Origin of the sequence: Clostridium ganghwense (assembly GCF_026735165.1) — a bacterium.
GTDB classification, from domain to species: Bacteria; Bacillota; Clostridia; order Clostridiales; family Clostridiaceae; genus Clostridium_H; species Clostridium_H ganghwense.
Map to the genome: position 1 here is coordinate 178,018 of NZ_JAPQES010000006.1, position 57,671 is coordinate 235,688.

Annotated in this window: 62 protein-coding genes, 5 tRNA genes and 1 riboswitch (1 of these 68 running past the window's edge); of the genes, 11 read left to right on the forward strand and 56 right to left on the reverse strand. The window is 30.5% G+C overall.

The genetic code is table 11. The features are described 5' to 3' along the window. Window positions 1–53 precede the first annotated feature (53 nt). The 6 genes from OXH55_RS15975 to OXH55_RS16000 all read right to left on the reverse strand — a co-directional run bounded on the left by OXH55_RS15975 (window position 54) and on the right by OXH55_RS16000 (window position 1,464). A tRNA-Glu gene (locus tag OXH55_RS15975) sits at window positions 54–128 on the reverse strand. Between the two features lie 28 nt (window positions 129–156). Continuing rightward, window positions 157–232, reverse strand: a tRNA-Thr gene (locus OXH55_RS15980). 5 nt (window positions 233–237) lie between these two features. Next, window positions 238–314: transfer RNA gene (locus OXH55_RS15985), tRNA-Asp, on the reverse strand. Between the two features lie 13 nt (window positions 315–327). Beyond that, window positions 328–403 (reverse strand) — tRNA-Val (locus tag OXH55_RS15990). Between the two features lie 12 nt (window positions 404–415). Further along, window positions 416–490: transfer RNA gene (locus OXH55_RS15995), tRNA-Glu, on the reverse strand. 161 nt (window positions 491–651) lie between these two features. Then, window positions 652–1,464: a pyruvate, water dikinase regulatory protein gene (locus tag OXH55_RS16000; RefSeq protein WP_268051050.1), complete on the reverse strand. Its 813-nt coding sequence runs from the start codon at window positions 1,462–1,464 to the stop codon at window positions 652–654. 233 nt (window positions 1,465–1,697) lie between these two features. Here OXH55_RS16000 and OXH55_RS16005 point away from each other — a divergent pair, with 233 nt between their 5' ends. Then, window positions 1,698–2,933, forward strand: a complete 1,236-nt coding sequence (locus OXH55_RS16005; protein ID WP_268051051.1) for a BaiN/RdsA family NAD(P)/FAD-dependent oxidoreductase — start codon at window positions 1,698–1,700, stop codon at window positions 2,931–2,933. A 125-nt stretch (window positions 2,934–3,058) separates the two neighbouring features. On the opposite strand, the gene OXH55_RS16010 is transcribed toward OXH55_RS16005, so the two are convergent. The 5 genes from OXH55_RS16010 to OXH55_RS16030 form a co-directional block, all read right to left on the reverse strand. Further along, window positions 3,059–3,364, reverse strand: a complete 306-nt coding sequence (locus tag OXH55_RS16010; protein WP_268051052.1) for a hypothetical protein — start codon at window positions 3,362–3,364, stop codon at window positions 3,059–3,061. A gap of 247 nt (window positions 3,365–3,611) precedes the next feature. Next, complete coding sequence (locus OXH55_RS16015) at window positions 3,612–4,361, reverse strand: acyl-[acyl-carrier-protein] thioesterase (protein ID WP_268051053.1); 750 nt, start codon at window positions 4,359–4,361, stop codon at window positions 3,612–3,614. A 90-nt stretch (window positions 4,362–4,451) separates the two neighbouring features. After that, a complete protein-coding gene (locus OXH55_RS16020) occupies window positions 4,452–4,643 on the reverse strand; it encodes a DUF1858 domain-containing protein (protein WP_268051054.1) in 192 nt (63 codons plus the stop codon). Window positions 4,644–4,831: 188 nt separating this feature from the next. Then, window positions 4,832–6,115, reverse strand: a complete 1,284-nt coding sequence (locus OXH55_RS16025; protein WP_268051055.1) for an adenylosuccinate synthase — start codon at window positions 6,113–6,115, stop codon at window positions 4,832–4,834. 121 nt (window positions 6,116–6,236) lie between these two features. Next, on the reverse strand, window positions 6,237–7,655 hold the full coding sequence (locus OXH55_RS16030; RefSeq protein WP_268051232.1) for an NAD(P)/FAD-dependent oxidoreductase: 1,419 nt from the start codon (window positions 7,653–7,655) through the stop codon (window positions 6,237–6,239). Between the two features lie 244 nt (window positions 7,656–7,899). Between OXH55_RS16030 and pgsA the strand changes: the two genes are divergently transcribed. Then, window positions 7,900–8,412, forward strand: coding sequence for a CDP-diacylglycerol--glycerol-3-phosphate 3-phosphatidyltransferase (pgsA, locus tag OXH55_RS16035; RefSeq protein WP_268051056.1), 513 nt, complete (start codon window positions 7,900–7,902; stop codon window positions 8,410–8,412). Between the two features lie 117 nt (window positions 8,413–8,529). Here pgsA and OXH55_RS16040 read toward each other — a convergent pair whose 3' ends face one another. Next, window positions 8,530–8,982, reverse strand: a complete 453-nt coding sequence (locus tag OXH55_RS16040) for a GNAT family N-acetyltransferase (protein ID WP_268051057.1) — start codon at window positions 8,980–8,982, stop codon at window positions 8,530–8,532. Between the two features lie 22 nt (window positions 8,983–9,004). Next, window positions 9,005–9,811: a pyrroline-5-carboxylate reductase gene (gene proC / locus OXH55_RS16045; RefSeq protein ID WP_268051058.1), complete on the reverse strand. Its 807-nt coding sequence runs from the start codon at window positions 9,809–9,811 to the stop codon at window positions 9,005–9,007. Window positions 9,812–10,059: 248 nt separating this feature from the next. Here proC and proB point away from each other — a divergent pair, with 248 nt between their 5' ends. Both proB and OXH55_RS16055 read left to right on the forward strand, forming a co-directional pair. Further along, entirely contained in the window at window positions 10,060–11,193 is a 1,134-nt protein-coding gene (proB, locus tag OXH55_RS16050; RefSeq protein WP_268051059.1) for a glutamate 5-kinase, read from the forward strand. A gap of 12 nt (window positions 11,194–11,205) precedes the next feature. Beyond that, the gene (locus tag OXH55_RS16055; protein WP_268051061.1) at window positions 11,206–12,459 is read left to right on the forward strand and encodes a glutamate-5-semialdehyde dehydrogenase; all 1,254 of its coding nucleotides are present in this window, start codon (window positions 11,206–11,208) and stop codon (window positions 12,457–12,459) included. Window positions 12,460–12,497: 38 nt separating this feature from the next. On the opposite strand, the gene OXH55_RS16060 is transcribed toward OXH55_RS16055, so the two are convergent. From OXH55_RS16060 to OXH55_RS16090, 7 genes are all read right to left on the reverse strand, one after another. Then, complete coding sequence (locus OXH55_RS16060) at window positions 12,498–12,710, reverse strand: DUF3006 domain-containing protein (RefSeq protein WP_268051063.1); 213 nt, start codon at window positions 12,708–12,710, stop codon at window positions 12,498–12,500. A gap of 22 nt (window positions 12,711–12,732) precedes the next feature. Next, window positions 12,733–13,197, reverse strand: coding sequence for a bactofilin family protein (locus OXH55_RS16065; protein ID WP_268051064.1), 465 nt, complete (start codon window positions 13,195–13,197; stop codon window positions 12,733–12,735). 183 nt (window positions 13,198–13,380) lie between these two features. Further along, window positions 13,381–14,826: a flotillin family protein gene (locus OXH55_RS16070; RefSeq protein WP_268051065.1), complete on the reverse strand. Its 1,446-nt coding sequence runs from the start codon at window positions 14,824–14,826 to the stop codon at window positions 13,381–13,383. After that, on the reverse strand, window positions 14,819–15,466 hold the full coding sequence (locus OXH55_RS16075) for an NfeD family protein (RefSeq protein ID WP_268051066.1): 648 nt from the start codon (window positions 15,464–15,466) through the stop codon (window positions 14,819–14,821). Before OXH55_RS16075 ends, OXH55_RS16070 begins: the two co-directional genes overlap by 8 nt. Before the next feature lie 203 nt (window positions 15,467–15,669). After that, a complete protein-coding gene (locus tag OXH55_RS16080; protein ID WP_268051068.1) occupies window positions 15,670–16,656 on the reverse strand; it encodes a biotin--[acetyl-CoA-carboxylase] ligase in 987 nt (328 codons plus the stop codon). Window positions 16,657–16,907: 251 nt separating this feature from the next. Next, window positions 16,908–17,672 (reverse strand): 3'-5' exonuclease, encoded by a 765-nt coding sequence (locus OXH55_RS16085; RefSeq protein ID WP_268051069.1) that lies wholly within the window; start codon window positions 17,670–17,672, stop codon window positions 16,908–16,910. A gap of 251 nt (window positions 17,673–17,923) precedes the next feature. Beyond that, window positions 17,924–18,172, reverse strand: a complete 249-nt coding sequence (locus OXH55_RS16090) for a hypothetical protein (RefSeq protein ID WP_268051070.1) — start codon at window positions 18,170–18,172, stop codon at window positions 17,924–17,926. A gap of 244 nt (window positions 18,173–18,416) precedes the next feature. Here OXH55_RS16090 and OXH55_RS16095 point away from each other — a divergent pair, with 244 nt between their 5' ends. After that, entirely contained in the window at window positions 18,417–18,812 is a 396-nt protein-coding gene (locus tag OXH55_RS16095) for a CoA-binding protein (RefSeq protein WP_268051071.1), read from the forward strand. Window positions 18,813–18,917: 105 nt separating this feature from the next. Here OXH55_RS16095 and OXH55_RS16100 read toward each other — a convergent pair whose 3' ends face one another. Next, window positions 18,918–20,279, reverse strand: coding sequence for a TIGR00366 family protein (locus OXH55_RS16100; RefSeq protein ID WP_268051072.1), 1,362 nt, complete (start codon window positions 20,277–20,279; stop codon window positions 18,918–18,920). A gap of 529 nt (window positions 20,280–20,808) precedes the next feature. Between OXH55_RS16100 and OXH55_RS16105 the strand changes: the two genes are divergently transcribed. Then, window positions 20,809–21,750: a 3-hydroxyacyl-CoA dehydrogenase family protein gene (locus tag OXH55_RS16105; RefSeq protein ID WP_268051073.1), complete on the forward strand. Its 942-nt coding sequence runs from the start codon at window positions 20,809–20,811 to the stop codon at window positions 21,748–21,750. Window positions 21,751–21,818: 68 nt separating this feature from the next. Here OXH55_RS16105 and OXH55_RS16110 read toward each other — a convergent pair whose 3' ends face one another. From OXH55_RS16110 to OXH55_RS16130, 5 genes are all read right to left on the reverse strand, one after another. Then, window positions 21,819–23,126, reverse strand: coding sequence for an acetyl-CoA hydrolase/transferase family protein (locus OXH55_RS16110; RefSeq protein ID WP_268051074.1), 1,308 nt, complete (start codon window positions 23,124–23,126; stop codon window positions 21,819–21,821). 14 nt (window positions 23,127–23,140) lie between these two features. Next, entirely contained in the window at window positions 23,141–24,175 is a 1,035-nt protein-coding gene (locus OXH55_RS16115) for a 3-oxoacyl-ACP synthase (protein WP_268051075.1), read from the reverse strand. A 148-nt stretch (window positions 24,176–24,323) separates the two neighbouring features. Beyond that, a complete protein-coding gene (locus OXH55_RS16120) occupies window positions 24,324–25,715 on the reverse strand; it encodes a sigma-54 interaction domain-containing protein (protein ID WP_268051076.1) in 1,392 nt (463 codons plus the stop codon). 170 nt (window positions 25,716–25,885) lie between these two features. Further along, complete coding sequence (locus tag OXH55_RS16125; protein ID WP_268051077.1) at window positions 25,886–27,406, reverse strand: sodium:solute symporter family transporter; 1,521 nt, start codon at window positions 27,404–27,406, stop codon at window positions 25,886–25,888. Window positions 27,407–27,446: 40 nt separating this feature from the next. Continuing rightward, the gene (locus OXH55_RS16130) at window positions 27,447–27,911 is read right to left on the reverse strand and encodes a hypothetical protein (RefSeq protein ID WP_268051078.1); all 465 of its coding nucleotides are present in this window, start codon (window positions 27,909–27,911) and stop codon (window positions 27,447–27,449) included. Window positions 27,912–28,237: 326 nt separating this feature from the next. Here OXH55_RS16130 and OXH55_RS16135 point away from each other — a divergent pair, with 326 nt between their 5' ends. Next, the gene (locus tag OXH55_RS16135) at window positions 28,238–29,023 is read left to right on the forward strand and encodes an EFR1 family ferrodoxin (protein ID WP_268051079.1); all 786 of its coding nucleotides are present in this window, start codon (window positions 28,238–28,240) and stop codon (window positions 29,021–29,023) included. A gap of 31 nt (window positions 29,024–29,054) precedes the next feature. Here OXH55_RS16135 and thrC read toward each other — a convergent pair whose 3' ends face one another. Both thrC and OXH55_RS16145 read right to left on the reverse strand, forming a co-directional pair. Further along, a complete protein-coding gene (gene thrC / locus OXH55_RS16140) occupies window positions 29,055–30,545 on the reverse strand; it encodes a threonine synthase (protein ID WP_268051080.1) in 1,491 nt (496 codons plus the stop codon). A 23-nt stretch (window positions 30,546–30,568) separates the two neighbouring features. Beyond that, window positions 30,569–31,858, reverse strand: a complete 1,290-nt coding sequence (locus tag OXH55_RS16145; RefSeq protein WP_268051081.1) for a homoserine dehydrogenase — start codon at window positions 31,856–31,858, stop codon at window positions 30,569–30,571. A 238-nt stretch (window positions 31,859–32,096) separates the two neighbouring features. Between OXH55_RS16145 and OXH55_RS16150 the strand changes: the two genes are divergently transcribed. Continuing rightward, on the forward strand, window positions 32,097–32,807 hold the full coding sequence (locus tag OXH55_RS16150; RefSeq protein ID WP_268051082.1) for a stage II sporulation protein P: 711 nt from the start codon (window positions 32,097–32,099) through the stop codon (window positions 32,805–32,807). Window positions 32,808–32,865: 58 nt separating this feature from the next. Here the strand turns inward: OXH55_RS16150 and OXH55_RS16155 are convergent, their stop codons facing one another. Next, window positions 32,866–33,240: a hypothetical protein gene (locus tag OXH55_RS16155; RefSeq protein WP_268051084.1), complete on the reverse strand. Its 375-nt coding sequence runs from the start codon at window positions 33,238–33,240 to the stop codon at window positions 32,866–32,868. A 105-nt stretch (window positions 33,241–33,345) separates the two neighbouring features. Continuing rightward, window positions 33,346–33,651 carry a hypothetical protein gene (locus OXH55_RS16160; RefSeq protein ID WP_268051085.1) on the reverse strand — a complete coding sequence of 102 codons (306 nt, stop codon included), beginning with the start codon at window positions 33,649–33,651 and terminating at the stop codon, window positions 33,346–33,348. 336 nt (window positions 33,652–33,987) lie between these two features. After that, a riboswitch (FMN riboswitch) is annotated at window positions 33,988–34,136 on the forward strand. A gap of 118 nt (window positions 34,137–34,254) precedes the next feature. Here OXH55_RS16160 and ribB point away from each other — a divergent pair. Beyond that, window positions 34,255–34,908 carry a 3,4-dihydroxy-2-butanone-4-phosphate synthase gene (gene ribB / locus OXH55_RS16165; protein ID WP_268051087.1) on the forward strand — a complete coding sequence of 218 codons (654 nt, stop codon included), beginning with the start codon at window positions 34,255–34,257 and terminating at the stop codon, window positions 34,906–34,908. A gap of 186 nt (window positions 34,909–35,094) precedes the next feature. Here the strand turns inward: ribB and OXH55_RS16170 are convergent, their stop codons facing one another. After that, window positions 35,095–35,889 (reverse strand): HAD family hydrolase, encoded by a 795-nt coding sequence (locus OXH55_RS16170; protein ID WP_268051088.1) that lies wholly within the window; start codon window positions 35,887–35,889, stop codon window positions 35,095–35,097. Between the two features lie 181 nt (window positions 35,890–36,070). Here OXH55_RS16170 and OXH55_RS16175 point away from each other — a divergent pair, with 181 nt between their 5' ends. Then, window positions 36,071–36,889, forward strand: a complete 819-nt coding sequence (locus OXH55_RS16175; protein ID WP_268051089.1) for an EFR1 family ferrodoxin — start codon at window positions 36,071–36,073, stop codon at window positions 36,887–36,889. 61 nt (window positions 36,890–36,950) lie between these two features. Here the strand turns inward: OXH55_RS16175 and OXH55_RS16180 are convergent, their stop codons facing one another. Next, a complete protein-coding gene (locus OXH55_RS16180; RefSeq protein WP_268051090.1) occupies window positions 36,951–37,148 on the reverse strand; it encodes a cold shock domain-containing protein in 198 nt (65 codons plus the stop codon). 403 nt (window positions 37,149–37,551) lie between these two features. Between OXH55_RS16180 and OXH55_RS16185 the strand changes: the two genes are divergently transcribed. After that, the gene (locus OXH55_RS16185) at window positions 37,552–38,658 is read left to right on the forward strand and encodes a DEAD/DEAH box helicase (RefSeq protein ID WP_268051091.1); all 1,107 of its coding nucleotides are present in this window, start codon (window positions 37,552–37,554) and stop codon (window positions 38,656–38,658) included. A 239-nt stretch (window positions 38,659–38,897) separates the two neighbouring features. Here OXH55_RS16185 and OXH55_RS16190 read toward each other — a convergent pair whose 3' ends face one another. The 24 genes from OXH55_RS16190 to cobC form a co-directional block, all read right to left on the reverse strand. Continuing rightward, a complete protein-coding gene (locus tag OXH55_RS16190) occupies window positions 38,898–39,428 on the reverse strand; it encodes a hypothetical protein (protein WP_268051092.1) in 531 nt (176 codons plus the stop codon). A gap of 124 nt (window positions 39,429–39,552) precedes the next feature. Beyond that, window positions 39,553–40,356, reverse strand: coding sequence for a lipid II flippase Amj family protein (locus OXH55_RS16195; protein ID WP_268051093.1), 804 nt, complete (start codon window positions 40,354–40,356; stop codon window positions 39,553–39,555). 106 nt (window positions 40,357–40,462) lie between these two features. Further along, window positions 40,463–40,789, reverse strand: a complete 327-nt coding sequence (locus tag OXH55_RS16200) for a hypothetical protein (protein WP_268051094.1) — start codon at window positions 40,787–40,789, stop codon at window positions 40,463–40,465. Window positions 40,790–40,955: 166 nt separating this feature from the next. Beyond that, the gene (locus OXH55_RS16205; protein ID WP_268051096.1) at window positions 40,956–41,786 is read right to left on the reverse strand and encodes a GHMP family kinase ATP-binding protein; all 831 of its coding nucleotides are present in this window, start codon (window positions 41,784–41,786) and stop codon (window positions 40,956–40,958) included. Between the two features lie 27 nt (window positions 41,787–41,813). Further along, window positions 41,814–42,515 carry a CbiQ family ECF transporter T component gene (locus OXH55_RS16210; protein ID WP_268051097.1) on the reverse strand — a complete coding sequence of 234 codons (702 nt, stop codon included), beginning with the start codon at window positions 42,513–42,515 and terminating at the stop codon, window positions 41,814–41,816. Then, window positions 42,478–42,771, reverse strand: coding sequence for an energy-coupling factor ABC transporter substrate-binding protein (locus OXH55_RS16215; protein ID WP_268051098.1), 294 nt, complete (start codon window positions 42,769–42,771; stop codon window positions 42,478–42,480). The genes OXH55_RS16210 and OXH55_RS16215 overlap by 38 nt, the downstream gene beginning before the upstream one ends. Window positions 42,772–42,773: 2 nt before the next feature. After that, a complete protein-coding gene (locus OXH55_RS16220) occupies window positions 42,774–43,496 on the reverse strand; it encodes an energy-coupling factor ABC transporter permease (RefSeq protein WP_268051099.1) in 723 nt (240 codons plus the stop codon). Window positions 43,497–43,510: 14 nt separating this feature from the next. Next, window positions 43,511–44,275 carry a cobalt-precorrin-6A reductase gene (locus tag OXH55_RS16225; protein ID WP_268051100.1) on the reverse strand — a complete coding sequence of 255 codons (765 nt, stop codon included), beginning with the start codon at window positions 44,273–44,275 and terminating at the stop codon, window positions 43,511–43,513. Window positions 44,276–44,283: 8 nt separating this feature from the next. Continuing rightward, complete coding sequence (cobJ, locus tag OXH55_RS16230; protein ID WP_268051102.1) at window positions 44,284–45,012, reverse strand: precorrin-3B C(17)-methyltransferase; 729 nt, start codon at window positions 45,010–45,012, stop codon at window positions 44,284–44,286. 3 nt (window positions 45,013–45,015) lie between these two features. Next, a complete protein-coding gene (gene cbiG, locus OXH55_RS16235; protein ID WP_268051103.1) occupies window positions 45,016–46,005 on the reverse strand; it encodes a cobalt-precorrin 5A hydrolase in 990 nt (329 codons plus the stop codon). An 11-nt stretch (window positions 46,006–46,016) separates the two neighbouring features. Further along, window positions 46,017–46,766: a precorrin-4 C(11)-methyltransferase gene (gene cobM, locus OXH55_RS16240; protein WP_268051104.1), complete on the reverse strand. Its 750-nt coding sequence runs from the start codon at window positions 46,764–46,766 to the stop codon at window positions 46,017–46,019. A 24-nt stretch (window positions 46,767–46,790) separates the two neighbouring features. After that, window positions 46,791–47,456 carry a cobalt-factor II C(20)-methyltransferase gene (locus tag OXH55_RS16245; protein ID WP_268051105.1) on the reverse strand — a complete coding sequence of 222 codons (666 nt, stop codon included), beginning with the start codon at window positions 47,454–47,456 and terminating at the stop codon, window positions 46,791–46,793. Beyond that, complete coding sequence (cbiT, locus tag OXH55_RS16250; RefSeq protein WP_268051106.1) at window positions 47,457–48,017, reverse strand: precorrin-6Y C5,15-methyltransferase (decarboxylating) subunit CbiT; 561 nt, start codon at window positions 48,015–48,017, stop codon at window positions 47,457–47,459. Between the two features lie 2 nt (window positions 48,018–48,019). Continuing rightward, window positions 48,020–48,628 carry a precorrin-6y C5,15-methyltransferase (decarboxylating) subunit CbiE gene (gene cbiE, locus OXH55_RS16255; protein WP_268051107.1) on the reverse strand — a complete coding sequence of 203 codons (609 nt, stop codon included), beginning with the start codon at window positions 48,626–48,628 and terminating at the stop codon, window positions 48,020–48,022. A gap of 70 nt (window positions 48,629–48,698) precedes the next feature. Further along, window positions 48,699–49,787 carry a cobalt-precorrin-5B (C(1))-methyltransferase CbiD gene (gene cbiD, locus OXH55_RS16260; protein WP_268051108.1) on the reverse strand — a complete coding sequence of 363 codons (1,089 nt, stop codon included), beginning with the start codon at window positions 49,785–49,787 and terminating at the stop codon, window positions 48,699–48,701. A 41-nt stretch (window positions 49,788–49,828) separates the two neighbouring features. Further along, window positions 49,829–50,452 (reverse strand): precorrin-8X methylmutase, encoded by a 624-nt coding sequence (locus OXH55_RS16265; protein WP_268051109.1) that lies wholly within the window; start codon window positions 50,450–50,452, stop codon window positions 49,829–49,831. A gap of 22 nt (window positions 50,453–50,474) precedes the next feature. Then, on the reverse strand, window positions 50,475–51,779 hold the full coding sequence (locus tag OXH55_RS16270) for a cobyrinic acid a,c-diamide synthase CobB (RefSeq protein WP_268051110.1): 1,305 nt from the start codon (window positions 51,777–51,779) through the stop codon (window positions 50,475–50,477). Continuing rightward, entirely contained in the window at window positions 51,776–52,150 is a 375-nt protein-coding gene (locus tag OXH55_RS16275) for a hypothetical protein (RefSeq protein ID WP_268051111.1), read from the reverse strand. Before OXH55_RS16275 ends, OXH55_RS16270 begins: the two co-directional genes overlap by 4 nt. Then, window positions 52,147–53,235 (reverse strand): pyridoxal phosphate-dependent aminotransferase, encoded by a 1,089-nt coding sequence (locus tag OXH55_RS16280; RefSeq protein ID WP_268051112.1) that lies wholly within the window; start codon window positions 53,233–53,235, stop codon window positions 52,147–52,149. The genes OXH55_RS16275 and OXH55_RS16280 overlap by 4 nt, the downstream gene beginning before the upstream one ends. A gap of 18 nt (window positions 53,236–53,253) precedes the next feature. Next, window positions 53,254–54,189, reverse strand: coding sequence for an adenosylcobinamide-phosphate synthase CbiB (cbiB, locus tag OXH55_RS16285; protein ID WP_268051113.1), 936 nt, complete (start codon window positions 54,187–54,189; stop codon window positions 53,254–53,256). A 35-nt stretch (window positions 54,190–54,224) separates the two neighbouring features. Beyond that, the gene (locus tag OXH55_RS16290; protein ID WP_268051114.1) at window positions 54,225–55,700 is read right to left on the reverse strand and encodes a cobyric acid synthase; all 1,476 of its coding nucleotides are present in this window, start codon (window positions 55,698–55,700) and stop codon (window positions 54,225–54,227) included. A gap of 17 nt (window positions 55,701–55,717) precedes the next feature. Continuing rightward, window positions 55,718–56,566, reverse strand: coding sequence for a sirohydrochlorin cobaltochelatase (locus OXH55_RS16295; protein WP_268051115.1), 849 nt, complete (start codon window positions 56,564–56,566; stop codon window positions 55,718–55,720). 43 nt (window positions 56,567–56,609) lie between these two features. Then, entirely contained in the window at window positions 56,610–57,359 is a 750-nt protein-coding gene (cobS, locus tag OXH55_RS16300; protein ID WP_268051116.1) for an adenosylcobinamide-GDP ribazoletransferase, read from the reverse strand. Between the two features lie 12 nt (window positions 57,360–57,371). Next, window positions 57,372–57,671, reverse strand: partial view of an alpha-ribazole phosphatase gene (cobC, locus tag OXH55_RS16305; protein ID WP_268051117.1) — the 3' portion only. 291 nt of this gene lie beyond the right edge of the window; 300 of the gene's 591 nt are visible here — the last part of the coding sequence; the start codon falls outside the window, past its right edge — the gene reads right to left on this strand; its stop codon occupies window positions 57,372–57,374.

Sequence of the window (57,671 nt, forward strand, 5' to 3'; positions counted from 1 at the left end):
TGCTTGTAAGGCAGATGCTCTCCCAGCTGAGCTATGCGCCCATAAAACTTAAATGGTGACTCCTAGGGGAATCGAACCCCTGTTACCACCGTGAAAGGGTGGTGTCTTGACCGCTTGACCAAGGAGCCATATAATGAAACATTTTTATTACTTAAATGGTGCTGGCACCAGGACTTGAACCCGGAACCTACTGATTACAAGTCAGTTGCTCTACCAGTTGAGCCATGCCAGCTTATGTGGCGACCTAGAAGGGACTCGAACCCTCGACCCCCGGCGTGACAGGCCGGTACTCTAACCAACTGAGCCACTAGGCCACATTGTGTTTTATGGTGGGCACAACAGGGCTCGAACCTGTGACCCCCTGCTTGTAAGGCAGATGCTCTCCCAGCTGAGCTATGCGCCCATAAAACTTAAATGGTGACTCCTAGGGGAATCGAACCCCTGTTACCACCGTGAAAGGGTGGTGTCTTGACCGCTTGACCAAGGAGCCAAATTTATCTTTCGTTTAACTCTATCGAAAACTTGTTTCGCATTGCGTTACCCGACGAAGAATATAATACCTGAAATTTAATGAAGTGTCAACAGTTTTTCTATATTTTTTTTATATTTTTTTATTTTTCTTATATTATTTATGCTTTTCGTATATTTTTGTTATTTCTTGTCAGAAGTATATCCTATCGATTTCATTATTATTAAAGCTGTGTCTTCAATGGCTCTTTGAGTTACATCTATAGTTTTGCAGCGTAATCTTCTCATAATTTTTTCTGCATAATCAAGCTCATCCAATACTCTTTCAGCATTTGCGTATTCAATTTCTTTATAAGATGATTTCATTTTACTTAATCTATGCTTTCTAATTTCTATAAGCTGCATAGGATCTATTTTAAGTCCAAATATTTTTTTCTTATCAATTTCCAATAATTCTTGTGGCATAGGTATCTCTGGCATTAAAGGAATATTTAGTGCCTTTATTCCCTTATTAGCTAAATACATACATAAAGGTGTTTTTGAAGTTCTTGAAAGACCAACCAATACAACATCTGCATGTTTTATTCCACTAAGGTTTTTACTATCATCATATTGCATTGCAAACTCCATAGCTTCTATCTTTCTATAGTATTCATCATCCATTTTCCAAACCGCACCAGGAGTATAATCAGGCTGTTTCCCTGTCATTCTTGATATAGTACTTACACAAGGTCCTAAAATATTAATTATGTTAATTCCCTTTTCAATACATCTTTGTACTAAAAATTCTCTAACCTCAACCAATACTAAAGTTGAAATAACTGCAGAATTTTCAGGATCTTCTACACTATTAATAAATTCATTTACATCCTCTGCACTTTTTATGTATGGTACCCTTTTCACTTGAATATTAGTTCTAAATTGATTAGCTGATGCCTTAGCCACTAATTCAGCTGTTTCACCTATTGAATCTGATACCGCATATACAGTTACCATAAAACTTCTCCCACCTTTCACATATTACAATTTTTACACTATACTTGCATAATACCCTTATTATCAGTATATTTCAACTTTTTTATTGCTTTTTATTCAAGTTTTTCTAGAAAACAAAATTTTCAACTATATATTGTCCCTTTAAATTATCAGTTATTAATAATATTATTTTGCTTCTTTTGAAAAAATATATGATAAGATATAAATATATTTTTATATAAGGAGAGATAATTTTGAAACACGAACTTATAATAGTAGGTGCAGGGGCTTCCGGGATAGTTGCTGCAATAACTGCTAAAAATTTAGGTATAGATGTTGCGTTAATAGAATCTAATAATAGAATAGGTAAAAAAATACTAACTACGGGTAATGGAAGATGTAATATTGCAAATAAATGTACAAATTTAGATAGATATAACAGTGAAAACCCTGATTTCTTTGGTGAAACATTAAACTCTTTTACTATTAATAATACTATAGAGTTTTTTAAAGAACTTGGATTACCTCTAATAACCTTAGAAGAAGGAAAAATGTACCCTATGTCTTTACAAGCTTCTTCAGTTTTAGATATATTAAGAGCTGCTTTAGATGAAAAACAAATTCCTATTTATTCAGATACTAAAGTTATTGATATAGTTTCTTATAAAAAAGGCTTCAAAATCAGCACTAATATACAAGAAGAATATCAATGTAAAAAACTATTACTTTGTTGTGGTGGAAAATCTGCTCCTAAAACTGGCTCAGATGGTTCAGGATTTACTTTAGCTAAAAAGTTAGGTCACAGCATTATAGATACTCTTCCTGCCCTTGTACAGCTTAAATTAGGCTATAAAAAGTTAAAGGCATTATCCGGAGTGAAATTTGATGGTATAGCTAAAATTTTGATAGATAATAAACTAATAAGACAAGAATCTGGAGAAATACTTTTTACTGACTATGGTATATCTGGCCCTCCTATTCTTCAACTTAGTAGAATTGCTTCTTATGCTGTATCAAAAAACAAAGAAACATTTCTCAAAATAGATATGATGCCTAATTTATCTTCTGAAAAATTAGAAGATTTTTTAGAAAATCATTGGGGTGTATTTGGATATAGAAGCGTACATGATTCTTTTATAGGAATCATAAATAAAAAAATCATACCAGTTCTTCTAAAAGAAAGTGGATTAGATAATATCCATAAACCTTGTTGGGAACTTTCTTGGGATGAAAAAAAGAATATTTATAACTTATTAAAGGAATGGAAATTTGAAATTACTGGTACAAATGGATTCAATAATTCTCAGGTAACTGCTGGTGGCGTAAATACCAAAGAAGTAGATACCTATACTTTAAAATCTAGAATAGTACCTAACCTTTATTTTGCAGGAGAAATACTAGATGTAGATGGTGATTGTGGCGGTTTTAACCTTCAATGGGCATGGGCTTCTGGCGTTGTAGCTGCAAAAAATATGGCAATAAACAATTAAACAAAAAAAACCTAAACTTATAAATAAATTGTGTCTCAATTATAGTTCAATGCATTTATAAGCTTAGGTTACTTACAATTATAATTTATTTTTCAAACTAGCAAAACTAAGTTTTATTTTATCATTTACATATTTGTATATTCTATTTCACTTTTAGAAATCCAACGTTCTAAATTATATCCTATTCCAGTATCAACTACCCAGTATTCTTTGTCAGCTTTCTCTCTTATTTTTTTTACTAATTTAGCATCTATCTCTCCAAGCATATTTCCATCATAAACTCTAACAATTCTTCCTTCTTTTCTTTCTTTTTCTTTAGCTATAACATAAGTTAAATATCCATCTATATTTCCATTAAAATATTTATCTGCATGCTTTTTACAATACATATAAATTGCATCCGGTATGCTTATTGACATTTTCGTATTCATAGCTTACCTCCTAATAATTTATATACTTATTTGTACCTCTAACATAAGTATATCATACATACCATGAATTTGAAGTATTGTTAATTTTACTACATTTAGATGTTATATTCCAAATCTTATGTGGTATTAGAATTTACTTGATATTATAAATTTATTACATATATAATTTTTTTTATTTTTTTTATTATTGGTGTAAAAATCACTAGATTTTGTTTATATAGTAACAAAGTTCATATATCAAAAAAATTCAATTCTTTTTCCAAGTTGTTTCTCCTAAAGTAAGCTCTTCTCCATTATCTTTTATGATTTTATAAATTAATATAACATACTCTTCTTTATCTTCTTTTTGAGTTAATACTTTTATCTTCTCACCATATTTAGTTTCTTTTTTATAAGTTATTTTTATATTTATTAATGTATAATTTAAAACTATATCTAAAGGTACACTTTCAATTATCCAAGCTGCATATTTTTCATTATTTACATGACCATTTGTATCAATATCACTATATCTTACTTTGAACTCTACATTATTATCAATTCTTTCTACTTTGTTTATATTATCAATTTTTAATATTCCAACATTTTCTTCTGTCAATCTATAGACTTTTTCAATCTCCTTACCAATTCTCATAGGCTTTTTATTTTTAATATCTATAAGCATCCAAATAGAATTTGCAGTAGCTATAATTTTATCTTGTTCATCCACTATATAAAATTTTCTATACGCATAGAATTTTCTAATAGAATGCGCTAAAGTTCTAACTCTTATCTTATCTCCAAGTTTAGGATACTCTTTAACACTTATATCCCATTTATATAGTATCCATGCCATATTATTTTCCAACATATAATCTAATCCTATTCCTAATTGTTCACTTTGATATATAGCAACATCATTAAGATAATCTATTAAACTTGTTATAAGTGCCTTTTTTTTATAATTAACTTCATAAAAGTGTATTTCATATTCTTTTTCTGTTAATACTCCAGCCATAAACTCTTCTCCTTATTAAAATTTATAGTATATACTATTAAACACTACAATTTATTATAGTAAATTGTAGTGTTTAGTAAATTTCTGATATTAAATATTTTTATTTAATTCTTCTAATAATTTTTCAATATCCATTCCATGAACCATAGCTGCTTCTTCAAGAGTTTCTCCTTGTGCAGATGGACATCCAACACACATCATTCCAAAACTCATTAAAACTTCTGGACTATTAGGATAATTTCTAACGATTTCACCAATTGTCATATCTTTTGTTATTTTCATTCTAGTCACCTCATTCCTTTTAACAACATTAATATACGAAAATTATACCAAAATAATATTAATTAATAAAGCTTGGTCCTGAATTATATTTAATATTATAAATATAAATTATAATAATCATGAAAAAATCCTAATGAGAAGTAAACTTCCCATTAGGATTTTTGTTTTTAATCTAGTACTTATTTTTTTTACAGTTCATCTACCATAATAGTGTGATCTCTTCTTGGACCTACTCCTATAACTGATATTTTAGTACCAGTAAATTCTTCAATTCTCTTTAAGTATTTCTTAGCATTCTCTGGAAGTTCATCATAGCTTCTAACATCTGCTACACTTTCATCCCATCCATCGAATTCTTCATATACAGGTTCACATTTTGCTAAATCTTCTAAGCTTGCTGGGAAATAATCTATAACTTTATCGTCTAATTTATATCCAGTACAAACCTTTATCTTTTCTATACCAGCAAGTGTATCTATCTTAGTTACAGCAAAACTTGTAAGTCCTGAAATTCTTGCTGTACTCTTTAATATTACAAGATCAAGCCATCCGCATCTTCTTGCTCTTCCTGTTGTTACTCCATATTCATGACCTTTTTGTCTTATTAATTCTCCCATTTCATCTTCAAGCTCAGTTGGGAAAGGTCCTTTACCTACTCTTGTTGTATATGCTTTTGCTATACCTACAGCACTATTTATCATAGTAGGTCCAATTCCAGCTCCTGTACATACTCCACCTGCTACAGTACTAGATGAAGTTACATATGGGTATGTTCCATAATCTATATCAAGTAATGAACCTTGAGCTCCTTCAAATAATACATTTTTATCAGCTTTTATTTCATCATAAATTCTTACAGATATATCTGCAACGTGAGCTCTCATTCTTTCTGCATATCCTAAATATTCATTATATATAGTTTCAAAATCTAAAGCTTCTCCATCATAAAGATTTATGATTTCATTTTTATCTTCTACATTTCTTCTAAGCTTTTCTTCAAAAACTTCTTTATGCATTAAATCACAAACTCTTATTCCGCTTCTTTCTGCTTTATCTGTATAGCAAGGTCCTATTCCTTTTTTAGTAGTTCCTATGTCATTTTTTCCTCTTGCTTGTTCTTTTAATCCATCTAATATTCTATGATAAGGCATTATAAGCTGTGCTCTATCACTGATTACAAGCTTTTCTGGAGTAACCTTTACTCCTAAATCTTCTAAGTAATCAATTTCTTCAAATAGAGCCTTTGGATCTACAACAACTCCATTACCTATTACATTTAATTTATTATCATATAATATACCTGAAGGTATTAAATGTAGTTTATACTGTTTATCTCCAACTTCTACAGTATGTCCAGCATTATTTCCTCCTTGAAATCTAACAACAACATCTGCTTTTTCAGCAAGATAATCTGTCATCTTACCTTTTCCTTCGTCTCCCCATTGAGCTCCTAATACAACAAATGATGACATAAAAATTCCTCTCTTTCTTAAATAAATTACAAACAAATATATTTTAACACTTTAAGCTTTATTTTACTATTTTAAAGTGTAACTTTAATCAAAAATTATATTTATATTTTTTATCTTTTATCTACTTAGTTTTCTCTTCTTTCTTAGAAATATCCCTTGCTACTATAACACCAGTAACAGAAGCTTGCATAAGACCTCTTGTAATACCAGCTCCGTCTCCTATTGTATATAGATTTTCTATTTCAGTTTCAAATTTTCTATTAGTTTCAAACTTACTTGAATAGAATTTAACCTCTACACCATAAAGAAGAGTATTTTTACTGTAAAGTCCTGGCGCTACCTTGTCAAAAGCTTTAATAGCTTCAACAATTGATGTTAAATGTCTTTGCGGAAGTACAAAACTTAAATCTCCTGGAACAGCTGACTTTAAAGTAGGTCTAGTAGTAGACTTTTTAAGTCTTGATTCATCTGTTCTACGTCCATTTAATAAATCACCAAGTCTTTGTACCATTATTGGTCCACCTGTTAACATATTGCCAAGTTTTGCAATATACTTTCCATAATCTATAGGTTGATTAAATGGTTCTGTAAATGTAGTAGATACAAGCATAGCAAAGTTTGTATTCTCAGTTCTAAGCTCTGCTTGAGAATAACTATGTCCATTTACAACTGCAATTTCTCCATCATAATGTTCTTCTGATACAACTCCACCTGGATTCATACAGAAGGTTCTTACTTTATTATCAAATGTATCGGAATAGTAAACAAGTTTTGCTTCATACAAATCTTTTGTTAAATGATCCATTATAGAATTAGGTACTTCTACTCTTACCCCGATATCTACAGCATTGTTTTTTGTTTTCATGTTATGCTTTTTAGCTTCCTTTGAAAGCCATTCAGCACCACCACGTCCTGGAGCTACAATAATATATTTTCCACTTATATCTTTACATCCATCTTTAGTATGTACCTTCATTCCTGTAGCTTTTCCATCTTCAACTATTAATTCTTTAGCTTTACTTAACTCACAAAACTCTGTTTTTGTGTTTTCAATTAGATGATGATACATTCCTCTTAAAACATCATAAGCAAGTTCAGTTCCTAAATGTCTTACGGGACACTCAACTAAACGAATATTATGCTTACTTGCTTCATATTTTATTTCTTCTACCTTTTCATTATTTAAACCATGAATAGTTTCATTAGCACCAAATTTCAAATAAATATCATCACAATAATTTATTAGTTCTTGAGCCTGTTGTTCTGAATAATATTCAAGTAATCTTCCTCCAACTTCAGGACTTAATGAAAGTTTACCATCTGAAAAAGCACCTGCACCTGACCATCCGAACGTTATTCCGCATGGGTTACAATTTACACATTTTCCAGTGTCTCTTGCAGGACACTTTCTTTTTTCAATATTTCTACCTTTATCTATTATTAACACTTCAAGTTCTGGATTTAATTTTGTAACTTCTAAAGCTGTAAATATCCCTGCTGGGCCTGCCCCAATTATAATAACATCATAAATATTCTTCAACATTCATCCCCTCCCTATCCATAGTACCAAAGCTGTATAATTTCGTCAATAAAAAATACGAATATTTTTCTTTTACTTTTTTTTATAATTCGTGTTAATTTTATCCTATTCATCTTTTTTTGATAGTATTATCTTTTGCTCTCAAATTAAATATATACATGCATAAAAGCAAAATACTTCTATTATATTTATTAATACTAAAGGGAATACTCATTATATAAGTTAATTAAAGGCGGTAGATGATATGAATATACCTAATACGCTAACTTTAGTAAGGCTGTTTTTGATACCTATTTTTGTTTTATTCTTCTTTTCAGGAGAAACTAATAGTTTAACAAATGCTACTCTTATTTTTTTAATAGCTGGACTTACTGATGTTTTAGATGGATACATCGCTAGAAAATATAATCTTATAACAAAATGGGGAACTGTATTAGATCCTTTAGCTGATAAACTTATGCTTGTTACTGTTTTAACTTGTTTATTTTTAAGAAATTACATTCCTTTATGGGTTGTACTTATAATTGCTATAAAAGAATTTTTAATGATATCTGCTGGTATCTCTTTTTATAGGAAGGATGTAGTATTTCCTGCTGATGGATATGGTAAAATAGCTACCTTAGTTTTTTATATAGGCATATTATATTTGCCCTTTCATTCAATTATTAGTAATTACTTAATATATTTAGGGGTTGCAGTTTCTATTTTAGCCTTTGTAAATTACTTATTAAAAGTAACTAGGAAATTTAAAGTTTAAAAATGTATAGTTTTATCTCAAAAGTATGTATTATAAAATATAACAAACGCCTATATCTTGCTATGTAAAGTAAGATATAGGCGTTTGTTATATTTCAAAAGCTAAATATTATGTATATTAAGCTTTATCATCTAAATCTTTTATCATCAATGTCAACATGCTAGGTACTTCATATCCATTCTTTTTATAAAATCTTTCTATTCTACCACCTTTAAGTGTCCAAAAATGAATAGAATTTACATCTACAGCTTTCAATTCTTCTTCTGAATATTTTAAAATCTTGCTTCCAATCCCTCTATTTTGAATAGTTGAATCTACAAAAAAATCCTTAATATAATATTGGAATCCTTCATACCACTGCTCACAGTTACCCATGATAACACCTATAATCTTATCATCTTTTTTGTAAACCCACCCTTTAAAATTATGGGTTTTATATGTTTCTTCTAATCTTTTAGATGCAGTTTTAAAAGTCCACTTTTCATTCCAAGGCTCACTATTGAAAGTTGATATTAATAAATTAGCACATTCCTCTAAATAATCAATTTGAAAACTTTCAATTGTTTCCATATATATTCCTCCAACGTTTTAATCATTTATTCATATTTCTTGCTTTCTCAACGCATTCTTCCATAGCTTCCATAACTCCTGCTCTAAAACCATTTCTCTCTAAAGCATAAACTGCTTCAATAGTTGTACCTCCTGGTGAACATACATCGTCCTTTAGTTGTCCAGGATGTTTATCTGTTTCCAGCACCATTTTTGCTGAACCGAAAACTGCTTGTGCTGCTAACTTATAAGCCTTTTGTCTTGGAAGTCCTTTAAGTACTGCTCCATCAGCTAATGCTTCAATAAACATATAAACATATGCTGGTGAAGATCCTGTAAGTGCTGTAACTACATCCATATATTTTTCTTCTACAACTTCAACCTTACCAAAACATTTGAACAAACTTACAACTTTTTTCATCTCTTCCTCTGTTACATGTTCATTTCCACATAGAGCACTCATTCCTTCTCCTACTAGTGCTGGTGTGTTAGGCATAGTTCTAACTACCTTCACCTCTTTATCAAAATATTCTTCTATTCTTGATATTGTTATACCAGCAGCAATAGTTACAATAATAGTATCTTCCCTAACTTCATCCTTAATTTCTTTTATAACATCTTTATATTTATTAGGCTTAACAGACAAAAATAATATATTTGAAGACTTAGCAACCTCTATATTACTTTTTGTAGTTCTTATATCATTCTCTTCTTTTATTTTTATTAATTTTTCTTCAGTTGGATTACTAGCTATTATGTATTCAGGACTAATCAAATCAGATTTAACTATACCATTAATCATAGCACTAGCCATATTTCCACACCCAATAAACCCTATTTTATTTTGCATAAATTTACACCCTCCTTCGTTGAATACTCAAACATTTTTGTGATATAATTTTTTAAATTCATAATATTTTTATTATACACCCATTAAAGTATACTTTGCTTTTGTAAAGCTAAAATATATTAAATTTTATCATATGACACCTATATTACTAAAACAAGTTATTATTTGGTTACAGTTAAATATATTGTGTTAAAATATATTAATAGAAAGGAATAGAAAGGAGCAGACTGTATAAGTCGTACTTAATTATGAATAAAAATAGAAAAGAACACTTAAAAAATGTAAAAAGAATCGTAGTGAAAGTTGGAACTTCTACTTTAACTCATTCAACTGGATTGCTAAATCTAAATCGTATTGAAAACTTAGTAAGACAACTTTCAGACGTACATAATCGTGGAATAGAAGTTATACTTGTATCTTCTGGTGCAATCGGTGCTGGAATAGGAAAATTGGGACTAAAAGAAAAACCCAAAACAATTCCTCAAAAACAAGCTGCAGCTGCTGTAGGTCAAGGAATTTTACTTCATATGTATGAAAAGCTTTTTTCTGAATATGGAAAAATAGCAGCTCAAATACTTTTAACAAGAGAAGATATATCTGATAGAACTAGATTTTTAAATGCTACAAATACTTTTTATGCGTTACTTGAACAAGGAGTTATTCCTATAGTTAATGAAAATGATGCTATAGTTGTAGATGAAATAAAATTCGGAGATAATGATACTCTTTCTGCCATGGTAGCAAGTCTTGTTAATGCAGACTTATTAGTACTTTTAACGGATATAGACGGTTTATATGATTCTAATCCAAAAACAAATCCTGATGCTAAGTTTATTCATTATGTTGATAATATAACAGATGAAATAGTTGGTGCTGCTGGTGATACTGGAAGTTCTCTTGGTACAGGAGGAATGATAACCAAAATAAATGCTGGTAAAATAGCTACATCCTCTGGTTCATCAATGATTATTGTTAATGGAGATGCTCCTAATGTTTTAAATGACATATTAGATGGAAAAGAGATAGGTACTTTCTTTAAAGCAACCGCACATCCTCTTCAAGCAAAAAAACATTGGATGGCTTTTGGAACTAAACCTAGTGGAAATATAACAATAGACAATGGTGCAGAAAAAGCTTTAATTGAAAATCACAAAAGCTTACTTCCTAAAGGAATTGTAAGTATTAGTGGAACTTTCTCAGAGGGAGAAGTTATTTCTATATTAAATACTAAAAATGAAGAAATAGGACACGGAATTATAAATTATAATTCCTCAGATATTAACACAATAAAAGGATTAGATTCTTCTGAAATTGAAGAAAAACTTGGATATAAAAACTATGATGTTGTAATTCATGCAAATAATCTAGTAACACTTAAATGAGGAGGTAAAAAAATGGATGCAAAACAACATGTAATTGACAAAGCTATTCTTGCAAAAGAAGCAGTCCGCAAACTAGCAATTATAGATACTAACACTAAAAATAAAGCTCTATATGCAATGGCTGATGCATTAATTGAAAACATGGATGTAATACTAGAAGCTAATTCAAAGGATATGCAAAACGGAAAAGAAAAAGGACTTACTAAAGCTCTTCTTGATAGACTTTTACTTGATGAAAAAAGAATAAATTCTATGGCTGAAGGGTTAAGAGAGATAGCCTTTCTTGATGATCCTATCGGCGAAGTAGTTAAAATGTGGAAACGTCCTAATAATCTTAAAATAGGTCAAGTAAGAGTTCCTTTAGGAGTTATAGGAATAATATATGAAGCAAGACCAAATGTTACTGTAGACGCTGCTGGACTTTGTATAAAGGCAGGTAATGCAGTAATATTAAGAGGTGGATCTGAAGCTATAAACTCTAATACTGCTGTAGCTAAAATTATATCAGATGCTGCTGAAAAAGCTGGACTTCCTAAAGGTTCTATAAATCTTATAGAAATTACAGATAGAGAAGCTGCAAATGTAATGATGAAAGCTAATGGATACATAGATGTGCTTATACCTCGTGGAGGGGCTGGCCTTATAAATGCCGTAGTTAAAAACGCTACTGTTCCTGTTATTGAAACTGGAGTTGGTAACTGTCATATATATGTTGATGAATCTGCAGATATGGATAATGCTATAGATATAATAATAAATGCTAAAACTCAAAGACCTGCTGTATGTAATGCTATGGAAACATTACTTGTACATAAAAATATAGCAGAAGAATTTCTTCCTAAATTAGGAGAAAAATTAGATTCTATGGGAGTAGAAATAAGAGGATGTTCTGCTACTCAAAATATTATAAAATCAGCAAAACAAGCAACTGAAGAAGATTGGTCTACAGAATATCTAGACTTAATTTTAGCTATAAAAGTTGTTGATACTATAGATGAAGCTTTAGAACATATTTATAAATATGGAACTAAGCATTCAGAAGCAATCCTTACAAATAACTATGAAAACTCTCAAAGATTTTTAAATGAAGTGGATGCTGCTGCTGTATATATCAATGCATCTACTCGATTTACAGATGGAAGTGAATTTGGTTTTGGTGCAGAGATAGGAATAAGTACTCAAAAGCTTCACGCAAGAGGTCCAATGGGCCTTAAAGAACTTACTACTACTAAATATATTATTTACGGTGAGGGACAAACAAGATAAGAATCCTATATAACATAAGAGCAGTTTTTAACTGCTCTTTATTCATCCCAAAGACCTTCTGTCAATTCTTCAATTTCTTTTTTTCTTTTTTCTGTTTCTTCATAATCAATAGTTATTTTATCAGTCATATTGAGCACATATCCTTCTTCAGCTTCTTTAGGTACAAGATTTCTTTCTATATTTATCATACCACCATCATCAAGCTCAACAACTGCAAACTCTTCTTCAAATCTATCTATTACTCCTAGCATTAATATTAGTCACTCCTTCTATCTATTGGGTAATTTCTTCCTGAGCACTTTCTTCTAAATAATAACTCTTCTTTTCTTCCATTTCTTTTTCATCTAACACTTCAATCTCTTCTTCATATACGCTAGTCATAGTGCTTTTACCTTTAAAAATAGCTCCTTGTAAGATAGAAATATCTTTAACCTCTATATCTCCTATAAGTTTTCCTGTGGACGTAATTTCTAATAATTCAGTGCACCTAACATTTCCTTCCATTCTACCAGCTATACTAACATTTTCTGCTTTAATATTTCCCTTTACGAACCCAGTTTCTCCAATTATAACATCTGTTTTTGTGCATATCTCTCCGTTGTATTTTCCATCTATCTTTATAATGCCATTAGAGTTTATGTTACCTTCCATATCTGTTTCTACTCCTACTATTGTGTCAATACTTCTAGTTTCAGTTGCCTTTGTTGGTTTATTATCTTTACTTGAAAAAAGCGCCATTTTAAATACCCCCTTAATTTTGAAATATTATATTCATGGATATAATCCAATATTATCTATTATTATATAAAACAAACATGTAGGATTTTATTGCAATCTTGCTATACTCCTACATGTTTAATTATATACTAATTTTTTTAAATTTTCTCGTTAATCCTTTTATTATTTTCCAATTTTTTGATATTATTTAGGATTATTTTCTTCATTTTCATTATCTATAACTTCTTCAGCCTTCACTATTGTTAAATCATCATTATTTTTTTTATCTATATTCCCTTTAAGATAATCAGGGAGTTCCATTCCAGCTCCATTAAACACATCTTCAAAAGGTGGAATTGATTTTAACATTCCTGAAAGAAAATTAGCTGTTGTAGGTGTTCCATCACCATTTCCACCCATAGTGTCCCAAACTGTAATTTTATCAATTTTAATATTTTTGATTGCCTCAACTTGAAGCTTAACAATTTCAGGAAGTTTATCTGCAATCATAAGCATAACTGCATCTTTAGAATCATTTCCAGCTGCTTCAACAAGCTTTTGGAAACCTTCTGCTTGCTTGCTCAAAATCTCCATAGTACCTTGAGCTTCTGCCTGCATCTTAAATAATATAGCGTCCGCTTCACCTTTTGCATGACGTCTAATCTTCTCTGCCTCTGCTTCAGCTTCTAACTCTACCTTTTGCTTATCTATTTCAGCTTTAACTATTACATCTGCAACATTAGTAGCTCTTTCCTTATCAGCACGTGCATTTTCTGCTTCTTGCTCTGCTGAATATGCTTCTTGAAGTGCTTTAGCTTCTTGAACTTTTTCTGCTGCAATAGCTATTTTATTTGCCTCTGCTTGCTTTTCACGTCTTTCAGCTTCAGAATTTGCAATAGTTACTTTAGCTAAGTTTTCTCCTTCTATAGCCTCTGAATCAGCTTTAGATACTCTAACTCTTTCTTCTCTTTTTGCTTCTGCCTCACCTATAGCACCATCTCTATTTTTCTCTGCAACACTTTTCTTTGCATCATTTATAGCTTTTGCAGCTGCTTCTTTTCCTAGTGCTTCAATATATCCAGATTCATCATTAATATCTGTTACATTTACGTTTATAAGCTTAAGACCAACTTTTTTAAGTTCTGCTTCAACATTTTGAGATACATTATCTAAGAATTTATCTCTATCTGAATTTATTTCTTCTATATCCATTGTTGCAATTACAAGTCTTAATTGTCCAAAGATGATATCCTTAGCAAGTTCTTGTATATCATTTCTAGTAAGTCCTAAAAGTCTTTCTGCTGCATTATTCATAACACCACTATCAGTAGAAACACCAACAGTAAATGTTGAAGGTACATCAACTCTTATGTTTTGCTTACTTAAAGCTTTAGTTAAATTAACTTCTATTGATATAGGCCTTAAATCAAGAAATTCATAACTCTGAATAACTGGCCATACAAACGCTGCTCCACCATGTATACATTTTGCTGAACGATTGGTTCCATCGGCATCCTTTCCAGTCTTACCATAAATAACAAGAACTCTGTCAGATGGACATCTTTTATATCTTGCAAATAAAGCTATTATTGTAATAAATATTGCAACCACGATTACAGCTGTTACAATTATTGATGAAAAATCACCCATTATATATATCCCCCTTATGATTTTCTTCTAGCGATTTTACCACTAGAAAATTTTGTTCAATTCCAATAACTTTTATTTTAGTACCCGTTTTTAACTTTTCACCATAGGTAATTGCAGGTACCTCTCTCAAAGAACTTTGGAAAATCACGTGAACCTTTCCTCCTTCCTTTCCATTGTCCGGTATAGTAAGATATACCTCTCCTGTTGCACCTATTGCATTTTTTAAATTCATATTTCCGCTTTCAGTAAGCTTAAATATTAATTTATAAACACTACTTAATATAACTATTACTATTGTCCCTAAGATTATTCCTAATGCAATCGTTAGCATTTTACTATAACCATGTCTAACACCCATTATGCCAGTCCATGAAAATATAGTAAAAAATATAATTATATTTCTTAGAGTAACCAATTTTAAAGGAACATTCGGATTTAAATTCATATCTATATCTGCATCAATATCTACATCACTCTTTACATCAAAATCAATAGAGTCATTAATATCTGGAGTGTCTATACCATTATCTAATCCTAAAATAAGCATACCCATTTGCATCACAAATAAAGCAGTAAATGGAATTGCCAAAGCCCAAAAAAACTTTTCAAAACCAGAAATCCCACTCCACCAAGCAGCCATCGCCTCACTCCTTTTTTTATTATAAATATATAGATATTACTTAATTATGAAAATAATACCTATAGTGTATTTTTATTATAAATCTATTTTTCAAGATAATCTACCTTTTATAAAAAAATTCTTGTTTATCTTTATTTTTTACTTTAAATGCTAAAAGCAAAACACCTACTGCCTTAATACGCAATAGGTGTTTCAATTATTATTTACACATATCCATTCATTCCTCTAACAGAAATTTCTCCGGAAATAATTTCCTTAATTTTACCATCCTCATACTGTACAACCAACTTGCCATCTTCGCTTAACTCTAAAGCTTTTGCTTTAGTAGTCTTTCCTCGATCTATTATTCTAACTTCTTTTCCTAATAAGATAGACCTTTCTCTACAAACCTTAATAGATTTACTTATATTCTCTTCACGAATAAATTCCTCATACAGCTTTTCAAAATTGTTAAGTACTCTACTAACTAGTTCTTTTCTTTTTATGTATTCTCCATTTTGAATTTTAAGTGAGGAAGCTACCTCCTTTATTTCTTCTGGAAATTCTTCCTTTTCTATATTTACATTTATCCCAATGCCCATTATAACGTAATTAACTTTATTTAATTCTCCACTCATTTCAGTTAAAATTCCGCATACTTTTTTTCCATTCATAACTATATCATTTGGCCATTTTATGAAAGCATCTATTCCCATATCTTTAGTTGCCATTGCCACAGCCGCTGCTCCTATTTGAGTAATCTTTGATACATTTATTGGGTCTATATCCGGTCTTAATATAATTGACATCCATATACCTTTATATTTAGGTGATGTCCAATTACGTCCTAACCTACCTCTACCCATAGTTTGTTCTTCAGCTATAACTACCGTTCCTTCTTCTGCACCTTCTCTTGCACATTCTTTAGCTTTATTATTTGTAGAATCTATAGAATCAAAATATATTATATTTCTGCCTATATAAGCTGTATTTAAATTCCCTTTTACTTCTTCAAAGGTAAGCAAATCTGGCGAAGAAACAAGTTTATATCCTTTTCTTGAAACAGATTCTATTTCATAACCATCCTCTTTTATAGCTTTCATATATTTCCATATGGCTGCACGACTAACCCCTAAGCTTTCACTAATTTTTTGACCCGATACAAAAGTATTTTCATTTTCTTTAAGTAGATTTATAATTTGTTCTTTCATTATTTATTTTTATCGAGACAGTATACTCTCGATAAATCCCTCCCTCATTTTATACTATACATAACATATTAATATTTTACTTTATTTCACTGTTTGTTTTACCTTTTGATTTAACCCCATATATTTCTATGTAAAAAGTATAACATAATATCCCACTGTTAATTATATTATTTATGTTTTTGAAGGTTACTAATGTTTTATAACCACTTATAAACAAAGATAATCTCATATACTAATCCTAAGGTCATCTTTTACTTTGTATTTTTAATTTCAAATTGATTTGTTTTTCCCATCATATAAGCTAATTTAATTATTGATTTTTCTTCTATAGTCATTTCTCTATCAAACATTTTTTCAAATTGTTTGATTAATTTATAAGTATCAATTTTTGTCTTTCCATTGTTCTGTCTATTTACCCTCATGTGTTTATTTAGATTATATATCTTAGGTATGATTTTTTCATTATAGATTTTCTTAAAAATTTCTGCTGTATAGTAAGCATCATTAAATGCATCGTGAAATTGATTTTTAATGGGAATATGCAATAATTCTACTGCATTACGCAAACCAATATTAGTTCCTTTTGGACACTTAAGATATTTAGAAGCATAAGATTGAATATTAATATATTCTTTAGGTATTAAGGATGTATCTAATTCATGATATTGTATGTTTCTAAATAATTCTTTCATATCTCCCATTCCCCATACACATAAGATACTTCTGTCATTTTTAACAAACTCAATAAGTTCTTTATAGATTTCATTAAATGGTTTTCCCTTATTTAATTGTTCCATTGTTATACCAGTAATTTCTTTTACAAAATGATGAATCTTGTTATATATCTCAGGCTTTATCAGTCTATCTAAAGTGGAAATTGTCTCAAAATTTTCATCAAGCTTTACTGCCCCTATCTGAATTATTTCAAAAGGACATTTGGGAGTTATTGCGTTTTTATTTCTTTTTATAGAATTGTAGCCTTGATTAAATTCTAAATCAAATATTATGTAATTCATTTTTTTCTCCCCTAAATATAATTCGTATTATTTAGTATGCCACTGATTATAATAAAAAATAGTTCTACATATTAAAATACCTAGAACTATTTTTTAATCTTTGAATATTTTTTATTTCTTTGACAATACTTTCTAATACATACACCAAAACTATCTTGTTTTTATTACTTTATTTAATCCCCCAAGGCTTATATGTTTAAATACTTATAAGCCTTTCTAATTTTTCATCATACTTACTACTTTTATGTATTCTACCAGCCACCTTTACCGCTTCCGTCAGAACCGCTCTGTTTATAATATTCCTCTTTTACCTTTTGCAAATCAGAAGGCGAATCAAAGTCTACTTTATCATGTTTATTATAAGTTGGCTTTGAATATCTTTTATGACTTTTGTTTGATGATCCACATGAGAAAAACGATCCCATTAAATAAATTATAATTACAAATACTATTATATATTGCATGTACTTTACTCCTTTGTAAGTTGTTGGTTTGTACATTTATGTGCTCCAATTCATTTCATATTATAGCATATATTGGATTAAATTCAGTCAAATTTCATAAAATATATCAGATAAAGCTTTATTAAGTCTATCTAACATCATTATTATCAAAATTAAAAGGAATATCTTTAATAAGCTTATAAAAAGTCTTTTCTCTATTTTCCAATTATTATATAATTAATTATATATAATAGTTGGGAATAATGTATAATAAGGTTATTCGTTAAAGGAGAGATATGTTATGAATATACGGGATTTATTTAATTACAAAAATTGGGTAGTGGTTGGTAAAGTTTCAGATACATCAAAATATGCATACAAAATATTAAAATCATTGGAAGCAGGTGACTTTAAAACTGAAGGAGTATATCCTAAAGATAAAACAGATAAAATATATAAATCATTAGAAGAAGTACCTTACAAAATTGATGTAATAGATTTATGTATAAATCCTGCTTTAGGAATAGAAGTGATTAAAGAAGCTAAAAAATTAAATATTGACAAGGTATTGATACAGCCTGGTGCTGAAAGTGGCGAAATACGAGATTACTGTAAAGCTAACGGAATAGTGGCAATAGAGGGTTGTGCTCTTGTTCAGTTATTAATTCATTTTAACGTTGATATAAATCAATTCTAAACTCAATAAAAAACAAGGTTGAAAATCTTAAAACTTTATAATTTCCTAGTAAAATAAAAAGGATGAAACGTCAGTTTCATCCTTATTTTTTCTATCTATATATTTTTATAATAACATCAAACCTAATGCAATTACTACACCAGAGCATAGTAAGTCAACTATACAGAATCCCATAACGTCTTTTGCACTTAGTCCTGCAATACCTAATGCTGGTAATGCCCAGAATGGTTGAATCATATTTGTCCAAGCATCTCCCCAAGCAATAGCCATAGCTGTCTTATGAGTTGCTACTCCTAAAGCTGCACCAGCCGGCATCATTATTGGAGCTTGCACTGCCCATTGTCCACCACCTGATGGTACAAAGAAGTTAACAAGTCCTGCACTTAGGAATGTAAATAATGGGAATGTTGTTTGATTTGAAATTGAAACAAATCCTGTTGACATTGCCCCTGCAAGTGAAATTCCAGTAGGTCCTTTAGCAGTCATCATACCCATAATTCCTGCATAGAACGGAAATTGAAGAATAATTCCTGCAGTTCCTTTAGTAGCTTCAAATATAGCACTTAAGAATTTCTTTGGAGTTCCATGAAGTATTATTGCTGCAAATAAGAAAATAAAGTTAACAATATTTAAGTTTAATTTAAATCCTTTTGTAGCAAAATAATAAACTATATATACTACACCCATAGCACCTACAAGCAAAGATATTATATTACTATTTTCAAGTCTTTCAGCTGGAGTCATATCTTCTTTAGCTACTACGTGTAATGCAGCTGCTTCTTCATCATCCATTAGTAACTTAGGATCAATTGTTATAGTATCCTCTGGTTTAGGCATCATAGCTTTGTTAATTAGAGGAAGAAGAATTAATAATACTAATAAAATTATTATATTGTAGCTAGAAAATAAAGTTTGACTTGTTGGTACAGGGCTAGTAACGGCTCCTGCAGTTGCAGTTGCTAAATCCTTTCCTCCTGTAGCAAGCTTAAGAGGTACAGAAGCAGAAAGTCCAGCATGCCATACTAAAAAGCCTGAATACGCTGAAGCAATTAATAGTCTGTAGTCAACACCTTTAACTTCTTTTGCAATTTCTTTTGCAAAGATAGCACCTATTACAAGACCAAATCCCCAGTTTACCCAACATGCTATTGTTGAAATAACTGTAACTAATATTATTGATTGTGCTGGAGTTTTAGGTATCTTAGCTAAAGATTTAAGTCCTCTCTTAAATGAAGGTGCACTAGCTAAAGTATGTCCAGTAACAAGTACTAATGCCATTTGCATTGAGAAAGCTAGTAATTTCCAGAATCCATCACTCCAACCTATAATCATTCCAAGTGGACCTTGATGAGTAATTGGCATTCCTAATAGAAATACAATGAAAGTTAAAATAACTGCAAATATAAATGGGTCAGGTAAATACTTTTGAACAATAGCTACACAACCCTGTGAGAATTTTTTTAACATATAAGTTCATCTCCTTAAATAAAAATTATTTATAATATATAATAATTAACCGACTTAGTTATTTTTTTAACAAATAAGACTTTGTAAGACTTTGAGACATGATAATAAAAAGTCTTTATTCGTTAAGACTCATGATTTATATGTATTTCAATATTTTGTATTTTAATATTTTTTTAGTTTATCAAACCAATATTTACCTCGTATATTTTAGATTATATACCATATTCTACATAATTGCCATAGCGTTTTTAATTTTTGTGTATAAAAATTAAAGTTTTACCTTCCATTTTACTGGTGTATATCCACATAATTGTAATATCTTGTTTTATTTTTATTCATTATTTATTTTTTCTATTTACTAACAATTTTATTTGTACTATAATCAAAAAGGGAAATAATAGAAATGATAGTAATATATTGAGTTATACATTTAACAATTTATTAATTTAAAAGGAGGTGAATCTGGTTTATAGATGGACATGACGCTCTCTTTATAAGTCATTTTCATACTATACAAACCAGAAATCAAATGGAAATTAAAAAAGTTACCGTTTTAGGCGCAGGTACAATGGGACATGGTATTGCTCAACTTTGTGCAGAAGCTGGGCTAGGTGTAAATATGTTTGATATATCAAGTGAAAACTTAAAGAAAGGCTTTGACAGTATAAAAAAGAGTCTTGACTTACTTATGTCTAATGAAAAAATAACTAAAGCACAATATGAAGATATAATATCAAAAGTTAGTTTATCAACTTCCTTAGAAGAAGCTGTAAAAGATGTTCAGTTAGTAGTAGAATGTGTTGCAGAAAAAATATCTATAAAGCAACAAGTTTTTGGACAACTTGATTCATTATGTCCACCAGAAGTTATACTTGCTACTAATACTTCTGGCTTAAGCCCAACAGCTATATCTGAAAATCTTCAACATCCTGAAAGAGTAGTTGTAGCTCATTTCTGGTGTCCAGCAGAATTAATTCCATTAGTTGAAGTAGTTCCTGGTGAAAAAACTTCTTCTCAAACAATGGAAGTAACTACTGAATGGATTAAACAAATAGGAAAACAACCAGTAAAAATGAATAAGGAATGTCTTGGCTTCATAGGAAATCGTCTTCAACTTGCTCTTTTAAGAGAGGCTATATATATAGTTGAACAAGGATGGGCAGATCCTGAAGAAGTAGACAAAGCTGTAGAATTCGGCTTAGGTCGTCGTCTTCCTGTTACTGGTCCATTAAGAAGTGCAGACCTTGGTGGTCTTGATATATTCTATAATATATCTTCTTACCTTTTCAAAAATCTATGTAACTCAACTGAAGCTTCTCAGTATCTAAAAGAAAGAGTTGAAGCTGGAAAATGTGGTACTAAAACTGGTGAAGGAAACTATAAATGGTCTCAAGAAGCAATTGACGATATAACAAAGAAAAGAACAGACCTTTTATTATACTTCCTTGAAAAAGACAAAGAAAATAAATAAGCAGATTTGCTTTCTATACAGAAAAATCCTAATGAAAAGCTTACTTTTCATTAGGATTTTTCTGCATATTACCATAACATCAATTCATTAGCCTCTTTTCTCAATTCTCCTCTAAAATCAGGGTGAGCAATTCCAATTAAATTATTAACTCTCTCTCTAATAGTACATCCTGTTAATCTAGCTGTACCATATTCAGTTACTATATAATCCACATCATTTCTTGATAATGATACGCCAGCTCCTAACATTAATGTCGGAACAATCTTACTTATAACTTCACCAGTTTTCTTATTTTTAGTTGTAGAATATAATGCTATTATTGATTTTCCACCTACACTGTTTTGTGAACCTATTGCAGTGTCTGCCTGTCCTCCTGTTCCACTAAACTGCTTTGTTCCAAGGGACTCCGAACAACATTGTCCAGTTAGATCTACTTCAAGAGTTGTATTTATGGATACCATTTTATAATTTCTTCCCACTATATTAGGGTCATTTACATATGATCCTCTTAAAACTTCAACTCCTGGATTCTGATCTACGAAATCATATAGCTTTTGTGATCCCATTATCATGGTAGTTATTGATTTACCCTTATGCAGAGTTTTCTTTCTATTAGTTATAACTCCAGCTTCGATAAGATTTAGCATACCATCATTAAATAATTCAGTATGAACTCCTAAATCCTTCTTATTTCCAAGAGCACTTGCAACTGCATTTGGAATTCCACCTATACCTAATTGAATGGTTGAACCATCTTTAATAAGTTCAGCAATATAATTACCAATAGTTACATCCTTTTCACTTGAAGGTGCATATGGAAATACAGGTACTTTTCTATTAGTTTCATATACATAGTCAACTTCACTAATGTGTATATTTGTATCTCCACAAGTTCTTGGATAGTTGTCTGAAACTTCAAGTATTACAATATCTGCAGCTTCTAAAAATTCTCTTTCATAAGTTACCGATAATGATAAATTGAAGTAACCATGCTTATCCATTGGTGCTGAAGTTGCTATAAATATATTAGGTTTTTTATAAGATAGTCTATCTCTTGCTGATATATGAAGATGATTAGGGATATATGAACAAGTACCATGTGAATGAGCCTTCCTCATCATTGGAGTATAAAACCATCCACAATTTGTGAAATGCCCTTTCATGTCAGGCTGTGAAAAAAACTTATAGTTTGACATATTTAAGCATGTAAGAATATTTACATTTTCTACTCTGTCAGCTACTTCATGCAGCCTCGACATAAAATCTATAGGTTCAATTACCGCAAGTCCAACACATATATCTGTATTTGACTTAACCATACTAAGAGCATCATCTAAAGTAATATGCTTTTTTTTATATTCTTCATAATAATTCATTCTATTTCCTCCATTTATTCAATAACTTTTCCCCATCTGATTACATTAGCAGACCATGAATATCCTATTCCTGCAGCTATTAAACATACTATTGTACCTTCTTGTAGTTTTCCTGATTTTTGAGCTAGTTCCAAAGATAATATTTGATCAATTTGACCTACATGACCATAATTATCTAAATAAATTGATTGTTCTTCTGAAAGATTAAGTAATGATAACATATATTTATGCATTGAATATTTAAAATGTAGTACTCCAAGATATCCAATATTTCTTCTTGTCAATCCTGATTTTTCTAAAGCTCTATCTATACAGTGAATCCAGTTAGGCATTGAAATCTCATTCAATGCATCTTTCATATGTTTCGCATTCATAACTCTTAATGATTTATAAGCCTCCTGCAAATTTTCTTCAGTTATAGGATTAATAGTTCCACCTATTTCAACTCCAGCATCTCTTGCCAAAGAACCATCAGACATTATATGAGTTCCTAACACTTCATTTTTACCATAGTTTTTCTTAAGAATCACTGCTCCACCGCCAGCACCTAAGTTATACATCATTGACATAGCTTTATCTGTATAATCTACAAAATCTCCATTTCTGTATCCTCCAACTATCATACAAGTGTTTATTTCCTTATCCTGAAGCATCATATCTTTAGCAATTTTTATAGCAGCAACTGTTGTACAGCATCTTTGCTGAACATCTATAGCCCAAGCATTTTTAGCACCTATTTTTTCTTGAATATAAATTCCTGAAGTAGTTAACGGATACTCTTTCCATTCCTCACCAATACATAAAATTAAATCTATATCCATAGGATCTATCCCTGTGTTCTTTAAACAGGCACGTCCTGCGGCAACTCCCATTTCTTGAGTACCATCTTCTAGGCGATTACTTGCAATATATTTTTTCTTAAATCCTAATTTTTTAATTACTGCTTCTTCAGACCACACTCCTTTTGTAGCTTTCGAAACATCCTTAGCAGTCATAATAGTCTCTGGCAAATAAATACCTGTTCCAACTATACCTACATGTTCTCTCATGCTGACACCTCCTGAATTACATTTACTAATTATTACCAAAGCAAATATCATGCCATATTTTTCCTATATGAAACACCAATAAAAATAGGGAATAAGTTAATTTTCTTAACCTATTCCCTGTACGTATTTGAAACACTGTATATAATTATTACAGTCCATATTCTTCAATTTTCCTATATAATGAAGTCCTAGTTATACTAAGCTTTTTTGCAACTTCACTTTTATTATGATTACATTCTTTTAACGTATTCATTATAATTTCCTTTTCTACAGAATCTAAAATTTCTTTTAAACCAGATGCATTAGATGTCTTGTTAGCTATATTAACATTAAGTGTTGATTTTTTTATCATATATGGAGGTAGATCATTGATACTTACATTAACCTCTTCAGCATTAACACAAGCCTTTTCAACAATATTTTTTAGTTCTCTCACGTTTCCATGCCAATCATAGTTATAAAATATATTAATAACACTTTGTGGTATACATCTATATATACCTGTTTGTTTATAAAAGTTAGCTAAAAACTTTTCTACTAATTTGGGAATATCATCTTTTCTTTCTCTAAGCCCTGGAACTTCTAAAGTTAAAACATTTAATCTATAATATAAATCCTCCCTGAACTCACCTTTTTCAACCATTTCTTCTATATTTTTGTGCGTTGCACAAATAACTCTTACATTCAGTTTTACTTGTGTTCTGGAACCTATTGGCTGAACCTCTCTTTCTTGGAGCACTCTTAATAGCTTAGCCTGCATGTGCATAGGCATTTCTCCTATTTCATCTAGAAAAATTGTGCCTCCATTTGCTAATTGAAACTTTCCAATATTTCCACCTTTTTTTGCACCTGTAAAAGCCCCATCTTCATATCCAAATAATTCAGCTTCTATTAAATTTTCTGGAATTGCTGAACAGTTAATACTAACAAAAGGTTCATCTCTTCTATTACTTGCATTGTGTATAGAATGAGCAAACAGTTCTTTTCCTACACCACTCTCTCCAGTAATAAGAACATTCAGATTAACTTTCGCAATTTTCTTAACTTTATTCTTACAATCAGTTATAGTTTTAGAAATACCAATTATGGAACTTAGATTATATTTAGCACAATTCAATTTTGCAATAGTATTTTTATACATTCTCAATTCCCTATCTAAAACATTACACTTGTCCATAACCTCTTGAAGCTTTGATATATCTTCAAAGAGAACCATTCCAAAACCGCCTGTAACTTTCCCATCGTCATCCAATATAGGAATTCTGTGAACTATAGCCTCTTTTCCATTTCTAAATTTATGCTTCCATGCTATTTCAGCCTGCTTTCCCCTAAGTGTTTCTATAAATCTTGTATTTGAATCAACATCTGATACTACTTTGCCTAACATCTCTTCCTTGGATTTTTCTAAAAAATCAGCAAAAGCATCATTTATGTATATTAATCTGCCGTCTTTATCTAAAACATCAATAGGAATTGGTAGTTTGCCAAACACATCTTGACAAAAATCATAAAATTCTTTACAACAAAAAAAATGTGCCAAACCCTTCATCTCCCCTACTCGTTTTGAAATCATTATAACAAACATTTGTATAATTTACAAAATTATCAAATTATAATATTTTTTCTATATATTTATATATATTTATAAATATTATTTTTTATTAAAAAAATAGCTGTTGATAAAATTCAACAGCTAAAATCTAATTTATATTATGCTTCCATTGCAGCTTCAACACCTGTGTCAATCTTTTCTTCTTGAGTAGCATAAGATACTAGTATAAATACGATGGCTGAAATAGTCATCCATAGTGCTCCATTGTATATGCCCAAAGGTTTTATGAGTTTTACATACCATGCTGCACCTAATGTCTTTGAAACTTCAAAAATAACATTTCCAACAAGTCCAATTAATATAGACCAGAAAGCTCCCTTGCTTGTAGCTCTCTTCCAATTTAGTCCAATACCAAAGGCTGGTGCTAAGGCTGCTGCAAAAGTTCCCCAACCAAATGCTCCAAGTACTGCAACTCCTTTTGAGCCAACAGTAAATGAAATTATAATAGTCAATATTGAAAGAATTATAACAGATATTCTTCCATAATTAAGCTCCTGCTTGGAAGTAAGCTTTATACCACGAGCAGCTGGGATATCCTTAACAATGCAAGCTGATACAATATTAATAAATGAATCTGCTGTAGACATTACGGCTGAAGCTATACCTGCATAAACCATACCAGCTATTAGCTTTGGAGCATAGTAATTTAAATATACTACAACGGTATTATCAGAACTTTTAGCTAAAAGTTCCATAGCCTCTTTAGGCAATTGTCCTGTAGTAGCAAAGTATTTAACCACAAGACCAATCATAATCCAGAATAATCCACCAAGCATTCCTGGAATTGCAGCTACTGAAGGACCCCATCTTAATTTATTTATGTCCTTAAGCATATAGAATTTATGAACAATATGTGGTTGACCAACAATACCTATTGATAAACAGAAAAACCACGCCATACATGCTGCAGGTGTAAGTGCACCCCATGGACCTGTCATTTTAGCACCAAGTCCTCCCTTGGCTAATGAATCTGCCCCAGCTAAAGCTTGAGACATGTTTACAGTTCCTCCTCCGTCTTTTAATGCAAAGATTACTATTAAAATTGAAGCAACAGCCATCATTGAACCTTGAAATACATCTGTGTAAACTCCTGCAAGCATTCCACCTGCTACTGAATAAATTATTACTATAATCATTCCAACTACTACTGCTGTTTTAAAGCTAATATTAAATATAGGCCCTATAACAAATCCTAAAGCACTTATTTGAGTTGCTAAGTACAATAGTAAGCCAACCATTGTAGCTATTGCAGTAAGTAGTCTTGTATTATTTGACTTATATCTAGCATAAATTGCATCTGCTGCTGTTACGCATTCACTTGTTTCAGTCAAAAGTCTCATTCTTTTACCCATTATAATCCAGCACATTGCAAAAGAGATAGATGTTGGAAATGTAAGCCATAATGATCCCATACCTACTTTATAAAATAGTCCTGGCCCTCCAACAAAAACGAAACCCGATATTGCAGCTGAAAATGAAGCCATAGCTATAGAAATAATTCCTAAGCTTCTACCTGCTGCATAAAAATCTGTAGAGTCCTTTGTCCTTTTCATAGCATAAAAACCAATTAATATAACAACTACCATATATAAAGCAATTATTACTCTAATAGTTCCCATAAAACAATCCTCCTTTTTTTTAATAATTAAATGTTAATTATTAAGCATTAAGATTTTTACCTGACTTTTCAGCTAAAACTTCTGATTCAGTTTTGATATGACATCCTGACTTTTTATTAAATTCTTCTATATCCTCATCACTTAGAAAGTCTTTTTTAAATCTAATTCCAAACAATATAGTTCCCACAAATAATGGCAATAACCATACAATGTATATCATAATTGCAGTAGGTTTTGTCCATCCACCTATAAAATTGTAAAGCTTTGAAGTGTCAAAAGACATCATTGCAAAGAATCCACCCATCCAAATAACAAGTAATGAAATTAGTCCATACTTTAATATTCCTCTAACTTTTCCCTTTTTTAATGCCCCAAGCCACATCCAACTGAAACATACTATTGGAAATCCTATTGCAAACAACTTATCATTTTTTGTAAATTGAGATATTAGTAAAATAATAGCACCTACAAGAATGGCCTTTACCCATGAATCATTTGATTTCATTTCATTAACCTCCTTTTATTTGATTTAAATATTAATTGCCCTATATAACACCCCCTGTAAATTTTTGATACATTGTTAAGAATTGATACAGTATAAATCTATAATATCTGTATCAAATTATTACAAAATAATTACTGCTGCAGCTTTCTAATAAAGTATAATCCTTGGCATAGCCTATACTTTGTTAATATTTATGTGCAAGATTAATTCTTTGTACATTTATATATAAGCATGAATTGTGCCAAAATATTTATATTTCATTCTGAATTTTATTTCATAGTTTTGAATATGAATAGATGTAGCAATTTTTAAGGGTGAAATAATAATTGAAAGGTTTGTTAATCTATTTTAGTGGAACTGGTAACAGTAAATTTATCGCAAAACGCATAAAAAACGAATTTATAAAACAAGGTCATGAAGTAACACTGTATTCAATAGAAGAAAACTTAACTATAGATTGGGAATCATACGATTTTTTAATTTTGGGCAGTCCTAAATACTATGAACATACTCCACTATTTTTCATAAATTGGATTGAAAATAATGTTCCAAAGCTACCTTCTCCCATTAATGTCATAATTTTTTGTACTGCTTCTGCTCCTGTTGCTACAAGCTTTAAATACCTTCAAAAGATCTTAGAAAAAAAGAATTGTTATGTTGTAACCACTAAAACTTTTCAAATGCCAAATAATTATTCAATAGGTATGTTTAGTACTACTTCAGAAGAAAAATATGAAATTTATTCAAAATGGAGTGGTGAAAAAGCCGCTTTAATGATAGAAAACTTTCTATATGCGGTTTACAGTATAGAAAAGATTAATGGCTTTATAGGCTTTTTATGCAAAAATGTAAGCTCATTCTTCTGTAATTCAGCTAAACATAAAAGCAAAAATTTCTCAGTAAACTCTGACTGTATCAAATGTAAACAATGTATCAAAAATTGTCCAAATGATAATATAGAAATTAAAAATGATAAGATTGTTTTTAAAAACAACTGTATTTTTTGTACCAGGTGTATAAATTCTTGTCCTAAAAATGCCATCTTATATAAAAATAAAAAGCCTAAGCAATATACTTATAACTTAAATGAATTAGAGGAAAACAAAAGATAAGCTATTGAATTTTCAATAGCTTATCTTTTGTTTAGATATTTAAAATTTTTTCAACCTGAAGTTTCATTTCATCTTTTCTTGAAACAGTTTTATGAATAATCTCTCTTTTATCTATGTCCTTTATAGCTTTAGGTTCTTCAGTATCTATAAGCTTACTCATTTCTTTTACTAATTCAAAATCATCTGATTTACTATATTTCTGATCTATAGACCCCATAACTGCATAAGTAAATTTATATGGACTTGCTGTTGATACAATAACTGTCTTATTAGTATCTTTAGATGCTTCTTTATATTTCTTGTTAGCACTATATGCTACAGCAGTATGAGTATCTATAAGATAGTCAAATTCTTTAAACACTTCATTTACAGCCTGTTTTGTTTCTTCTTCTGATGCAAAGTTTCCATAAAAATCTTTAAGAGCTTTTTTCATATTTTCATCTATTTCGTAACTACCTTTATTCTTTAAATCTTCCATAAACTCTATCACTTTTGCCGAATCTTCATTACTCAATAAATATAATAGTCTTTCTAAATTACTAGAAATTAAAATATCCATAGATGGAGATATTGTTGTATAAAACTCTCTATTTTTATCATATATTCCCCTATCCATAAATTCATATAAAACCTTATTATCATTAGATGCACATATAAGCTTATCTATAGGTAGACCCATTTGTTTTGCATAATATGCTGCAAGTATATTTCCAAAATTTCCTGTCGGAACAGAAAAATTTATCTTTTCTCCCTCTTTAATTTCACCATTTTTATATAAATTTAAGTATGCATAAAAATAGTATACTATTTGAGGTACAAGCCTTCCTATATTTATAGAATTAGCAGAAGAAAACATATAGTTATTGTTTTCTAAGACTCTTAAAAATTCCTTATCCGTAAAGATTTCCTTAACTCCGCTTTGTGCATCATCAAAGTTACCTTCAATTCCAACAACATACGTATTAATTCCCTGGTGAGTAATCATCTGCATTTTTTGAATCTCACTAACTCCTTTTTGTGGGAAAAATACAATAATTTTAATTCCTTCAATGTTTGTAAATCCTTCTAATGCAGCCTTACCAGTATCACCTGATGTAGCTGTAAGTATAACAATCTCTTTATCTAACTTCTGTTTCTTTGCAGAAGTTGTTAATAAATATGGTAATATAGATAAAGCCATATCCTTAAAAGCAAGGGTCGGTCCATGATATAACTCTAAGAAAAATGTATCTCCTACTTTTTTCATTGGAGCTATTTCCTTTGTATCAAATTTATCATCATATGCCTTTTCTATACATTCTTTTAGCTCTTCCTCAGTAAAATCAGTAAAAAATTTACTCATTACAAAGTAAGCAAGCTCCTTATAACCCATCTCTGATAAAACACTTAGTTCTTCATCGATTTTAGGTATCTTACATGGAACAAAAAGACCTCCATCCTCTGCAATTCCTTTTAAAATTGCTTTTGATGCCTCTATTGTGTCTTGGCTTCCTCTTGTACTTTTATAATAAATTTTCTCCATGGCGTTCACTTCCTCTTCTACTATTATTTAATTCCGTTTTCAACTCTTATAACATTCTCGATTTTTTGAACGCTGGATAATTGCTCTATTGCTGATATAGACTTATTAATGTTACCTTCTAATGTTTTATGTGTAACAAATACTATAGTAACAAACTCTTGTCCTTTACTCTTTTGAATAACTGATAAAACACTTACATTATTATTACCTAAAATAGCTGATATTTCACCTAATACACCTGGTACATCTTTTACTGTAGCTCTTATATAATATTGAGATTCTGTGTTTTCCATATTATTAATTTGTTTTGCAGAAAGCTCAATTTTATTTACTTCATTTTTAATTTCCATATTATCTTTTAAAATTGAAATAATATCTCCAACTACCGCACTTCCTGTTGGAAGGTCACCTGCTCCTCTACCATACAGCATCAAATCTCCAACTGCATTACCTTTAAGTAATACTGCATTAAAAGAATCATTAACATTGGCTAAAGGATGTCTTGTAGAAATCATAGTTGGATGAACTCTTAATTCTAATACATTGTCAATCTCTTTTACAATTGCCAAAAGCTTAATTACATATCCAAATTCTTTTGCATATTCAATATCAATAGATTTTATATTGCTAATTCCTTCTCTATATATTAAATCACTATCAACCTTTGTTCCAAAGGCTAATGAAGTTAATATTCCAAGCTTATAAACAGCATCATAACCTTCAACATCTGAAGTAGGGTCTGCTTCAGCATATCCCATTTCTTGTGCTTCTTTTAAAGCAGTTTCAAAATCCATATTCTCTAAATACATTTTTGTCAAAATGTAATTTGTTGTTCCATTTATAATTCCAACTATTTCTTTAATCTTATTAGCTGTCAAACTTTCATTTATTGTATCAATTATAGGAATTCCCCCTGCAACACTTGCTTCATACTTTAGCATTACTCCTTCTTCTTTAGCAGTTCCTATTAATTCGTCACCCAAAGTAGCAATAGCAAGTTTATTTGCAGTTACAACATGTTTTTTAGCCTTCATAGCTCTTATCATGTAGTCTTTTGCTGGATCAGTTCCTCCCATAACCTCTACTACAATTTTAATACTTTCATCATCAAGAATCTCCTCTGGACTTGCAGTTATAACTCCTTCTGGTACGTTCACATCTCTTTTCTTATTAACATCTCTAACTAAGATTTTAGCTATCTCTATATCATAGCCTGCCCTATTTCTAATTTCTTCTTTGTTAGTGTTTAAGATTTTACAAACCCCTGTACCTACATTTCCAAGTCCAAGTAAAGCAATTTTAACTTTTTTCATAGAATAGTCCCCCTTTTGAATGTTCTACACTATTTTGCCCCAAAGTGTAGTAAATTTATCCTTTTAAAATTTAAAATTACTCTTATTATACTTTTTATTATGAAAATAATAAAGAGTTTTCAGGCAATTTTCTATAAATTTGGAATTTTGAAAACGTATAACATATCATATATAGAATTATTAGTATCATAATATCAATAATTAATTCATATAAACTTAAAGAAAGGAAGTGTATTAAATGAAGAACAACTACAAAAATATTGCCATTGCAATTATTCTTGTCGTTTTAGGTACTGCAATAGGATATATGTATTCAGAAAAAAGAAATAAGCTACCTACACCAAGTACCGATTGTCAAAAAAATGTTCCTACTAACAAATCAGTAAATAATAATATTGATATATCAAATATAACACCATTTTCATCTGATATAGTTATTTACAACTCTCATGCTGGTGAAAATTATCCATCTGGTCTAAAGGTAACTGATGTTGGTGTTTTAATCAATAATAAACTTGTTAAAGAAGGATTAAAGAGCCGTTTTATAAAGTGTAATCCACCTACGGAATATGCAAAAGCATATAAGATTACACATGATTTAATAACAAAAAATGTAAAAAACTATTCCGATACAATTCTTTTAGACATACATCGAGACACAACCGAAAATCCTAAGTCAGATACAAAAAAAATACAACTTATACTTGCTAAAGGCAATCCACATTATAAAGAAAACAAGAAATTTGCTGACCTTTTATTGGCAGAGTTAAGAAAGTCTACTGAAGTTAAATCAGATATATTTGAATTCAACGGGGAAGTACTATCATATTTCAATCAAGATTTGTCTAACAATTCTATGCTTATTGAAATTGGAAATGATATGTCCAGTGACAGTGATATTGAGGAATGTATAAACGTACTTGTTTCAGCATTAAAAAATAATATTTAAGATAAACACATATAAAATTGGCTTACCACTTACGATTAAGTGGTAAGCCATTAATTCATCATAATACATCCCACTTTGTCTTTATATAAAGTATAATTGTACTAATCAGTGTTATCACACATACTATATGGAAAATCTCTAAAAGTGAATGACTAAACTTATCTTTAAACATACTTAACTTTCGGATATTCAAAACTATCATAAGTATTCCTAAAATAATATAGAACCTTTTATTTGCAACAATATATCTATTTATATTCTTTATTTTATTTCTTTCTTTACTATCCAAATATTTTTCTTTATAAATTAGTCCAATAATTACTAAAATAATGCCAAGACTAGTATTAACTACTATAGAGTTTCCTTTTAAAAAAAAGGTCTTAATTAGTAGCATAATAACAAAAATAATATTTCCTATTTTAAACCAATTCAAATTGCTCGCTCCCCTTATTTCATATATTAAATAGTTATAGTACACTTCGTTTGTGTTCTAAACCAACATGCATCGTTAAAAGTTAAGTTATAGACGAATCTATTTTTAACATTCTCCAATATCTTCAACTACATATAAACCTAAAAAATTTTTTTCCACATAAAAGTGCCTCATTTCGTTTCCTGTTCCTATATCAATAAAAGCTGGATTAACAGAATAATTTGCTCCCATATAGTCAGCTTTTTTAATATTATTTGTTAATGCCTGTTTAAAGCAACCAAGCCATACTCCATGTAACCTTAAAGCTCCTTCTGGTGTTAATCTCATTCCAATATTTATCACTACTACTAATAGTATAGTCGTTAATACGATCTTCTTTTTTCTTTTAATTTTTCTTACTTTCAGCCCCATATTTTCAGCCCCCTTTATATGATGATTTAATCTTTTTACATAAACCCCACTATACAAATTATAAAACCTATAAGTACAATAAAAACCCCAATACCATTTTATATCCAATTATACCATATTAATACTTATATTGATTAAAACATCATATGACCTATAAACTTCACTAAAGTATATTTTTACAAATTAAAAAACTCTCATATCAGCAAGCTATGCATTGATAATAAAGTTAATATTATCTTTTTGTTATTGTAGAATTATATAGATTTTTATAAGAAAAAAACATGAAATTTAAACTATAATTGAAAATTTATACTTTAAATGATATAATATGTATATTGTTGTACTCAGGGCGGGGTGTAATTCCCCACCGGCGGTGATTTTGCTATTGCAAATAAGCCCGCGAGCACTTGTTCTAATGAGCAAGGTTAGCTGACTTGGTGTAAATCCAAGGCCGACGGTAATAGTCCGGATGGGAGAGTCGAAATGAATCTTTTACTTAGATAATAGATATTTTATCTATTTTTATCTAGTTATTTTTTGATGCACTTCTTTCTCTCGTCATAAGTCCTGATAAAAATTATATTTTTAGAAAGGAGTTTTATGATGAAACAATCATTATTATCCCAATTTGGTGAACCTATTGAACGTGTTGAAACAGCACTAGAAAATCTTAAACAAGGAAAAGGGGTACTTCTCGTTGATGATGAAGACCGCGAAAATGAAGGTGATCTTATTTTTCCAGCTGAAACTATTACAGAATCTCAAATGGCAATGTTAATTAGAGAGTGTAGTGGTATTGTATGTCTTTGTCTCACACATGAAAAGATAAGTCAATTAGATTTACCTCAAATGGTAACTAATAACACATGTAAATATGAAACAGCATTTACTGTATCAATTGAAGCACGTGAAGGAGTAACAACTGGAGTGTCTGCTGCTGATCGTGTTACTACAATTCGTACTGCTGTAAAAGAAGGATGTAAACCTGAGGACATTTGTCGTCCTGGTCACGTTTTTCCTCTTTGTGCGCGTCCAAATGGTGTTTTAACTAGACGCGGTCATACAGAAGGAACAGTTGATTTAATGCGCCTTGCAGGATATACACCATCAGGAATTCTTTGCGAATTGACCAATCCTGATGGAACTATGGCTAGATTACCTGAAATTATTACTTTTGCTAATAAGCACGGTATGACTGTGGTTACCATTGAGGATATTGCTAAGTATAGAACACAATTACTTGATAACGCATTATAATCTAAAAGCTAAAGTTACATTAACATATAGAAATAAATAGTTATAAATGTTTTAGTAATGTAAAACTTAAATCATAAAATGAGACAACCTAAATATAGAATTTATCTATATTTAGGTTGTTTTTTATTTTTCAACATTAATAGAGAATACCCTTCTTAACTAAGTCAGTGTCTGATGTTAAGAGGATTAAAGTGCCTTGGTATATTTATAAAGCACATTGTACACTCCATCATTATCATTGCTTTCTGCAATAAAATTAGCATTTTTCTTTACATCTTCAGGAGCATTTTCCATGGCATAACTATGATGTGCTACTTTAAACATAGATAAATCATTGTAATAATCTCCAAAAACCATTGTATTTTGGGGGTTTATTTTAAATTTTTCTTGAAGTATTTCTACAGCATTTCCTTTAGTTGTACCTTTGTTCATTATATCTATCCAATTATGTCCTGATACAACAAGCTCAAGGTTATCATTTAAATTTTTCTTTAAATACTCTAATATATCTGGATTTACACCATTAGCTACATAATAAGTCATCTTATATATTGGATTTTTTATTTCATTAAAAGAGTTTAATATCACTACTGGTACTTCATAAAAATTAAACTTATTCATCATATCTTCTGATGGATTTATTATATATGCTTCATTTGCTCCTGCTAAAAAGAATTGTTCATTTAATTGAGAATTCAAATTTATTACATCCTCTATGTTTTCTTTAGCAATACTACTTGAATAAAGAGTTTTTCCGTTATTATTATACTTAATAAGTGCTCCATTATGAGCAATGAATATCATATCTGTTTTAACTTTTTTGAAATTATTATTGAGTTGGGAATAAAATCTTCCACTAGCAGCTACAAATTTTATGTTTATGTCATTAAGAATATGTATTAAATCAAATATTTTTTCATTTATACTGCCTTTATCATTTACTAAAGTACCATCCATATCAGTTGCTATAAGTTTTATCATCAGTAATTTCTCCTTTTACTATATTTTATATAAAAATTTAAAAATATTTTCATGTATCTATTATACCTTACTTTTTGTATCTACCAATTTATACTATAATGGTTCTAGGAAGTTAGTAACTAACTTTACAAATATATTCAGACCAATAATATACTAGAATGTATCCTAGGGGGGATTTATCATGAATAAAAAAATTACTACAATGTATTTTAGTGCAACAGATACAACTAAGAAAATAGTATCTGGAATAGCAAAAAAACTTTCAGAAAATATTGATACGAAAATAACTATAAATAATGTTAATTTTACATTACCAGAAGTTAGAAAAGAACCAGTATCTTTTACAGAAGAAGATATTGTCATTGTAGGAGTTCCAGTCTATGCAGGAAGAGTTCCTAATATATTACTAAAATATTTAAATTCTATTATAGGTAATGGTGCATTAGCAATTCCTGTAGTTGTTTATGGAAACAGAAATTATGATGATGCTTTAATAGAATTAAAAGATCTTCTTCAATTAAACGGTTTCAAAGTTATTGCTGGGGGAGCATTTATAGGAGAACACTCATTTTCTAAAACTCTTGCTCAAAACAGACCTGATGAAAAAGATATGGCTATAATAAGTGATTTTGCCAATCAAATATATACAAAAATAACATCTCAAGATAAAATTCAAACTGTAGTTGTAAATGGAAATAAACCTTATAGAAAATATTATATGCCTAAAGATAAAGATGGTAACCCTGTAGATATTAGAAAGGTTACTCCAAAAACAAATAGTAATTGTATTGATTGTAAACTTTGTGTAGAAGTCTGTCCTATGGGTTCCATTGATTCTAAAGATGTATCTAAATTAAATGGAATTTGTATTAAATGTGGTGCTTGTATTAAAAAATGTCCTACTCATGCAAAATATTATGATGATAAAGGTTATTTAAGACATAAGAATGAATTAGAAATTGGTTTTACATATAGAAGAGAACCAGAATTATTTATTTAAAGAAAATGACAAAAATAAAAAACCTGAAGATAAACTTCAGGTTTTTATTAGTCTAATAAAATTAGATTATTGTAATGTTTTCAGCTTGAGGACCTTTAGCTCCTTCAACAACGTCAAAAGATACTTTTTGTCCTTCTTCTAAAGTTTTGAATCCATCTTTGTTGATTTGTGAAAAATGAGCGAATACGTCATTTCCTTCATCTGTAGTAATAAATCCAAATCCTTTGTCTCCGTTAAACCATTTTACTGTTCCAGTCATATGTTCTTACCTCCGAAATTTTTATTCCTTTAATTCTTTGTAAAAATAAATCATGAATAAAAATTTCGAAATTTATATATTTAAGTTATCCTTAATTAATACAATTTCAAAAATATTCATCTAATAAATCATTTACTTCTGAATCAAGGTACTATATAAGTATACACCATATAAAAAATAGTTCAAGTGTTTTTTTCATTATTATTATAATATATTATTAATTATTTTTAATATAATAATATTTACTGAACAAACTAACATAGATAGATGCAATTTCCATTATAGAACACTATATAGTTGATATCTATTTTTATTATATTCAAAGTATGATATACTTAGCTGATTTATGTGAATAATGAAAATAAATCCAAAATATATTTTAAAATTGAAAGGTGAATTATAAATGATAAAGTTTAAAGAACTAGGGCTTAGCGACGATATACTAAGCACTCTTAAATTTCAAGGCATCAATGAACCAACCCCAATTCAAGAACAAAGTATCATGTTCGTAAAGGATGGTAATGATGTTATAGCTGAGGCACAAACTGGTACTGGAAAAACACTTGCATTTTTACTACCAATGTTTGAGAATATATCTCCTGATATTGATACAATTCAAGGTTTAATAGTAACACCTACAAGAGAACTTGCCATTCAAATAACTCAAGAAGCTATGAAGTTAAAAGAAGCTAAAGACTTAAACATCTTAGCTGCATACGGTGGTAAAGATATAGGTGCACAACTAAAAAAACTTAAAGGTAATATTCATTTAGTTATTGCAACTCCTGGAAGACTTTTAGACCACCTTGATAGGAAATCAATTAATCTTGACCATTTAAAAACATTAGTATTGGATGAGGCTGACCAAATGCTTCTTATGGGATTTAAAAATGAAGTTGAATCCATTATAAAGCATACACCTAAAAAACGTCAGACTCTTTGTTTTTCAGCAACAATGAATTCTCAAGTTAAAAAATTAGCCTATAAGAATATGTGTGATCCAAAACTAGTAATCATAGAAAAAGAAGAAGTAACTCTTAAAAATATAGAACAAGTTCTAATAGAAACAACGGATAGAAGAAAACAAGACGCCTTATGTACAATTTTAGATGAAGAAAATCCATTTATGGCTATTATATTTTGCAGAACTCAAAGAAGAGTTGATAATCTTGAGGTAGCTCTTTATCAAAAGGGTTATAATTGTCAAAAGCTGCATGGTGGATTAAGTCAATCAAAGCGTGAAAGAGTAATGAAAGCCTTTAAAAAGACAGACATTCAGTATTTGATAGCTACTGAGGTAGCAGCCAGAGGACTAGATATAGCTGGAGTTACCCATGTATTTAACTATGATATCCCTGAAAATGCTGAAAGTTACATACATCGTATAGGTAGAACTGGAAGAGCTGGAGAAAAAGGCTATACTTTTCTGTTCGCAGCTCCAAAGGATAAGAAAATTTTAGATGCTATAGAAACGGAAATCAAATTACATATTCCTAGAAGAACTTTGTAGATTAGAAAGATGATAACAAATAGTCAACTAATCTTCTAAAAGAAAGTATACCTAAATAATCTACTGTATCTAAAAAGAATAGCATTGGAAACCTATGCTATTCTTTTTTTCATTGATTTATGTCATCATATTTTGCTATTATGTCTTAACTACTTCTTTCACTTTTACATCGTGATTTAAGAATGTTGTGAATTAATTATTATGCTAATAATATGTATTTAAAGAATAAATTGCTATATTTAGTCATAAGGCAAGATTGTTGTTATCGGAATCTCATTTCCATCTTGGTCATAGATTTTTATCGTCATATTGCTATCTGTAATGGGAATTGCAATAGCAAATGGCTTACCTGGCTCTACCGTATAAACTTTCCCTTTTTTGTGGCTGTCTTCAGACACACATTCTATTCTCGCCACATTTACCTTATTAATCGAAATGAGAGCTATAGAATTACCATAATCAAAGGCTTGAATACCCTCTAAAATATCGCTGGTACTGCCGCCTGAACGAAAAAAGTATCCAAATGAAAGACCCTCTCTGTTTAAATAAATGGAGTACGTGAAATCATTTAAATGTTCGTCATAAAACAGCAATACTCCAAGGTTATCGGTCACAGATTTGGACACCTGCCACCTATCATTTATTTTTTGGGATTTACGAGCGTCACGTTCAAGATTATCTCTACTCACTCCTATGGTAGATAAATTAAAACAAGTGAAAATCACAAGTAGCAATAAACATATAGCAGAAATAATATAAGATTTTTTCATATCTTCACCCCCACAAATTATATAAATAATCTTTATGCCATAATATCTTAATATTATTATTTACTTCGTAATATCTTTAAGATATATATTAATCACTATGAATTCATATTCTTTAGCTTATACTCTAAATTAATTTGGCTATAAGAGATATTGCTTTAGCTGCTGGAACTAACAAAAACTGGGCTAACATCGTACCTACTATTAATCCTCCAACAATAAAGATTATACATCTATCAAACTGCAATTCAGTACATTTCCCTTTTATTACATCATCTGTTAGCATTGATATAAATGGATCTACGAATATAAACATAAGTATTGTTGAAAGTCCGTTTATAACAGATGATAAAGTGCTACACGTGGTTCTTAATTCTGGATTTAAGCATCCTGCGTACAATGATGATAAAATACCCACAGTTGATATTGAAAATGCTACTGTATTAAGCACAATAATTTTTTTAGGTATCATTTTTAAATTTTTTAATTGTGCCAAGTTTTCTTTTTTAGGTTTTGTAACACTACTTTTAAACTGCTCTATTCCTGATTTAGAAAAGCCATGTAGTAATAATTTAGGTATAGAACGATAAATACTAAATGTTTCTACAGCTTTTCCAAAAACCTTTATAAATGTTGGCATTAATAGTGCACCTATAATTGTTGCTAATGTTGTAGAAAATAATATCCACCTAAAAATAAATAGCAAACTTTGAGGATTTCCTGTTTTTATAGTTCCTTCAATTGTTTTAGCCATTAATGGTGCCTGAATACTATTTGCAGTTCTAGAAATTAATGCAAATACGTTGAATACTGCAAAAGAGATTGCTATTCTTCCTGTTCTCACTCCAACAATTCTTACAGAATAAGCTAGGGTTGAGATTATATATATGATGAATGTGAGAATTAAAACAATTATTATTTGTGTAGACATTTACTTTACCTCGCTATACTTATTTCCTTTCCATGAAAGCTATATCATAACATTTTACAATTTCGTCTTAACACATTATATCTTCTTACGCCGCACTTTCTTTATATTATTCCTCTGTAAATAAGTAAATTAATATTCCCATAATCCCACCTTTACTAATTGTTGAAGCTATTACCTTCTCAGAAATAAACACCCTGACATTTTCCAATACAAAAATTGTAACGATAAAAATCACAAAACCATAAACAATTTTAGATTTGAATATATCTTTCATCCTTCTTTTAAAATTAAACTTTTTATTGAAGAAATATAATATAAATGCCGAAACCATACCTGAAAACAAAAATATTAAAAAATCAATACTAAATATCCTATTTTTTAAGGTATTTGCCTGCAAATAAAAAATACCTAATGAAAATTTTGTATAATTCATAGTTTACACCTTTCTAATAAAAGTAAATTATTATGTAATCATTTAACATCAATATATATACAACTATACCATATTAATACTTGAATTAATCTAAATAGTATATAACCTATAAGCTTCACTAAAATGCATTTTTGCAAACTAAAAAAACTCCCACATCAGTAGGAGCTTATTCATTTAACTGTACGCTTTTTAATATATATCTTTTATACCCCTTTGATGACTTAGTCTTATTCAGTGCTCTCTGAGCCTTTTCCAAGTCATCATATATTACAGCCATCAAGTCACCACTGTGAGCACCTACTATTCCAAGTCCGCCCGTTATATCTTTTAGTCTTATAATATCCCATAAAATATCATACTTTAACCTATTCTGATTTCTTATAATGCTTTCAGTAGAAACTTCTGCTATCTTTTTAATATCTTTTTGTCTAATCCCCTCTTTTAAATCCTCTATAATGTCATCTATAGAACTTAAAGGAACAGATACTTTTTTATTAAACTCTACTGTATTAACTATATTTTGTCCTTCAAATACTAATAAATAAAATTCTAAATAATCCCCTATACATTCTTTAAAGGTTCCGTTTTTATAATCAAAAATAGTCATTTTATTGAAAATAATACTATCAGTAGGTTCTATTTTTATACATTCCCTTACAAGCTCGTCTTCATCAAATTCTCTATTAAAGAGCTTTATAAGTGAATAATATGTTCCACAAAGATCTGCAGTACTGCTGGCAAAGCCTTTTCCTCTTGGTATATTAGATTCAATGTTAATATCAAGATTATTAATATATTCTTCTAAATTCCACTTATTTAAAAGATTTTCTAATAACCTAAAAGATTTTGAATGCAACCCTCTTTTTATGCGATTACATTCAAAGACTTTAACCTTTGTAAAAAGATTTATAGGACATGATAAAAGAACATCTTTCCCATTAAGATTACCTTGAAGTATTTCTCCTATACTTCCTGGATAATAAGTTACAACTTCCATATCTGATTCCTTAGCTCCTCTTTAGATTTATATTTTACACACAATCAAGCATATCAAAATAAAGTTATAGATTAATACACAACTAAATCTCTTAAGAGAAAAATCAAATTTTTTCTCCATATAAGGCATGTATCCTCTGTAGCATCTGCTGTTTATTCCATCTCTGATTTCCGTCCATCTTCTCATAGTGTTTATAAATAAAAGTCCTGCCATTTTACCTATATTTTTTACTTTTAGAGAAAATGTATTAAATCCACTTCTAGATTTTATTGATTTATTCATTACAATGTACTCATCCTCAATAAGTATGAGAAATCTCTCCATGCTTTTAGCAATATCACATACATCTCTTAGTCCATCATTTTTTGAACCAAAATACAATATATCGTCTATGGGTGTAGTTAGTGCTATAAATGCTAAGCCTATTCCACCTGATATGGATTTTAACAGAATAACACTGCAGTAGATTATTCCATAGTCAAAAACAAAAGTTATTGAGGATAATAATGCAAATAATGTTGTTGCAAATATAAATTTTACTACTATTTTCATAGGATTTTTAGAAATCATGTGAATCAAAATGAAAACTAGTATATTTATTATTAGAGGAATAGGGTTATTTGCAAATCCACAGATTACAATAGGTCCTAATGCTAAAAGTGCTTTTTCTAGTGGATGAATAATTGAAAGTTTACTTGTCTTGGATAGAGCTATTATTAGTCTTAGCATTGCTTTTCTTTCCTACATAATATCCTATAAAGCCTGCTCCTATTGCAGCTTGTAGTGCAAACAGAAGACTTTCAATTTCTCCTGATGGCGGCTCCCAAATACTGCTGAACCAAGGTTTATAGTTTTGATTTAATTGAGCTATTGTACCTTCTATTTGTCCATCTGCTCCTCCAAATTCACCTTTTCCTCCTATAATAAGACAGCCTACTACTATAACAACACAAAGAATCCATAACACCCTATTACTTTTTTTCATCTCTATTCCTCCCAACTTAAATCTTTTAACTCTTGTATTGAATATTTTTGTATAAAATCAAAAATTATTACTGTAATAATTCCTTCTATAATTGCAAGAGGAATTTGAGTTATTGCAAAGATAGAAACAAATTTTATGAAGGAAGTCGCAGCCCCACCAATGGCAGCTGGGAAAGAAAAAGCAAGCTGTACAGAAGTAGTTAGATATGTAGCTAAATCTCCAAGTGCTGCTGCAAAGAAAACAGCTGCTCTCTTATTTTTATTTTTCAATAATTTATAAACTATAAATGACACTATAGGTCCTACAATCCCCATTGAAAACACGTTGGCTCCAAGAGTTGTAAGTCCACCATGAGCAAGTAAAACAGCTTGAAATACCAACACTAATGTTCCTACTACAGCCATAACACTTGGTCCAAAAATTATTGCACCAAGCCCTGTTCCTGTTGGATGTGAGCAACTCCCTGTAACTGAAGGCAGCTTCATTGCTGATAAAATAAATGCATATGCTGCAACAAGACCTAAAAGCATTTTTAAATCCTTATTTTTTTCTGTCTTTTTCTTAATATCTCTAATTCCTAAGTAAATAAACGGTGCAGAAAGTACAAAATAAACTAAACACCATTTAGGGGGTAAAAATCCTTCTCCTATGTGCATAGCATAAGCTGGATAACTCATCATAAAAGTAAATAGCACTACTAATAATATAAAATGTTTTTTCTTCATTTGTTTTTTTCCTCCTAAATCTTACTTTTTAAATAATCTACCAAAGCTTCTTCACTAGAATATACATTTTCATACTTTGTAATATTTCTCTTTAAAACAAAAGCATATATTCCACAATCCTTTGAAGCTTTTAGCTTTTCTTCGGTACCTCCAGCTCTGCCGCTGTCCTTTAATATTATTGCTTTTGCATTGTATTCTTTTATAAAAGCGCAATTTAGTTCGTAGCTTACTGGTCCTTTGATAGCAATTAAATTCTCTATCTTCACATCTAAAGAAAACATCTTTTCCATTACTTTTGTTGAAGGTAAAATTCTGTGTACTATTCTATTATCTAATTTTAATTCCTGTATTTTTTCTATATTTCGGCTGCCAGTTGTATTTAATATACATCCTTCGAAATTTGCTAGCTTATCTTTTAGTTCTTCATAACTTTCCACTTCAATTATCCATTTTTCATCCTTATATTTTTTAATTATTGATGGTCTTTCATATCTCACATACTCTATAGAAAGTTCCATGCAGATTTTTTGTGCATTCTTTGTAATCTCCTCTGCATAAGGATGAGATGCATCTACTAATGTGGTAACTCCATTGTTAATTAAAGCTTCTTTTAGATTTTGCTCATCTAAAGGCTTAGTATTTAAAACCTTATACTTATAATCCTTTAATAACTCTCCACCATAAGTTGTTGCAGTAGTTACAAAGATATCCTCTGTGTATTTGTTTAATAATGAAAGTATTTTCTTACCCTCTGAAGTTCCCAAAATCAATCCAATCATTTTATTTTTCACTCCTGATTTTTTATAGCATAGCCTCTTGGTGTAACAAAAGTATCTCCTTTTAGATAACTTTTACTATTACCTACAATCACTATAGAAAACATATCTACAATACTGTCATCAAAAGTATCCAAAGTAGCAATTGTTACTTCTTGTCCATCTCTTAAAGCATTTTTAACTACTGCAACAGGGGTACTACCTTCTCTGTATTTCATTATTATATCTATACACTCTCTTAAATAATGAGGTCTGCCATTACTTCTTGGATTATAAAGTGAAATTACAAAATCCCCCTCAGCTGCAAGCTGTACTCTCCTTTTTATAAGCTCATAAGGAGTCATTAAATCACTCAAGCTTATGTTACAATTATCATGCATAAGAGGTGCTCCAACTACAGAGGCTGCTGAAGAAGACGCTGTAACTCCTGGAATTATTTCAACTTCTTCATCACTTCTCATTTCTAAAATTAACCCAGCCATTCCATATATACCTGAATCACCAGTACTTATTATTGATACTGTCTTATCCCTGCAAAGTTTTAATGCTTCTTTGCATCTTTCCTTTTCACCCTTCATTCCTGTTGAAAACAATTCTTTATCCTTGATTAAAGGCTTAATAAATTCTATATATTTGTGATATCCAACTACAACTTCACTCTCTTCTAAAGCCTTTACTGCCTTTAAAGTCATATGTTCAAGACCACCTGGGCCTATTCCAACAACATATAATTTTCCCAATACTTATTCCTCGCTTTCTCCAATACATATAGTCATACCGTCACAGCGTATTTTCCCAGTTAGCAATCTTCCACCGCTAAGTTCCACACAAGGTTCACAAACTGCTCGTACTCCTATGCTTTTCTTTACAAAATCACTACCTTGGTATTTATCTTCAATATTTTCTATTTGCTCCAAAGTGAATATCTTTAGTTCGCTATTTAATGTTTTAGCAAGCTCTATTATAGCTTTTTCATCTTTCTTTACCTCTGCTGTTGCTATAACACTTACTGATCTAATATCTATATTATTTTCCTCCAATACTTCTCTAACTGTTTTTTGCATTTTTTCCGTATCAAAATCTCTTCTGCACCCAATTCCAAGAATTATATTTCTTCTTATAAGCTTTAGATCTTGAATATTGAGTTTCACTTCATACCCTTGAAGCTTATTTGTTACATAAACTATTCCTTTTGCTTCCTCTATCCTATCTGTATAACCCTTTGGAATAGCTATAACTCCTTTGTCATCTATAAAAGCTACCTTTTTGCCTTCAACTAGCTTTGCAGCAATATACTTAGCTTTCTTCAAATCATCTATTACTAAATTATTTTCCTTGGCAACAATATCTGGAGCAGTAACTCCTAGATTGTCCGTTGCAGTAGTGATTACTGGTTGTGCTCCTAATATATTTGCAATCTTTAATGTCAACTCGTTAGCTCCACCTAAATGACCGCTTGCCAAACTTATTACAAATTTAGCCGAACTGTCTATAACTAAAACCGCAGGATCTACAGCTTTTCCTTTAAGAAAAGGAGCAATTGACCTTACTGCAATTCCTGTTGAAGCTATAAAAATTAGAGCTTCATAACTTTCCATAAGCTCTTCTGTTATCTTTTTTATAGCAAAATCTTCTATATTGTTCTTAGAAAATAACTTTATATCTAAGAAATCCCAAAGCTTATTTGCTATTAAATCCCCCTGATTTGTAACACTTATAACTCCTATTTTCATAAAACTCATCCCTATTTTCCCTGTCTATACATATGTGTAAAGCTCTTATTATAAAGAAGACTTTTTTCATACTCACAATCAATAAAGTCGCCTACCAATATTTGTGCACACTTTACTATATTGACTTTTTTAACCTTTTCAGATATATCATCAAGAGTTCCTATTATTGCTCTCTCATTTTCCCAAGTTGCTCTTTCAACTACCGCTACCGGAACATTTCTTCCATAACCTTTTCTAAGTTTTTCAACTACCTTATCTATCATGCTAACAGAAAGGAATATAGCCATTGATGCTCCTATTTTTGCTAAATTCTCTAAATCCTCTGTTTCCGGTACAGGAGTTCTGCCTTCCACTCTTGTTAAAATTACTGTTTGAGTTACATTTGGAAGAGTAAACTCCTTTTTGATAACTGATGCCGCAGCTGTAAATGAACTTACTCCTGGAACTACTTCATATGATATATCAAGTTTTTCTAATTCATCCATCTGCTCTTTTATTGCGCCGTATATAGCTGGGTCTCCTGTATGAAGTCTAACAACTTCTTTGTTCTCACTGTGAGCCTTTTTCGTAACCTCTATAACTTCTTCTAAGGTCATAGATGCTGAATTATATGTTTCTGCTTCATCCTTGCAAAAGCTTAAATGCTCCTTACTTACAAGAGAACCTGCATATATTACTACATCTGCTTTTGATAAAATATCTCTTCCTTTAACTGTAATTAAATCTACATCTCCAGGCCCTGCTCCAATAAAATAAACCATCTTTTACCCTCCATTTCTATTTGATTACTTTCTATTTGCTATAATCAATGCCATGTATTCTCTGTTTTTTAGTATCTCTTCTCTGTTTCTTAAAACTTCTTGTCCTTCTCTTCCTGCTTTCTTTACATAAACATATTTAAAACCTTTTTCCTCAAGAAAATTTATAATATCTTCTTCATGCTTGTACACTTTCATGATTACAAGAAATTTTTCATCTTTCACAGTATGTATTTTATTTCCAGGCAATATTAATAAAGGTTCATTACCTATTACTAAAGTCTCTTTAGCAAGACTAGCACAAGCACAGAATGAAGTTATTCCTGGTACTGTTTCTGTTTCAAAGCCTTTTTTCTCGATATGCTCTAAAAGATATATGTATGTACTATACACCAAAGGATCGCCTATAGTTAGAAATGCTACATCCTTTCCCTGCTCTAGTTTTTCTTCAATTGACTTGAAAGCCTGATATATTTTTTCTTCTCGGTCTGCTCCTCCCATAGGAAAATGCTTTATTACTACTTCTGCATCTTCTTTTATAAACTCCGCTGCAGTATCTAAAGAAATACTTTTCCCACCATCTACTGCACTTGGTGCCACTATTACATCACAATTTTCTATTACTCTTACTGCTTTTAAAGTTAATAGTTCTTTATCTCCTGGTCCTACACCTATTCCATATAACTTAGCCATTTACTTCCTCCCGCTTAAAATGAATATTGGATTATTTGCGAAAAGCATATAACTCTTACCTTTAGTTTTACTTATTGATACCTGAGTACATTCAACCTCAAACTCCAATTGTCTTAATGTGTTCATAGCCTTATATAAATTATCAATAGTAATAAAGTTTAAAACAATTTTTCTACCTTTTTTTAGTTTTAAGCTATATTTTTTTATTATCTCTTCTATATTTCCACCACTGCCGCCTATGAAAATTCCATCAAAGCTTCCTTCTATTTTGCTTTCTGCCTCTAAAGCTTCACCTTCTATAATTTCTAAATTATCTGCTTGGAACTTCTCTTTGTTTTTGTACAGAACCTCTATGGCTTCTTTATCCCTTTCAACAGCTATCACAGAGCCATCTCTGCAAATCTTGCTCATCTGAATACTTATAGAGCCTGTACCTGCACCAATGTCTAAAACTCTATCTTCTTCTCTCAATTCCATTTTAGCTACACTTAAAATCCTCACTTCTTCCTTTGTCATAGGACAATTTCCTCTTATAAATTCCTCATCCTTTATGTAAATCATTTTTATTCTCCTAACTTTTCTATAATCACCACAGTAAGATTGCTAAAATCCATATCTTTTAATTCCTCTGGATATCCTATAGTGATTTTTTCATCTGAATAAGACAAGTTTTCACCTACATATACTTTTGCATTAATCTTCTCATTAAATAATTTCTTACATAACATATCAGGAGAATTATTTTTATCAGTGAGCCATATAGAAAGCTTATGCTCCTTAACCTTATTTAAAAAATCTTCTTCTCGCCCATGAAGACTTCCTAAAAAACAACCCTGCCAAGCTTTATTAAGCCTTGCTGTCATATATTGAAAAGAACTTATTCCTGGTATAACCTGAACTTTTCCCCTATAATTTTTCCCTACATACTCTGCTATACCGTAAAAGCAAGGATCTCCTGATGCTATTATAGAAATTTCTTTATTATCCTCAGTATTAATAAACTCTAAAATTTCCTTTAAACTAGTTACTACTTTCTTATCTACATTCAGAAATTCTATACTTTGAAGTGCTCTCTTAAATCCTAAAACTACATCTGATTTTTTCAAAGTTTCTAAAGCCTTAGGCAGGATATACTCTCTACTACCTGGTCCAAGCCCCACTATATTTACCATACTTCACCATCCATCAATCAACTTATATCCATAATCACTTAGTACCCACCACCTAGTCACTAGCTACTGGTCACTGGTTACTATCTCTGCCATCCCATAAAATCCCTTTTTCCATGGCAAACATTATAACTTCCGCTTCGATTTGATTATACGTATACTGTTCCATTCTTTTTCTAACTTTCATACCTATGTTTTTGTATATATTGTTATAACTATCTCCTAAAAGTTTCACTACTCCTTCAGTAGTCTTCTCTTCATAAACAGCCTTAACTAAACTATTGTCTGATCCCATTAGAGCCAATTCTAAAGCCAGTACTTCCATTCTTACATCACAAACTTTACTGTGAGTATTGAAGCACCCTGCCGATATTTTACAAAGCTTTCCTATATGTCCTACTATCAAAATCTTCTCTATGCCTTTTTCTACACAACTATTTAAAGAAAACCCTACAAAATTTGATATCATAACAATTTTTTCTTTATCTAAACCAAGCTTAATAGCCCTTTCTTCACCCATATTACCAAACACTAAGATTAAATCTTTATATCCTTTAGAAGCCTTCTGAGATATTTCTAAATGTATAGATTCTTTTAGTGCTTCCTCAGACATAGGTGTTACAATTCCTGTAGTTCCAAGTATAGAGATACCTCCTATTATATTAAGTCTTGGATTGAAAGTTTTTTTAGCTATTTCTTCTCCTTTAGGTACAAAAATAGTAATCTCCACACCACAATTTTCAGGCAGTACTTCTTTGACCTCTTTTTCTATCATTGTTCTTGGTACTGGATTTATTGCAGGTTCACCTTTTTTCACATACAAACCTTCCCCTTTAACTACACCTACACCTTTGCCGCCTTTTAGACTATATCCACTTTCCTTTTTCTCTGCTCTTGCCCATATTTCAAGACCATTTGTAATGTCTGGATCATCTCCGCCATCTTTTATTACACAACATTCTACAAAGTCATTACCTCTCACCACTTTTTCTATAGTCAGTAAGAGTTCTATTCCTTTAGGAGTATCTATCTTTATTTCCTTAATATTTTTATCACTATACAGCATGTATGCTGCTGCTTTACTAGCCGCAGCTGCACAGGAGCCTGTAGTATATCCACATCTCAGCTTTTTTCCATAGCTATTTATATACAAATCTAACATCTTATAATGTTTTCTCCCTTTTTATAAGTAAATTCACTATATTATCTTTCTACTATCATATACATTAATGCATTGACTATAGCCGCAGCTACACTACTTCCACCTTTTCTACCTCTAACTGTTATCATTGGAAGATCAAGCTTTTCGATTTCTTCTTTTGATTCTGCTGCCCCAACAAAACCTATAGGTGCTCCTATTATAAATTTAGCCTTGGATTTTCCTTCTAATATAAGTTCCTTTAATCTAAAAAGAGCCGTTGGTGCATTTCCAAATACAAAGAACTCCACTCCATCTTCTACAGCCTTTTCAATAGCAGCCATAGAACGAGTTATTCCTCTTTCCATTGCAATTTTAGCTACTTCTTCATTACTTACATAACAAACAGCATTACAATTTAGTTTTTTTAAAGCTCTCTTATTTATACCTGACAACGCCATATTAGTATCTGTATAAATAGTAGTTCCTTTTTTTAAAATAGAAAGCGCCTCATCTATAGCCTTTTCTCTTATATACACTATATTCTTATAATCAAAATCAGCCGTTGTGTGTATTACTCTTTTAATTATTTGAAGCTGTCTTTCATTGAAATCATGAGGTCCCATTTCTTCACCTATAATTTCAAAGCTCTTCTTTTCAATATCCATAGGTATTTTTATATAATCCATATTCTTACCACCTTTATTTTCTTTAATCTACAAGATTTTCGATAAATTCTAGATTGCTAAAGAAATGAACATGTCCATAAGCTGCCAAAGTATTATTTTTTATATATCCGCAATTCCATTCTTTTAAGGAATTATCATACATTGTTTTAGTAAGCTTATAAATTCCTTCTTCTTCTAAATCCACATAGGATTTATGGAATTCATGACAATTTATTTTAAATCCCTTTGGTAGACTATTATTTTCTTTTATAACCTCTATTGAAGCATATCCAAAATTCTGAAGCCTTTTAGTCATATGTGCTTTTCCTTTAAAATAACCAACAGTTTCTACACCCTCTATGCTTTCAGTTAAGTACATAAGCCCACCACATTCTGCATAACATTTTAGTCCATTGTCTAAAGAATCTTTTATACTTTTCATCATAGATTTATTCTTGCTCAATTCATCTGCAAAAACCTCTGGATATCCTCCGCCTATATAAAGAAAATCTATGTTTTCTGGAATCTTCTTATCCTTTAGAGGGCTAAAAAACACAACCTCTCCCATTTCTTGTAGAAGCTCTATATTTTCTCTATAATAAAAGCTAAATGCTTCATCAAAAGCTATAGCAGTTCTTATTCCTTTTCTCTCTAGGTGGTAGTCATCTGTAAAATCACCACTTTCTTTAAAACATTGTAAAAGCTCGTCTATATCAATATAGCTTTCAAGAAGTCTGCTGCATTGTTCTATTTTATTGTCTAAATCTTCTACTTCACTACTTTGGACTAATCCCAAATGTCTGCTCTTTAAACTTAATCTTTCATCCTTAGGAAGATAACCAAAAACCTTAACTTTACAATGCTTTTCTATGCTGGCCTTTAGCAGTCTGTAATAACTTTCGCTTATGTTGTTAAGTATTACCCCGGAAATATTTACCTGTTCGAAATTTACAAGACCATTAATCTCAGCACATAAAGTTGTACTTTTAGCTTTTGGAGATAAAACCAATACCACAGGTAAATCAAGAGTTGCAGCTAGATGAGCTGTAGAGTATTCTGAAGTAATTCCTTTTCCATCATAAAGTCCCATAACGCCTTCTACTATTCCTAAATCTCCTTTACCTCTGCTGAAGGAAGCCTTAGCTCCCTTTTCTCCCATAAGGTATAAGTCTAGATTTCTAGAAGGATTTCCTGTTATATGAGTATGAAAAGCAGGATCTATGTAATCTGGTCCTACTTTATAACCCTGAACATCAAATCCTCTATTTTTTAATGTCTTCATAAGCCCTAATGTCACAGTTGTCTTTCCTCCACCACTGCTGTTTGAAGCTATAACTATTCCTTTCATCTTTTCCTCCAATTAATAATACTTCCTATTACTGTTCCAATAACTACACTTCCAAAGTGAAATAAACTCATATATAAAGCAAGTACTCCCAAACCTAAATCCTTATGCTCAGTGGGAAACATTTTTGCCTCTAAAGCTACAAACATAAACCAGTAAATCATATACGAAATTGATATTATAATAGCTGTATACCATTTTGTAATTAGATATTTATTTGTAATAAATGCATATACAAATGCTAGTACAATTGGTATTAGTATCGATACTCCGCTTTTAAATACCCAAGGACTATGAACCAAAATTTCTATATATATTACTCCTATAATTGCACAAAAAATACTCATTAATTGACTTGAAATAAATCTTCTCATAGATTATTTCCTCGTTTCTTTAAAACTTGTATTAAATGTACATTTCTTTCTCTATCCTTTATAGCAAACCTTACATATTGCTTATCTAATCCCCTAAAGTTATCTGCTTTTCTGATAACTATATTCTCTTTTAAACAAATATCATATAATGTGTTACAATCTATCTTTTTTAATTTACAAAGCACATAATTTGAGTATGTTGTATATACTTTTTCTATAAACTCCAGCTTTTTAAGATTATCTGGCAAATATTCTCTCTCTTCCTTTATCCACTTAAGAGATTGTTCTATGTACTTGCTATCCTTAAGAACATATTTAGCTGCTGTTTCTGCAAAACAGTTTATATTCCAAGGATTTTGTCTTTTCTTCATTTTCTCTATTACTTCTTTGTTGCTACTTATTCCGTAACCAAACCTTATGCCAGGTAGAGCAAAAAACTTAGTCAACGCTCTTATCAAAAACAAACATTTATAACTTTGCATCTCATTTATAAAGCTTATTTCTCTGCTGCCTGTAAATTCAATAAAAGCTTCGTCTATTATGATTAATTTATTGTGTTCTTCGCAATACTCCAAAATTGGTTTGAATTTTTCTTTATCAATAATGTTTCCATTAGGATTATTAGGATTACCTATAATTAATCCTTCAACCGATTTAAGCTTTGAAAGTATATCTTCATAATCATAGGTCATGTCTTCTTTTAAATAAGAATATTCTATTTTACATCCAGAGCGCTTAGCGTCTATATCGTATTCTACAAAAGAAGGTACAACTATGAGTATACTTTTCAATGAACTTATTGCTAAATCGATTATCTCTGCTGCTCCATTTCCAAGTATGAGATTATCCTTATTTAAATTAGTTTCTCCTATATAATCTATTATTGTCTTATATAACTCTCTGTACTGAATGTCTGGATATCTAACTACACTATCCATAGCTTCACCTATGTTGTCCTTAAAGCTTTGTGGTACACCTAGAGGATTTATATTTGAACTGAAATCTATTAAACTTCTTCCCTTTAAAAGTCCATCCGTATATATATCTCCACCATGAACTAATGATTCATTTTTAGCTTTTTCCATCACAGTTAACCTCCCGTTTTATGAATAACAAATTGCAAAATAAATTAGTAAAGTTAACACTTCAGTCCCGTACATAAGCTTAATTACATCTATTATGTGCCTTTTATCCAGTTCTTTTTTACTGTCTCCTATAGTAGGCTTATATACTGTATTTCCAAAATAGCTATTTGTACCTCCAAGCTGAATTTCTAAAGCTCCAGCTGCAGCACCTTCTGGATAAGCACAATTAGGACTTTTATGATTTTTTCTATCCCTTATCATTATTCTAAAACTTTCTATTATATTGCCCTTTACTAAAGGAGCTGATATACACATAAGAATTCCTGTAATTCTTGCTGGGATAAGGTTAAAAACATCATCAATCTTAGCTGTGAAATATCCTATATATCTATACTTTTCATCCATGTATCCAAGCATTGAATCCATAGTGTTTATTCCCTTATAAAGCATTGCTAAAGGCGCTCCCCCTATCATGGCATATAATAAGGGTGCAATTATTCCATCTGACGCATTTTCTGCAACCGTCTCCACATCTGCTCTAATTATTTCATGTTCGGAAAGCTGACTTGTATCCCTTCCAACAATATAAGATACCTTTATTCTTGCCTCTTCTATACCTTCGTAAGCCAAGGAATCATGTACCTTTTTTGCTTCTTTATGCAGACATCTTGCTGCAAGAGTAGTCCATAAAATTAATACATTTAGGCTGTGATATAGCCAAGGAATACCTTTTGTAAGCTTTAAAATTCCAAAAGGAACTAAAAAGCTTACAGAAGCAACTGCAATTACAATAAACAAACCATACATTTTAAGCTGGTTATCCTTCTTAAAATGCTTTCTTCCTAAATTCTCAAGAAATCTTATAAGCTTTCCCATATATATAACTGGATGTGGAAACCAGTAAGGATCTCCAATTATCCAATCTATAACTACCGCCAAAGCTATATCTATCATTTTCTCAACTCCAAAATTCTACTTATTACTAATCTTTACTTCTGATTTATAATTTCATATATCTTATCCATATCAAGACTATTTCTTACTAAATCCGCTAATTTATCTAATTCTGATTCTCTCAAGCTTTCATAAGTTCTAGATTTTTTCAGCGGTAATTCTTTTTTCTCTCTAAGAAGATTTACTATATACTCTCTAAACTCTATTCCATCAAAAACACCATGAATATATGTACCCATTACATTACCTTTTTTATTTACAGCTCCATCTGCATAATTAACAGCTTCTCCATTTTTATCTTTAATAATGAAAAGAGGTTCTGCATTTTCTCCATATGTGCATATTCCCATGTGAATTTCATATCCGTAAGCTTTCTTATTAAACAGTTTACATTCTGCCTCTACTCTAGTAGTTACCTTTTCTTCTTCAAAAACTGTTTCCACATCAAGCAGATTCATTCCCTCTATTTCTTTTAGGTCTGTTTCTACTCCATAAGTGTCTTGAAGTATCTTACCCAGCATTTGATATCCACCGCAAATACCTATTAACATATTGTCCTTGCTGTATTCTTTTATTAAACCCTCTAACCCGTTATTTCTTAAAGCCATTAAGTCTTCGATAGTATTCTTGCTTCCTGGTATAATAAGCAAATCTGGATTTCCAAATTCCTCTGGCTTTTCAATAAATCTTATAGATACATCCTCTTCTATACTTAAAGCATCTAAATCTGTAAAATTAGATATATGAGGAAGCTTAATAACAGCTATATCAATAGGAGCCGTTACCTTTTTATTAAATTCTACCGCTCCATCCTCATCCTCAAGGTTAAGTCTGAAATATGGTACTACACCTATTGTAGGTATTTTTATTATATCCTCAATCATAGTAAGCCCAGGCTTTAGAATTTCTACATCTCCCCTAAACTTATTTATGATAGTTCCTTTTACTCTTTTCTTTTCTTCCTCTTGAAGCAGCAGCATAGTACCTGCCAATGAAGCAAATACTCCACCTTTATCTATATCTCCTACTAAAAGTACATGTGCATCTACAAGTTCTGCCAATCCCATATTTACTATATCTCTGTCTCTTAAATTTATTTCTGCAGGACTTCCTGCACCTTCAATAACTATAATGTCAAATTTTTTCTCTAGTTCTTCAAAATCTTTTTTTAGCATATCTTTAAATTCAATTTTCAAGTTATGATATTCCATTGCTGAACTATTGCTGTACACTTTTCCCTTTACTATAACCTGACACTTTTTATCTCCAGTTGGTTTTAACAAAATTGGATTCATATAAGCTTCTGGTTGAAGTCCAGCAGCATAAGCTTGAAGTACTTGAGCTCTTCCCATCTCTTTTCCGTCCAAGGTTATATATGAATTTAAGGACATATTTTGAGATTTATAAGGACACACCTTATAACCATCCTGTTTAAAAATTCTGCACAAAGCTGCAACTAAAATACTTTTACCTACTGAGGAAGCGGTACCTTGAATCATTATTTTGGCCATATGTTATTCACCTCTAATTATTTCTTACATCTTTTTAATCCTTTTTTTGTTCTTCCTAATCCTTCATATTTTCCTTCAATAGCATCTTTAATATGCTGTAGATAAATATCCTGGAATTTCTTAAACTCACCTAAACCACGAAGACATATATCAGTTTCTATACCTTCATCCTTTAATATATTCTTCCATGAATCTTCGTCATCTCCAGCCATATCATTTTTAGCATGATCTCCAGCTACAAGCATTAATGGAACAAGAGTAACTTTATTTATCTTATCTTTCTTTATCCATCTAACTACATCATAAATAGTTGGATATCCTTCTACTGTACCAACATACACACTGTCATATCCGTTATCTCTTAATACACTTTGAAGACAAGGATAGCAGGCATTTGCTGGATGTACACTTCCATGTCCCATGAAAACAACGTCTTTGTATTCAGTAAGAATCTCTTCTAATGACTCTGTGAAAATTTGATAATCATCTGGTATATGTTCCTCTGCTGTCTTATAGAATAAAGCGGGTCTTCCCATAGCTATTTTCTTGAAAATACCATCTTCCTTATACTTGTCCACTACTGAGGTTACATAATCAAATTCTGCACCAGGAATTAAATGAAGAGGCTGAACAATTACTTCTTCAAACCCTTCATTCTTTAACTTTTCCAGTGCTTCTTCTGGCGTATCTTCATGTATTCCGTCTCTTTCTTTAAGAATTTTTATAATTTGATGTGCAGTAAATGCTCTTCTTACTTCGTACTCCTTAAAATTCTCTCTTACTCTATCTTCTATTCTTTCTATAGTAAGCTCTAATGTATCCTTATGTGTAGTACCAAAACTAACCACTAATATCGCCTTTTTCATATAATCACCTCTTCATTATTTTCTGCAACGTATACTACGTAAATTAATTCATAGCTATAAATAAAACTAATACTAATATCTCATTTAGTTCATTATTTGCCCCTAAATTATCTCCAGTGATTCCGTCAATTTTACTTCTACAAAATTTATTAAATAGAAAAGTAAGAATTAAAGAAGCAGCTATTAAAATTGAGCCTTTTTCTATACCAACTAATAAGAAAACTAAAGCTGCAGCTATAATTAAGGCTGCTGATATCTCTATCTTTCCTACATTTCCTATAAAAAGATTTCCACTTCCTGTTTTCTTTGCAGTATTTCCGATAAAGGATATTGTAACTAAAGAAGCTCTACCTATTATAGGAACTGCTATAATGATTAAAGCTGTTCTTGTATCATTAATACAGGATAGTGATGTGATTTTTATCAATATATCAAAAACTACTGCAATACACGCATAAGTACCTATTCTGCTGTCTTTCATTATTTCAATTATTCTATCCTTGCCTTTAAATGCAAAGAATCCATCACAGCTATCTCCAAGACCATCTACATGTAGTGCTCCCGTTAATAAAACCCCTGTCAAAACTACGAAAACAGCTGTAATTGTCATAGGTAACCTTTGAATTAGTACAAAATAAATCAACCATTGTATTAAACCAATAACAGCACCCACTAAAGGTAAAAATATAGTGCCTCTTCTAAAGTCTTCTTGTTCACATGGTAAATTTATATTAATAGGAATTCTAGTCATAAACTGAAGCATAAGTAAAAAGCTTTTTATGTACTTTCCCATAAAGTCACCTCCTTAATCTACATGCATTATACTGTCTATAAAAAAATCACCGTACTTGTATTTAATAAGACTTATATCACCATTTCTTGATGAAAACTTCCAGTAAAATCTCAGATTTTCATCTAATATATATGAGTAAACGGCTCTTATAACTCCACCATGAGCTACTACCAATATATTTTCTGCATCCAGCTTTTTTATATCTTCCATAAATGATTTAACTCTTTTATAAAACATTTCATAGCTTTCTCCATTCATGGGACAAAATCGTTCCCACTCTTTTTCCCACAGCTTCACTTCCTCTGGATAAAG

What these genes read in the sequence shown, in the direction of transcription:
- OXH55_RS16295 (WP_268051115.1), bottom strand. Translation starts at nt 56,566, where the DNA reads ATGAAAAAGGCGATATTAGTGGTTAGTTTTGGTACTACACATAAGGAT.
- OXH55_RS16090 (WP_268051070.1), bottom strand. Translation starts at nt 18,172, where the DNA reads ATGTACAAACCAACAACTTACAAAGGAGTAAAGTACATGCAATATATA.
- OXH55_RS16195 (WP_268051093.1), bottom strand. Translation starts at nt 40,356, where the DNA reads ATGTCTACACAAATAATAATTGTTTTAATTCTCACATTCATCATATAT.
- cbiG (WP_268051103.1), bottom strand. Translation starts at nt 46,005, where the DNA reads ATGAAAATAGGAGTTATAAGTGTTACAAATCAGGGGGATTTAATAGCA.
- OXH55_RS16190 (WP_268051092.1), bottom strand. Translation starts at nt 39,428, where the DNA reads ATGAAAAAATCTTATATTATTTCTGCTATATGTTTATTGCTACTTGTG.
- cbiB (WP_268051113.1), bottom strand. Translation starts at nt 54,189, where the DNA reads ATGATAGATATAGCTTTGGCGGTAGTTATAGATTGGATAATTGGAGAT.
- OXH55_RS16095 (WP_268051071.1), top strand. Translation starts at nt 18,417, where the DNA reads ATGAATATACGGGATTTATTTAATTACAAAAATTGGGTAGTGGTTGGT.
- OXH55_RS16185 (WP_268051091.1), top strand. Translation starts at nt 37,552, where the DNA reads ATGATAAAGTTTAAAGAACTAGGGCTTAGCGACGATATACTAAGCACT.
- cobM (WP_268051104.1), bottom strand. Translation starts at nt 46,766, where the DNA reads ATGGTTTATTTTATTGGAGCAGGGCCTGGAGATGTAGATTTAATTACA.
- OXH55_RS16010 (WP_268051052.1), bottom strand. Translation starts at nt 3,364, where the DNA reads ATGAATACGAAAATGTCAATAAGCATACCGGATGCAATTTATATGTAT.
- OXH55_RS16100 (WP_268051072.1), bottom strand. Translation starts at nt 20,279, where the DNA reads ATGTTAAAAAAATTCTCACAGGGTTGTGTAGCTATTGTTCAAAAGTAT.
- OXH55_RS16075 (WP_268051066.1), bottom strand. Translation starts at nt 15,466, where the DNA reads ATGGCTGCTTGGTGGAGTGGGATTTCTGGTTTTGAAAAGTTTTTTTGG.
- OXH55_RS16080 (WP_268051068.1), bottom strand. Translation starts at nt 16,656, where the DNA reads ATGAAAGAACAAATTATAAATCTACTTAAAGAAAATGAAAATACTTTT.
- OXH55_RS16115 (WP_268051075.1), bottom strand. Translation starts at nt 24,175, where the DNA reads ATGAGAGAACATGTAGGTATAGTTGGAACAGGTATTTATTTGCCAGAG.
- OXH55_RS16180 (WP_268051090.1), bottom strand. Translation starts at nt 37,148, where the DNA reads ATGACTGGAACAGTAAAATGGTTTAACGGAGACAAAGGATTTGGATTT.
- proC (WP_268051058.1), bottom strand. Translation starts at nt 9,811, where the DNA reads ATGCAAAATAAAATAGGGTTTATTGGGTGTGGAAATATGGCTAGTGCT.
- pgsA (WP_268051056.1), top strand. Translation starts at nt 7,900, where the DNA reads ATGAATATACCTAATACGCTAACTTTAGTAAGGCTGTTTTTGATACCT.
- OXH55_RS16200 (WP_268051094.1), bottom strand. Translation starts at nt 40,789, where the DNA reads ATGAATTATACAAAATTTTCATTAGGTATTTTTTATTTGCAGGCAAAT.
- OXH55_RS16290 (WP_268051114.1), bottom strand. Translation starts at nt 55,700, where the DNA reads ATGGCCAAAATAATGATTCAAGGTACCGCTTCCTCAGTAGGTAAAAGT.
- OXH55_RS16215 (WP_268051098.1), bottom strand. Translation starts at nt 42,771, where the DNA reads ATGAAAAAAAGTAATAGGGTGTTATGGATTCTTTGTGTTGTTATAGTA.
- cbiT (WP_268051106.1), bottom strand. Translation starts at nt 48,017, where the DNA reads ATGATTTACATAAAGGATGAGGAATTTATAAGAGGAAATTGTCCTATG.
- OXH55_RS16280 (WP_268051112.1), bottom strand. Translation starts at nt 53,235, where the DNA reads ATGGAAAAAGCTAAAAATGAATCATTAGTTCATGGTGGAGATATATAT.
- OXH55_RS16070 (WP_268051065.1), bottom strand. Translation starts at nt 14,826, where the DNA reads ATGGGTGATTTTTCATCAATAATTGTAACAGCTGTAATCGTGGTTGCA.
- OXH55_RS16065 (WP_268051064.1), bottom strand. Translation starts at nt 13,197, where the DNA reads ATGGCGCTTTTTTCAAGTAAAGATAATAAACCAACAAAGGCAACTGAA.
- OXH55_RS16225 (WP_268051100.1), bottom strand. Translation starts at nt 44,275, where the DNA reads ATGATTGGATTGATTTTGGGAACTTCAGAGGGTAAGAAAATACTTTCA.
- OXH55_RS16265 (WP_268051109.1), bottom strand. Translation starts at nt 50,452, where the DNA reads ATGGATTATATAAAAATACCTATGGATATTGAAAAGAAGAGCTTTGAA.
- ribB (WP_268051087.1), top strand. Translation starts at nt 34,255, where the DNA reads ATGAAACAATCATTATTATCCCAATTTGGTGAACCTATTGAACGTGTT.
- OXH55_RS16060 (WP_268051063.1), bottom strand. Translation starts at nt 12,710, where the DNA reads ATGCTAGGAGTAATAGATAGATTTGAAGAAGAGTTTGCAGTTGTTGAG.
- cbiD (WP_268051108.1), bottom strand. Translation starts at nt 49,787, where the DNA reads ATGTTAGATTTGTATATAAATAGCTATGGAAAAAAGCTGAGATGTGGA.
- thrC (WP_268051080.1), bottom strand. Translation starts at nt 30,545, where the DNA reads ATGGAGAAAATTTATTATAAAAGTACAAGAGGAAGCCAAGACACAATA.
- cbiE (WP_268051107.1), bottom strand. Translation starts at nt 48,628, where the DNA reads ATGGTAAATATAGTGGGGCTTGGACCAGGTAGTAGAGAGTATATCCTG.
- OXH55_RS16105 (WP_268051073.1), top strand. Translation starts at nt 20,809, where the DNA reads ATGGAAATTAAAAAAGTTACCGTTTTAGGCGCAGGTACAATGGGACAT.
- OXH55_RS16130 (WP_268051078.1), bottom strand. Translation starts at nt 27,911, where the DNA reads ATGAAATCAAATGATTCATGGGTAAAGGCCATTCTTGTAGGTGCTATT.
- OXH55_RS16000 (WP_268051050.1), bottom strand. Translation starts at nt 1,464, where the DNA reads ATGGTAACTGTATATGCGGTATCAGATTCAATAGGTGAAACAGCTGAA.
- OXH55_RS16220 (WP_268051099.1), bottom strand. Translation starts at nt 43,496, where the DNA reads ATGAAGAAAAAACATTTTATATTATTAGTAGTGCTATTTACTTTTATG.
- OXH55_RS16205 (WP_268051096.1), bottom strand. Translation starts at nt 41,786, where the DNA reads ATGGAAGTTGTAACTTATTATCCAGGAAGTATAGGAGAAATACTTCAA.
- OXH55_RS16170 (WP_268051088.1), bottom strand. Translation starts at nt 35,889, where the DNA reads ATGATAAAACTTATAGCAACTGATATGGATGGTACTTTAGTAAATGAT.
- OXH55_RS16020 (WP_268051054.1), bottom strand. Translation starts at nt 4,643, where the DNA reads ATGAAAATAACAAAAGATATGACAATTGGTGAAATCGTTAGAAATTAT.
- OXH55_RS16270 (WP_268051110.1), bottom strand. Translation starts at nt 51,779, where the DNA reads ATGAAAGGAATAGTTATAGCTTCAAACAGCAGTGGTGGAGGAAAGACA.
- OXH55_RS16245 (WP_268051105.1), bottom strand. Translation starts at nt 47,456, where the DNA reads ATGGCTAAGTTATATGGAATAGGTGTAGGACCAGGAGATAAAGAACTA.
- proB (WP_268051059.1), top strand. Translation starts at nt 10,060, where the DNA reads ATGAATAAAAATAGAAAAGAACACTTAAAAAATGTAAAAAGAATCGTA.
- OXH55_RS16110 (WP_268051074.1), bottom strand. Translation starts at nt 23,126, where the DNA reads ATGAATTATTATGAAGAATATAAAAAAAAGCATATTACTTTAGATGAT.
- OXH55_RS16210 (WP_268051097.1), bottom strand. Translation starts at nt 42,515, where the DNA reads ATGCTAAGACTAATAATAGCTCTATCCAAGACAAGTAAACTTTCAATT.
- OXH55_RS16275 (WP_268051111.1), bottom strand. Translation starts at nt 52,150, where the DNA reads ATGAGAAGATTTATTTCAAGTCAATTAATGAGTATTTTTTGTGCAATT.
- cobS (WP_268051116.1), bottom strand. Translation starts at nt 57,359, where the DNA reads ATGGGAAAGTACATAAAAAGCTTTTTACTTATGCTTCAGTTTATGACT.
- OXH55_RS16040 (WP_268051057.1), bottom strand. Translation starts at nt 8,982, where the DNA reads ATGGAAACAATTGAAAGTTTTCAAATTGATTATTTAGAGGAATGTGCT.
- OXH55_RS16150 (WP_268051082.1), top strand. Translation starts at nt 32,097, where the DNA reads ATGAAGAACAACTACAAAAATATTGCCATTGCAATTATTCTTGTCGTT.
- OXH55_RS16055 (WP_268051061.1), top strand. Translation starts at nt 11,206, where the DNA reads ATGGATGCAAAACAACATGTAATTGACAAAGCTATTCTTGCAAAAGAA.
- OXH55_RS16145 (WP_268051081.1), bottom strand. Translation starts at nt 31,858, where the DNA reads ATGAAAAAAGTTAAAATTGCTTTACTTGGACTTGGAAATGTAGGTACA.
- OXH55_RS16160 (WP_268051085.1), bottom strand. Translation starts at nt 33,651, where the DNA reads ATGGGGCTGAAAGTAAGAAAAATTAAAAGAAAAAAGAAGATCGTATTA.
- OXH55_RS16175 (WP_268051089.1), top strand. Translation starts at nt 36,071, where the DNA reads ATGAATAAAAAAATTACTACAATGTATTTTAGTGCAACAGATACAACT.
- OXH55_RS16125 (WP_268051077.1), bottom strand. Translation starts at nt 27,406, where the DNA reads ATGGGAACTATTAGAGTAATAATTGCTTTATATATGGTAGTTGTTATA.
- OXH55_RS16015 (WP_268051053.1), bottom strand. Translation starts at nt 4,361, where the DNA reads ATGGCTGGAGTATTAACAGAAAAAGAATATGAAATACACTTTTATGAA.
- OXH55_RS16085 (WP_268051069.1), bottom strand. Translation starts at nt 17,672, where the DNA reads ATGAATTACATAATATTTGATTTAGAATTTAATCAAGGCTACAATTCT.
- OXH55_RS16025 (WP_268051055.1), bottom strand. Translation starts at nt 6,115, where the DNA reads ATGTCATCATTTGTTGTATTAGGAGCTCAATGGGGAGACGAAGGAAAA.